This is a genomic window from Kribbella alba (genome assembly GCF_039529635.1).
In the GTDB taxonomy this organism is placed as follows: domain Bacteria; phylum Actinomycetota; class Actinomycetes; order Propionibacteriales; family Kribbellaceae; genus Kribbella; species Kribbella alba.
Genome location: NZ_BAAANE010000004.1, coordinates 1004149 through 1061819, shown reverse-complemented (window position 1 = coordinate 1061819; position 57671 = coordinate 1004149). Strand labels below are relative to the sequence as shown.

Annotated in this window: 49 protein-coding genes (2 of these 49 only partly in view); 35 read left to right on the top strand and 14 right to left on the bottom strand. The window is 68.2% G+C overall.

Annotated features, from left to right (window positions below; genetic code table 11):
- Positions 1-996, bottom strand: the start of a protein-coding gene (locus tag ABD210_RS11860) for a glycoside hydrolase family 3 N-terminal domain-containing protein (RefSeq protein WP_344111160.1). Its footprint begins 2211 nt before the window's first position; 996 of the gene's 3207 nt are visible here — the first part of the coding sequence; its start codon is at positions 994-996; its stop codon lies off the left edge, out of view.
- A gap of 419 nt (positions 997-1415) precedes the next feature.
- Complete coding sequence (locus ABD210_RS11855; RefSeq protein WP_344111159.1) at positions 1416-2096, bottom strand: hypothetical protein; 681 nt, start codon at positions 2094-2096, stop codon at positions 1416-1418.
- Positions 2097-2453: 357 nt separating this feature from the next.
- On the opposite strand from ABD210_RS11855, the gene ABD210_RS11850 reads away from it, so the two are divergent.
- Both ABD210_RS11850 and ABD210_RS11845 read left to right on the top strand, forming a co-directional pair.
- On the top strand, positions 2454-3416 hold the full coding sequence (locus ABD210_RS11850) for a TIGR03560 family F420-dependent LLM class oxidoreductase (protein WP_344111157.1): 963 nt from the start codon (positions 2454-2456) through the stop codon (positions 3414-3416).
- A gap of 335 nt (positions 3417-3751) precedes the next feature.
- On the top strand, positions 3752-7450 hold the full coding sequence (locus ABD210_RS11845; protein ID WP_344111155.1) for a S8 family serine peptidase: 3699 nt from the start codon (positions 3752-3754) through the stop codon (positions 7448-7450).
- A 139-nt stretch (positions 7451-7589) separates the two neighbouring features.
- Here the strand turns inward: ABD210_RS11845 and ABD210_RS11840 are convergent, their stop codons facing one another.
- Positions 7590-8954 (bottom strand): lytic transglycosylase domain-containing protein, encoded by a 1365-nt coding sequence (locus ABD210_RS11840; protein WP_344111153.1) that lies wholly within the window; start codon positions 8952-8954, stop codon positions 7590-7592.
- A gap of 266 nt (positions 8955-9220) precedes the next feature.
- Here ABD210_RS11840 and hemL point away from each other — a divergent pair, with 266 nt between their 5' ends.
- From hemL to ABD210_RS11795, 9 genes are all read left to right on the top strand, one after another.
- Complete coding sequence (gene hemL, locus ABD210_RS11835; protein WP_344111152.1) at positions 9221-10543, top strand: glutamate-1-semialdehyde 2,1-aminomutase; 1323 nt, start codon at positions 9221-9223, stop codon at positions 10541-10543.
- Between the two features lie 14 nt (positions 10544-10557).
- Positions 10558-11208, top strand: coding sequence for a histidine phosphatase family protein (locus ABD210_RS11830; protein ID WP_425552655.1), 651 nt, complete (start codon positions 10558-10560; stop codon positions 11206-11208).
- Complete coding sequence (locus ABD210_RS11825; RefSeq protein ID WP_344111151.1) at positions 11208-11798, top strand: TlpA family protein disulfide reductase; 591 nt, start codon at positions 11208-11210, stop codon at positions 11796-11798. The genes ABD210_RS11830 and ABD210_RS11825 overlap by 1 nt, the downstream gene beginning before the upstream one ends.
- 12 nt (positions 11799-11810) lie before the next feature.
- The gene (locus ABD210_RS11820; RefSeq protein ID WP_344111150.1) at positions 11811-12554 is read left to right on the top strand and encodes a cytochrome c biogenesis CcdA family protein; all 744 of its coding nucleotides are present in this window, start codon (positions 11811-11813) and stop codon (positions 12552-12554) included.
- Position 12555: 1 nt separating this feature from the next.
- Complete coding sequence (resB, locus tag ABD210_RS11815) at positions 12556-14133, top strand: cytochrome c biogenesis protein ResB (RefSeq protein WP_344111148.1); 1578 nt, start codon at positions 12556-12558, stop codon at positions 14131-14133.
- Entirely contained in the window at positions 14130-15182 is a 1053-nt protein-coding gene (gene ccsB / locus ABD210_RS11810) for a c-type cytochrome biogenesis protein CcsB (RefSeq protein ID WP_344111147.1), read from the top strand. Before resB ends, ccsB begins: the two co-directional genes overlap by 4 nt.
- 1 nt (position 15183) lies before the next feature.
- Complete coding sequence (locus tag ABD210_RS11805; protein ID WP_344111146.1) at positions 15184-15435, top strand: DUF4229 domain-containing protein; 252 nt, start codon at positions 15184-15186, stop codon at positions 15433-15435.
- Between the two features lie 988 nt (positions 15436-16423).
- The gene (locus tag ABD210_RS11800; protein WP_344111145.1) at positions 16424-17038 is read left to right on the top strand and encodes a TetR/AcrR family transcriptional regulator; all 615 of its coding nucleotides are present in this window, start codon (positions 16424-16426) and stop codon (positions 17036-17038) included.
- Positions 17039-17096: 58 nt separating this feature from the next.
- Complete coding sequence (locus ABD210_RS11795; protein ID WP_344111143.1) at positions 17097-18656, top strand: MFS transporter; 1560 nt, start codon at positions 17097-17099, stop codon at positions 18654-18656.
- A 72-nt stretch (positions 18657-18728) separates the two neighbouring features.
- Here the strand turns inward: ABD210_RS11795 and ABD210_RS11790 are convergent, their stop codons facing one another.
- Positions 18729-19214 (bottom strand): GNAT family N-acetyltransferase, encoded by a 486-nt coding sequence (locus tag ABD210_RS11790; protein ID WP_344111141.1) that lies wholly within the window; start codon positions 19212-19214, stop codon positions 18729-18731.
- A 98-nt stretch (positions 19215-19312) separates the two neighbouring features.
- A complete protein-coding gene (locus ABD210_RS11785; protein ID WP_344111140.1) occupies positions 19313-20329 on the bottom strand; it encodes a M48 family metallopeptidase in 1017 nt (338 codons plus the stop codon).
- 107 nt (positions 20330-20436) lie between these two features.
- Here ABD210_RS11785 and cds1 point away from each other — a divergent pair, with 107 nt between their 5' ends.
- Positions 20437-21573, top strand: coding sequence for an L-cysteine desulfhydrase Cds1 (gene cds1 / locus ABD210_RS11780; RefSeq protein ID WP_344111139.1), 1137 nt, complete (start codon positions 20437-20439; stop codon positions 21571-21573).
- Between the two features lie 9 nt (positions 21574-21582).
- Here the strand turns inward: cds1 and ABD210_RS11775 are convergent, their stop codons facing one another.
- Positions 21583-22455: a 1,4-dihydroxy-2-naphthoate polyprenyltransferase gene (locus tag ABD210_RS11775; RefSeq protein ID WP_344111138.1), complete on the bottom strand. Its 873-nt coding sequence runs from the start codon at positions 22453-22455 to the stop codon at positions 21583-21585.
- A gap of 89 nt (positions 22456-22544) precedes the next feature.
- Here ABD210_RS11775 and menE point away from each other — a divergent pair, with 89 nt between their 5' ends.
- The 3 genes from menE to menD are packed head-to-tail and all read left to right on the top strand — an operon-like array spanning position 22545 to position 26247.
- On the top strand, positions 22545-23654 hold the full coding sequence (gene menE, locus ABD210_RS11770) for an o-succinylbenzoate--CoA ligase (protein ID WP_344111137.1): 1110 nt from the start codon (positions 22545-22547) through the stop codon (positions 23652-23654).
- Positions 23651-24595 carry an o-succinylbenzoate synthase gene (locus ABD210_RS11765; RefSeq protein ID WP_344111136.1) on the top strand — a complete coding sequence of 315 codons (945 nt, stop codon included), beginning with the start codon at positions 23651-23653 and terminating at the stop codon, positions 24593-24595. The genes menE and ABD210_RS11765 overlap by 4 nt, the downstream gene beginning before the upstream one ends.
- Positions 24592-26247 carry a 2-succinyl-5-enolpyruvyl-6-hydroxy-3-cyclohexene-1-carboxylic-acid synthase gene (gene menD / locus ABD210_RS11760; RefSeq protein WP_344111134.1) on the top strand — a complete coding sequence of 552 codons (1656 nt, stop codon included), beginning with the start codon at positions 24592-24594 and terminating at the stop codon, positions 26245-26247. Before ABD210_RS11765 ends, menD begins: the two co-directional genes overlap by 4 nt.
- Here menD and mptB read toward each other — a convergent pair.
- From mptB to ABD210_RS11740, 4 genes are all read right to left on the bottom strand, one after another.
- Positions 26234-27772 (bottom strand): polyprenol phosphomannose-dependent alpha 1,6 mannosyltransferase MptB, encoded by a 1539-nt coding sequence (gene mptB / locus ABD210_RS11755; RefSeq protein ID WP_344111132.1) that lies wholly within the window; start codon positions 27770-27772, stop codon positions 26234-26236. The two genes, menD and mptB, sit on opposite strands and share 14 nt — an antisense overlap.
- A gap of 101 nt (positions 27773-27873) precedes the next feature.
- Positions 27874-28674 carry an ABC transporter permease gene (locus ABD210_RS11750; protein ID WP_344111131.1) on the bottom strand — a complete coding sequence of 267 codons (801 nt, stop codon included), beginning with the start codon at positions 28672-28674 and terminating at the stop codon, positions 27874-27876.
- A complete protein-coding gene (locus tag ABD210_RS11745; RefSeq protein WP_344111129.1) occupies positions 28671-29666 on the bottom strand; it encodes an ABC transporter ATP-binding protein in 996 nt (331 codons plus the stop codon). The genes ABD210_RS11750 and ABD210_RS11745 overlap by 4 nt, the downstream gene beginning before the upstream one ends.
- A gap of 328 nt (positions 29667-29994) precedes the next feature.
- On the bottom strand, positions 29995-30621 hold the full coding sequence (locus ABD210_RS11740; RefSeq protein ID WP_344111128.1) for a PadR family transcriptional regulator: 627 nt from the start codon (positions 30619-30621) through the stop codon (positions 29995-29997).
- Between the two features lie 318 nt (positions 30622-30939).
- Between ABD210_RS11740 and ABD210_RS11735 the strand changes: the two genes are divergently transcribed.
- Positions 30940-31764 (top strand): GNAT family N-acetyltransferase, encoded by an 825-nt coding sequence (locus tag ABD210_RS11735; protein ID WP_344111126.1) that lies wholly within the window; start codon positions 30940-30942, stop codon positions 31762-31764.
- The gene (locus tag ABD210_RS11730) at positions 31761-31937 is read left to right on the top strand and encodes a hypothetical protein (RefSeq protein WP_344111125.1); all 177 of its coding nucleotides are present in this window, start codon (positions 31761-31763) and stop codon (positions 31935-31937) included. The genes ABD210_RS11735 and ABD210_RS11730 overlap by 4 nt, the downstream gene beginning before the upstream one ends.
- 1133 nt (positions 31938-33070) lie before the next feature.
- On the opposite strand, the gene ABD210_RS11725 is transcribed toward ABD210_RS11730, so the two are convergent.
- On the bottom strand, positions 33071-33688 hold the full coding sequence (locus ABD210_RS11725; RefSeq protein ID WP_344111124.1) for an MBL fold metallo-hydrolase: 618 nt from the start codon (positions 33686-33688) through the stop codon (positions 33071-33073).
- 1 nt (position 33689) lies between these two features.
- Complete coding sequence (locus ABD210_RS11720) at positions 33690-34961, bottom strand: isochorismate synthase (protein ID WP_344111123.1); 1272 nt, start codon at positions 34959-34961, stop codon at positions 33690-33692.
- Between the two features lie 143 nt (positions 34962-35104).
- Between ABD210_RS11720 and ABD210_RS11715 the strand changes: the two genes are divergently transcribed.
- The 17 genes from ABD210_RS11715 (at position 35105) to ABD210_RS11635 (ending at position 54072) form a co-directional block, all read left to right on the top strand.
- Positions 35105-35803: a demethylmenaquinone methyltransferase gene (locus tag ABD210_RS11715; RefSeq protein ID WP_344111122.1), complete on the top strand. Its 699-nt coding sequence runs from the start codon at positions 35105-35107 to the stop codon at positions 35801-35803.
- A gap of 215 nt (positions 35804-36018) precedes the next feature.
- On the top strand, positions 36019-37344 hold the full coding sequence (locus ABD210_RS11710; protein ID WP_344111121.1) for a geranylgeranyl reductase family protein: 1326 nt from the start codon (positions 36019-36021) through the stop codon (positions 37342-37344).
- Positions 37345-37463: 119 nt separating this feature from the next.
- A complete protein-coding gene (locus ABD210_RS11705; protein WP_344111120.1) occupies positions 37464-37823 on the top strand; it encodes an NADH-quinone oxidoreductase subunit A in 360 nt (119 codons plus the stop codon).
- 2 nt (positions 37824-37825) lie between these two features.
- A complete protein-coding gene (locus tag ABD210_RS11700) occupies positions 37826-38380 on the top strand; it encodes a NuoB/complex I 20 kDa subunit family protein (protein ID WP_344111118.1) in 555 nt (184 codons plus the stop codon).
- Positions 38377-39084, top strand: coding sequence for an NADH-quinone oxidoreductase subunit C (locus ABD210_RS11695; protein WP_425552654.1), 708 nt, complete (start codon positions 38377-38379; stop codon positions 39082-39084). Before ABD210_RS11700 ends, ABD210_RS11695 begins: the two co-directional genes overlap by 4 nt.
- On the top strand, positions 39084-40421 hold the full coding sequence (locus ABD210_RS11690) for an NADH-quinone oxidoreductase subunit D (RefSeq protein ID WP_344111117.1): 1338 nt from the start codon (positions 39084-39086) through the stop codon (positions 40419-40421). The genes ABD210_RS11695 and ABD210_RS11690 overlap by 1 nt, the downstream gene beginning before the upstream one ends.
- A complete protein-coding gene (gene nuoE / locus ABD210_RS11685) occupies positions 40422-41249 on the top strand; it encodes an NADH-quinone oxidoreductase subunit NuoE (RefSeq protein WP_344111116.1) in 828 nt (275 codons plus the stop codon). It begins immediately after the preceding gene.
- On the top strand, positions 41246-42556 hold the full coding sequence (gene nuoF / locus ABD210_RS11680) for an NADH-quinone oxidoreductase subunit NuoF (protein ID WP_344112041.1): 1311 nt from the start codon (positions 41246-41248) through the stop codon (positions 42554-42556). Before nuoE ends, nuoF begins: the two co-directional genes overlap by 4 nt.
- On the top strand, positions 42553-44982 hold the full coding sequence (locus ABD210_RS11675; RefSeq protein ID WP_344111115.1) for an NADH-quinone oxidoreductase subunit G: 2430 nt from the start codon (positions 42553-42555) through the stop codon (positions 44980-44982). The genes nuoF and ABD210_RS11675 overlap by 4 nt, the downstream gene beginning before the upstream one ends.
- Positions 44979-46289: an NADH-quinone oxidoreductase subunit NuoH gene (nuoH, locus tag ABD210_RS11670; RefSeq protein ID WP_344111114.1), complete on the top strand. Its 1311-nt coding sequence runs from the start codon at positions 44979-44981 to the stop codon at positions 46287-46289. The genes ABD210_RS11675 and nuoH overlap by 4 nt, the downstream gene beginning before the upstream one ends.
- Positions 46282-46887, top strand: coding sequence for an NADH-quinone oxidoreductase subunit NuoI (gene nuoI, locus ABD210_RS11665; RefSeq protein ID WP_344111113.1), 606 nt, complete (start codon positions 46282-46284; stop codon positions 46885-46887). Before nuoH ends, nuoI begins: the two co-directional genes overlap by 8 nt.
- 35 nt (positions 46888-46922) lie before the next feature.
- The gene (locus ABD210_RS11660) at positions 46923-47729 is read left to right on the top strand and encodes an NADH-quinone oxidoreductase subunit J (protein WP_425552671.1); all 807 of its coding nucleotides are present in this window, start codon (positions 46923-46925) and stop codon (positions 47727-47729) included.
- On the top strand, positions 47726-48025 hold the full coding sequence (gene nuoK / locus ABD210_RS11655) for an NADH-quinone oxidoreductase subunit NuoK (protein ID WP_344111111.1): 300 nt from the start codon (positions 47726-47728) through the stop codon (positions 48023-48025). Before ABD210_RS11660 ends, nuoK begins: the two co-directional genes overlap by 4 nt.
- Before the next feature lie 11 nt (positions 48026-48036).
- Positions 48037-49908: an NADH-quinone oxidoreductase subunit L gene (gene nuoL / locus ABD210_RS11650; RefSeq protein ID WP_344111110.1), complete on the top strand. Its 1872-nt coding sequence runs from the start codon at positions 48037-48039 to the stop codon at positions 49906-49908.
- The gene (locus ABD210_RS11645) at positions 49905-51428 is read left to right on the top strand and encodes an NADH-quinone oxidoreductase subunit M (RefSeq protein ID WP_344111108.1); all 1524 of its coding nucleotides are present in this window, start codon (positions 49905-49907) and stop codon (positions 51426-51428) included. Before nuoL ends, ABD210_RS11645 begins: the two co-directional genes overlap by 4 nt.
- 32 nt (positions 51429-51460) lie before the next feature.
- Positions 51461-53053: an NADH-quinone oxidoreductase subunit NuoN gene (gene nuoN / locus ABD210_RS11640; protein ID WP_425552670.1), complete on the top strand. Its 1593-nt coding sequence runs from the start codon at positions 51461-51463 to the stop codon at positions 53051-53053.
- Entirely contained in the window at positions 53050-54072 is a 1023-nt protein-coding gene (locus ABD210_RS11635; RefSeq protein WP_344111107.1) for a polyprenyl synthetase family protein, read from the top strand. Before nuoN ends, ABD210_RS11635 begins: the two co-directional genes overlap by 4 nt.
- 103 nt (positions 54073-54175) lie before the next feature.
- Here the strand turns inward: ABD210_RS11635 and ABD210_RS11630 are convergent, their stop codons facing one another.
- Together ABD210_RS11630 and rarD are read right to left on the bottom strand one after the other, a co-directional pair.
- Complete coding sequence (locus ABD210_RS11630; protein WP_344111105.1) at positions 54176-56239, bottom strand: PhoX family protein; 2064 nt, start codon at positions 56237-56239, stop codon at positions 54176-54178.
- A gap of 133 nt (positions 56240-56372) precedes the next feature.
- Positions 56373-57281, bottom strand: coding sequence for an EamA family transporter RarD (gene rarD, locus ABD210_RS11625; protein ID WP_344111103.1), 909 nt, complete (start codon positions 57279-57281; stop codon positions 56373-56375).
- Between the two features lie 107 nt (positions 57282-57388).
- On the opposite strand from rarD, the gene ABD210_RS11620 reads away from it, so the two are divergent.
- A protein-coding gene (locus ABD210_RS11620; RefSeq protein WP_344111102.1) for a sugar phosphate isomerase/epimerase family protein crosses the window boundary here: on the top strand, positions 57389-57671 show its 5' end (the start). It continues 470 nt past the right edge of the window; the window shows 283 of its 753 coding nt (coding positions 1-283); its start codon is at positions 57389-57391; the stop codon falls past the right edge of the window.

The following is a 57671-nucleotide window of genomic DNA, read 5'->3' as shown; positions in this document are numbered from 1 at the left end:
CTTCGCCCCGGTCACGGTCAGCTCCACCGGGATGGTCTCCGCGACCTCGGCCGCCTTGTCCTTCTTGGTGACCACGCTAATGGTTTGGGACGCGCCCGACGGCGTACCGGCTGGGAAGGTGAAGGCGCCCGACACCGGCTGGTAGTCGTCGCTGCCGGCTGTCCCTGTGCCGGTGCGGTACTCGACTGTCACAGGTGCCTCGAGCGGGATGCTCCCCGTGGTGGCGACGGACACCTTCACCTGGGCGGTGCCGCCCTCCTTGACCGGGTAGACGCCCGCGTCGGTGACCACGCTGGCCTTGAGCGCCGGGTCCGCCTTGCCGTAGACCTCGACCTGATCGATCGCGAACTCACCAGGAGTCCCGACCGGCATGGTGAACGCATAACCCCACATCTGGGTCAGGTTCAGAACCTGGTCGATACCACCGACCGGCTGGTAGTCGCCGCGGTAGACGAGATCGCTGAACGGGATCTCGACCTGGTGCCAGCCCTGCCAGTCGTCGGTGAAACTCGTGTTCCACAACTCGGAGGCCTCGGCGTTGGCGCCCCCGTCCTTGATCTCGAAGAAGATCCGCTTGCCGGAACCAGGCGGCAGCGGTGCGGTGTTCTGGCCGTACCACCAGAACCGGATGCCCTTGTGCATCGACCAGTCACCAGGATTCTGGTCGAACGTCACGTCATGGCTGAACCCGCCGTACCCGCTGATGTTGTACGTCCCGTGCAGCACCTTGCCGCCGACAGGCGCGTCGGCGCGAGTCTGCAGTTCCATCGTCGGCGGGTCGTCCCCATCACTGCCCCACCCGAAGATGCCGGCGTTCGGCGGCGAGGCGAACGGTTCAGCCCCCTCGAACGCAGCCAACACAGTCGGCGCCGGATCATCGGCCACCGCCTGCGAGGCAACCCCGAGCGGCAGAAGCCCGGTCAACAGCGCGACCGTGGTGACAAGAGCAGTACGACGTCTGGGACGGATCTGGCGGAAAGCAGGCCACCTGGGCATGGGCGACTCCTCGAGGGGATTGCTGCGCGAGCCTCACGCACGCGTCGCGCCCGACTCTCAGCCCTCCCCGCTCGTCGGTCAATACCCCACCGGTTCCGGAACTAGAGCGCTCTCACCCCCAAGATCCGCCGCAGGCCTGGAGACACCGCCGGCCGCCGCTCCTGAGTCGCTGCCCCCAGCCAAGGCCCCGGACCGCCAACACTCACTAACCTCAGATTGAGGAGCCCGCGCCCGGTAAAGCCCGGCTGCACACCGAGCTGCAACCGCGCCTACTGAGTGTTGGCGGTCCGTGCGGTCCACCCGCTTCCACATGGAGGGGTTCCCCACTCAACTTGTGGGTTGCCCCACCGGAATATCGACAGTCAACCCACAAGATCCTGGGGCAACCCCCACCTCTCGGGGCCGCGAGACCAGCCGGACTAGCCAGCAGTCGGCGCCGGCAGACGGGCGTCGGCGAGGTGGTGCGGGCGCATGAAAGGGCGCCTGGGGTCGGGGGAGTGGTGAAACCGGACCAGTTCCGCAGTGGGAATGATGGTCGTCCCCAGGTCGGTGGTTCGGTGGGAGGCGACCCAGCTGATCAGGGCACGGGGGTCGGCGATGTCCGTGGTGAAGTGGAGGAGGTTCAGGTACCAGATGTCGCGGCGGTCGGGGTGTTCGAACCAGCCGTCGGGGCCGAGGGCCTCGGCGAAGGTGTCGAGGAAGAGGTCGGCCTGGGCGTCGGTGGGGAGCGCGCACGCCATCACGGTGCCTGCGGTGAGGGTGAGGCCGGTGACATGGAACCGGGTCGGCCCCGCCTGGGCGGCTGCGGCTTCCATTGCTTTGCGGTAGCGCTGGATGACTGGCTCCGACTCGTCGACGACCTCGCGGTAGGTCTCCAATGCGCGGACGGTCAGGTGGGCCGACCCGCTGCGGCCGGTGTGCCAATGGCCGGGGCCCGCGAGGGCGGCGGCCTCGGTCGTGAGGGCGTCGAGGTGGCGATTCAGTTCGCTGTCGGCAGGCGGCCGCAGTACGACGCTGACCGGCCAGCGGCCGCCTTCAACGGGTGCTGAGTCGCGCTGGTGCCGCTGAGCCGAGATCAAAGGCACAGCCTCGTCGAACAACGTGTCGAACTTGGTCGGCTGAATGGTCGTTCCCTCCTTGTGGTGGCGCTCGACCCGGTACGACGCCGCGCCGGCTCGGCTGGTTCGGGGTGAGTGTTTGGCGGTCCGGGCGGTCCGGGCGAGTTCCGCGTGAAGGGTTCCCCACTCAACTTGTGGGTTGCCCCACCGGAATATCGAGAGTCAACCCACAAGATCAGGGGCGAACCCCGGCCCTCCGGCGATGTGAGGCGACTCACTGGTGAAGGCGGCACGCCGCGCGTAGTACAGGGATTGAGAAGGTGGAGTGCGGGAATTGAGAAGGGATTCAGTGGATGGAGTGCTGGACCGGTTCAGTGTCGAACCGGTTGGATAGGAGGTATGACTACACGCTTTGGGTTGTTCGTTCCGCAGGGCTGGAAGATGGATCTCGCGCAGATCAGTGATCCGATCGAGCAGTGGGAGGCGATGACGGCCGTCGCCAAGAAGGCCGACGAGGGTTCTTGGGACTCGATCTGGCTGTTCGACCACTTCCACACGGTGCCGGAGCCGAGCACGGAGAGCACCTTCGAGTGCTGGTCCGCCACCGCGGCGCTGGCGCGCGACACCAAGCGGGTCAACATCGGTCAGATGGTCGGCTGCAACGGCTACCGCAACCCTTCGCTGTACGCCAAGATCGCGTCCACCGTCGACGTGGCCAGCCACGGCCGCCTGTACGCCGGGATCGGCGCCGGGTGGTACGAGCACGAGTGGAAGGCCTACGGCTACGAGTGGCCCGAGCTGAAGGACCGGATGGGCGCGTTCCGCGAAGCCACCGAGATCATCTACAAGATGTGGACCGAGGACGAGCCGGTCTACAAGGGCAAGTACTACTCGATCGACAAGCCGATCAACGAGCCGAAGGGTGTCCGCAAGCCGCACCCGAGCTTCTGGATCGGCGGCGGCGGCCCGAAGGTGACGCTGAAGTTGGTCGCGCAGTACGGCGACGCGGCGAACATCGGCGGCGGCAACCCTGAGGTGATCAAGGAGAAGGCGGCCATCCTCAAGGGGCACTGCGACGAGCTCGGCCGGGACTACAACGAGATCATCAAGTCGACCGGGATCAACGCGTTCCCGATCGACAAGGGCGACGACCCGAAGAAGGCGACGGCCAAGGCCCTCGGCCCGATGAACTGGGAGAAGTTCTCCAACGACAACCTGATCGCGACCGAGGACGAGATCGCGGACAAGGCCGAGGCTGCGATCGAGGCCGGTGCCGACTACGTGATCTTCTACGTGCCGGGCGTCGCCTACGACCTCGACCTGGTCGACCGCATCGAGCAGGTCGCCAAGCGCTTCAGCTGAACCCAGTCCCAAGCCGGCCGAGCGACCCAGTCCCGCTCGCCGGCCCGACGCCGACCCTGGGTAGCGGGTTCTTCGATCACTGGCGGCCTTATTTGACGCCAGCGGGCGAAGAACCGGCCAGCCGGGCGCGAGGCGATCGCGACACCTGACCCGGGCGGCGTGGGCAGAGTGCGGGCGGCGTGGACGGGGACGGCTGCCGCGCGCAGTGAGGGTTCGGCTGGCCAGATCCGGTCATGGCGGGTGGTGGCCAGGGCGATCGATAGACCGTGCCAGAGGCAACTGTAAGGCTCGGCGGCGATGACCTCGCGCCCGTCGGGGCATCGGGAGGTGCCCCTGTGAGATCGTCACGCCTTGCCGCCAGCCTGTCTTCGGCTGTGACGGTCGGCGCCTTGCTCGCGTCGACTGTCGCAGCCCACGCGGCACCCTTGTCTGCTGGTGGTGCCGGTGCAGGATCCGGCACCGGCGCTACCAGTACCGCCGCGAGGCCCACGCCCGGCGCGAGCACCCACCGGATCACCCTGGTCACGGGCGACGTCGCCGAGCTCACGACGACGGCCGACGGCTCGCGCTCCGCACGGCTGGTCGACGGCGGCAACTATTACCTGGGCGACTTCAAGAACGAGCTCACCCTGGTCCCGGTCGCCGCGTATCCGATGCTCGCCCAAGGGCGCCTCGACCGCCGACTCTTCAACCTCAGCCAGCTCGTCGCGCAGGGCTACGACGACGCGAGTACCGCGACGCTGCCGATGCTGCTCAGCGCACCGGCCACCGTCCGCAGCGCACCGCAGGCGCCTGCCGCCGCGACCACGCGCATCACCCTGGCCAGCGTCGGCAGCACCGCCGTCACCGTCGAGAAGGCTCAGGCGAAGGAGTTCTGGGCGGGCGTCCAGGGCAACAACCTCCGCAGCAGCGTCGGCAAGATCTGGCTCGACGGCCGGACCCACGCCACCCTCGACCGCTCGACGAAACAGATCGGTGCGCCGACCGCCTGGCAGGCCGGGTACGACGGCCGCGGGATCAAGGTGGCCGTCCTGGACACGGGTTACGACACCAGCCACCCGGACCTGAAGAAGCAGGTCCTGGAGGCTGAGAGCTTCATCCCGGATCAGGGCGTGCAGGATCTCCACGGGCATGGCACGCACACCGCCTCGATCGTCGCGGGCACGGGCTCGGCGTCCATGGGCTCGCGCAAGGGTGTCGCCCCCGGCGCGAACCTGCTGATCGGCAAGGTGCTCGACAACAACGGCAGCGGTCTCGACTCCGAAGCGATCGCCGGCATGGAGTGGGCGGTCCAGCAGGGCGCCAAGGTGATCAGCATGAGCCTCGGCGGGCTGCCGTCGGACGGCACCGACCCGATGAGTGAGGCCGTCGACCGACTGTCCGCCTCCAGCGACGCCCTCTTCGTCGTTGCCGCAGGCAACTCCGGCGCCGAGGAAACAGTCGGTACTCCGGGCGCGGCCGCGGCCGCTCTCACCGTGGGCGCGGTGGATCGTGACGACAAGCTCGCGGCGTTCTCCAGCCGTGGGCCGCGGCTCGGGGACGGCGCGATGAAGCCCGAGGTGACCGCGCCCGGCGTGGAGATCGCCGCCGCCAGGGCTGCCGGAACCGAACAGGGACGTGAGCTCGGCCAGTACTACACGGCGATGAGCGGAACCTCGATGGCCACCCCGCACGTCGCCGGCGCGGCGGCGATCCTGGCCCAGCGTCATCCCGACTGGACCGGCGAACAGCTGAAGGCCGCGTTGGCGGCAACCGCCGTGCCGAGCACAGGAGCAACGTCGGCGCAGCAGGGTCTCGGCCGGATCGACATCCCGAAGGCGCTCGACCCGAAGATCCTGCCGGACACGGCGAACCTGTTCTTCGGTGAGCTGTCCTGGACCGGGACAGCGCCGGCACCGGTCAGCCGCAAGGTTGCCTACCGCAACAACTCGGGTTCGCCGGTGACGCTCGATCTCAGCGTCGACGCGACCTCGCCGGGCAGCGTGCGCCCGGCGCTGCGGGTCAGTCCGGCCGAGCTGACGATCGCGCCGGGCGCCACCGCATCGGTCACAGTCACGCTCGACCTGGCCAAGACCCAGCCTGCCAAGTACTCCGGGGAGCTCGTCGCGCGCGCGGGCGGCTCGGCGTACCGGACTGGTCTTGGGTTCGCGGCGGGTGGCCGGCTGAACCAGCTGACGGTGAAGGCCATCGGGCACGACGGGAAGCCGGCCGCGCCGTCGCCGTACAGCGCGAGCGGGGTGCAGTTGTGGAACCTCGACACGGGTGACGTCAACGCGACCATCTTCGACCAGACCGGCGGCCGGACCCTCGACGTGCCGACCGGCCGGTACAGCGTGATGGCATTCGTGATGGAGGGCGATGAGATCGGGTGGACGAACTCCGTCACGCTGCTGGGGGATCCGGACGCGCGGATCACTGGCGATCGCACCTTCACCTTCGATGCCCGCAAGGCGAACAAGGTCACGGTCAAGACCCCTCAGCGGGCCGATGCGCAGAGTGTCGGGATCGCCTGGCACCGGAAGGTCGGGGACCGGGATGTCGTCTCCGGCTGGGGCTTCGGCAAGGAAGTTGCCAACGGCATCTATGTGCAGAACTTCGGCAAGGTGTCGGACGGCAGTTTCCAGGTGGTCCAGCGCTGGGACCTCGCCCAGCCGAAGCTGACTGTGGACGTCACCGGCCCCGGTGGCTTCCGGTTGCCGACACCTGCTGAAGGGGCCGACCGCACGGTGTACGTCGGCAACGAGAGGCTGCCGCTCGTCGACGGCGGCGACGGCACACAGGAGGAGTTGCGGAACGTCCGTGGCAAGGTCGCACTGATCCGCTGGCGTGACTACGACCTGACCGCCCGGCAGGTCCAAGCCGCCAAGGATGCCGGCGCCAAGGCTGTGTTCATGTACAACGAGCAGGCGGGATTCTGGAGTGACGGCGCCGACCTCGGCATCCCGTTCTATTTGCTCCGCCAAGCCGAGGGGCAGCGTCTGCTCGGCCTGCTCAAGCAGCGCGAGGTGACGTTGCAGTTGGCCGGCTTGCTCGACAGCACCTACCGCTACGACCTGGCCGCTGGTCCTTCGGAAGTACACGGTCCGCTGACTTACGACTTCGCGCGGATGCGTCCGGCCGCAGTGACCACGGACTTCAAGAAGAACGACGCGTGGTTCCTGCACGTCGATCAGCGGGTCGCGCACTACCCTGGCCTGGCCACCGGGCTGACGTCCACTCGCCTGGTTGCCGGCCCGGTCACCCGCACGGACTACCTGGCCAGCGACGTCCCCGGGATCACCTGGGACGAGAAGCGGGTGGCGGGGGTGTGGAACGAGTCCGGGTACGAGTACAGCATCGCCCGCGGCTACCGGCCGAACGAGAAGGTCAGTCGCGCGTGGTGGGAGCCGATCGCCCGTCCGGCGACTCCGGACGCGGCCGGAAGCGAGGCCGACGGATTACCCGCGGCCAGGTTCGAGAATGCGCTGCGCGTGGCGATCCCGCAGTACGTGAACGGCGATCGCAGTGTGTACGGCTGGGGTGATCGTGGGGACACGACCTCGATCAAGCTCACCAGCGAGGGGAAGGAGCTCGGCAGCAAGGACTGGTCGGTCGCGCAGTTCCCGGTGCCGGCGCGGACAGCGTGGTACGACCTCACGCTGGAGGTGAAGCGCGGCGAGGAGAGTTGGGCGAAGACCTCGACGACAACGCACACCCAGTGGCATTTCCGCTCGGGTCCGACGACCGGCCGCTCGCTCTTGCCGTTGATCCAGGTGGACTACCAACTCGGCAGAGGCTGGCTCGATCTCAAGCCGGGCTACCAGCCAGGCGCCCAGGGGATCGGCTGGTTCCGCACGACCGCAGAGCTCTCGTACGACGGCGGCAAGACCTGGCAGCGTTCGCTCGTCGTACCGCGCGGGCCGGGCGGCAAGGTCGGCGCACGTCTGCCGGCCGCGCCTGCGGGTGCGACCGATGTCAGCGTGCGGGTGACTGCGAAAGACCTGGTCGGCAACAGCATCACCCAGAGCATCGAAAAGGCCTGGCTGCTGAAGTGAACGTACAAAAGTGAAGACCGCTCAAGTAAGCGCTTGACCAGAAAGGGGCGACGCCACGAAGCCGGGGGGAGGTGCTCCGTGGCGTCGCCAGAGGCGCGCCTAGGGAGGGGTGGGGGCAGGCGCGCCGGTCTGTGGGTGGTCAGCTCCCGAGGATGCCTCCACCGAGAACCCCGAGCAGGCCCAGCACGGACAGCAGGTTGCGGATCACCTGGTCGACCGCGGCGGTGCCGCCGGTCTGGTAGGCGGTCACACACTTCTGCAGCTGGGCCTGGGTCGGCTTGGTGATGGTCACCTTCGACATCTCCGACTGGCAGTACTGCGTTGCCTTGGTCAGTTCGCTCACCGTGCTGCCGACCGTGCCGACGATCAGCCCCGCCCCTGTCTGCAGCGTCGCGAGACCCGGTGTGGGCTTCGTGGTCGGCGGCTTGGTGGACGGGGGCGTGGACGGCTTGTCGGCCGGCGGCTTGGACGAGCCAGGCTGACTTGGCTGCGTCGTCTGGCTGCCTGGCTTCTTGGTCGGGCTGGTGGTCGGCTTGCCGTCGCCGCCCTGTGCGTTGCTCTGGGTCGGCCTCGCACCCGGCGGGTAGACCGGCAGATCGACCGCCTGCGGCAGGTTGTTGTCCGCCGGAGCGTCCGTGTACGGGTCGTCGATCCCGCCGCCGGCCCGGTCGATGCCCTGGCCGTCGCTCTCGGTTCCGTTGCCGACGGCAATCCAACTGCCGCCCGCGTAGGCCTTGGCGATGCTCAGCACCAGGTCGACGTAGGCCTGGGAGTGGTTGTAACGCAGCACGGCCTGGTTCAGGTCGCCTGCCTTGGACAGATTGGCCTTGCCCGAGCACAGGTAGACGGCGGTCGACATTGCCGCGTCGTCGATGTCCTGCGGGTTCTTCACGCCGTCGCCGTCACCGTCCACGCCCATCGATCGCCAGGTGCCGGGGATGAACTGCATCGGCCCGACCGCGCGGTCGAAGGCGCCGTCGCCATCGAACTTGCCCGCGTCGGTGTCGGTGATGCGGGCGGTGCTCGATCCGTCCAGCCGCGGCCCGTAGATGCCCGGCACCGCGACGCCGTCGCTGTTCAGCGAGTTACCGCCGAAGCGGCCGTGGTTCGACTCCACCCGGCCGATCGCGGCTACCAGCGTCCACGGAAGCTGACACGCCGGGTCGACCTGGGCCAGCACCTGCTGAGCCCGCGAGTATGCCTTCAGTGCTGCGGTCGGGATGCCGTTGCGGGACAGCCCGGAGACCACCTGCGTCGGCTGCTCTCCCTTGTCGACCCCGTTGCCCACACTTCCGGGCACCGGGATGTTCGCCGGGTCCACGATCGGATCCTTCGGCACGACGACCGGGTTGTTCCCGGAAAGCCCCTGGTCCAGCGCCGCTGTCGCGACGGCCGGATCATCCGTGGCACTGACGGTGAACGCGCTCGCGAACAACGCCAACGGGACGAGCGGCGCCACCTGACGCCACCCGCCGCTCGTAGCGCGACGCTTGCCCTTCGCCATCGATGATCCCCTCCGTGACTCATCGACCTGCCCCGCCCCACGCTGCGGGCAAATCTTGTAGTCGGTCTCCGGCGACTGCGACATCTGGTCTAACGTCCGTCCCGTTCGTGGGTTACGAGCGGACGCTGACAGTACGCGAGCGGTCACCGGGTACCCATACTGGCGCGTAACAACGCACAAGTGAAGCCCCTGGACGCTGCTTACTCTCCGATCGATGCGTAATCGGGCGGTCCCCGCCCACCTGGCGCACTGGTCTGTCGGGGAGAATGGCGGCCGTGTCCGACCACACCGAACGATCCGCCGCCCTGTTCGACCGAGCCTCCGCCGTCACGCCCGGCGGAGTGAACTCCCCGGTCCGCGCGTTCCGCGCCGTCGGCGGGGTTCCGCGCTTCATGGCCTCCGGTGACGGATGTCACATCACCGACGTCGACGGCAACACCTACCTGGACCTGGTCTGCTCGTGGGGGCCGATGCTGCTCGGCCATGCCCACCCCGAGGTCACGGCCGCTGTCCAGGCGGCGGTCAGCCGCGGTACGTCGTACGGAACGCCCACGCAGGCCGAGGTGGAACTGGGCGAGGAGATCGTCGCCCGTACTCCGGTGGAGAAGGTGCGGCTGGTGTCGTCGGGCACGGAGGCGACCATGTCCGCGCTCCGGCTGGCCCGCGGTGCCACCGGCCGGGCCAAGATCGTCAAGTTCGCCGGCTGCTACCACGGGCACGTCGACGCGTTGCTCGCTCAGGCCGGCTCCGGCGTCATCACCCTGGGCATCCCCGGCACCCCGGGAGTCACCGAGGCCACCACGGCGGACACGATCGTGCTGCCCTACAACGACCAAGCCGCGGTCAGCGCCGCCTTCGCGCAGTACGGCGACCAGATCGCCGCACTGATCACCGAGGCCTCGCCGGGGAACATGGGCGTGGTCCCGCCGCGCGACAACTTCAACGCCTTCCTGGCCAAGATCTGCAAGGACAACGGCGCACTGTTCATCTCCGACGAGGTGATGACCGGCTTCCGGATCACGAAGTCGGGTTGGTACGGCGTGGACGGGGTCGTGCCGGACCTGATGACGTTCGGCAAGGTGATGGGCGGCGGGTTCCCGGCGGCGGCGTTCGGCGGCCGGGCCGACCTGATGTCGCACCTGGCGCCCGAGGGCTCGGTCTACCAGGCCGGCACGTTGTCCGGGAACCCGATCGCCACCACGGCCGGGCTGACCACGCTGCGGTTGGCCACGGACGCGGTCTACGCCAAGCTCGACCAGACCTCCGCGACGATCCAGCGATTGGTCGCCACGGCCCTGGAGAAGGAAGGTGTGCCGCACGTCATCCAGGCCGCCGGGAACCTCTTCAGCGTCTTCTTCGTGGAGTCATCGGAGGGAGTGCGGCAGATCCGCGACTTCACCGGGGCCGGTGCCCAGGTGCTGCCAAGATTCGCCGCGTTCTTCCATGCCATGCTGGACGCCGGCGTCTACCTGCCGCCGAGTGCCTTCGAGGCCTGGTTCGTGAGTGCCGCGATCGACGACGACGCCCTGGCCGACCTCGAGACCGCTCTGGCCTCCGCAGCCCGCGCGGCAGCCGCAGTACAGAACTGAAGGGATCCACAGCGGTGACCGAAACAACGGTCGTGCACCTGATGCGTCACGGCGAGGTGTACAACCCGACCGGCGTGCTCTACGGCCGGATCCCCGACTTCCACCTGTCCGACCTCGGCCGCAAGATGGCCGAGCGGGTCGCCGAGCACGTGGCCGGCCGGGACATCGTGCACCTGGTCAGCTCGCCGCTCGAGCGGGCCCAGGAGACGATGGAGCCGATCGCCAAGACACTCGGCCTGACCCCGGACATCGACGAGCGGGTGATCGAGGCGGCGAACCTGTTCGAGGGCAAGAAGTTCGGCGTCGGCGACGGAGCGTTGCGCAACCCGGGTGCCTGGTGGTTGCTGCGGAACCCGATCAAGCCGTCCTGGGGCGAGCCGTACCAGCAGCTCGTCCGGCGGATGCGGGACGCGATCGAGACCGCTCGGCAGAAGGCGGCCGGGCACGAGGCGCTGATCGTGTCCCACCAGCTGCCGATCTGGATCGTCCGGTCCGCCATCGAGGGCCGCCGCCTGCCGCACGACCCCCGGAGGAGGCAGTGCAGCCTGGCCAGCCTGACCTCGTTCACCTTCCACGGCGACTCGATCGTGTCGGTCGGTTATGCCGAGCCGGCCAAGGACCTGCTGCCGGTGAAGAACGCGAAGAAGTTCGTGGCAGGCGCCTGATGCACCTCCGCGCCCGCACCCTCCGCCGTACGCCGCTCCTGCCCGCCGCGGTGCTGCTGCTGGCGACGGCCTGCAGCTCCGGGCAGCAGGCGAGCGAGAACCGCAGCGGGCAGACGGGCTTCGTCAGCGGTAGCGGGCAGGTCTCGATCTTCGCAGCCGCCGATCGCCAGCCGGCCCCGAACTTCGGCGGCGAGACCCTGGACGACAAGCAGTGGAACCTCGCCGACCACAAGGGCAAGGTCGTCGTGCTGAACGTCTGGGGCTCGTGGTGCCCGCCCTGCCGCAAGGAGGCGCCGGATCTGATCGCGGCGTCGAAGCAGCTCGGCGCGGATGTGCAGTTCATCGGCCTGAACACCCGCGACCTCGACAAGGCCCCGGGCCGGAAGTTCGTGCAGGAGTTCGGCGTCGAATTCCCGAGCGTGTTCGACCCGTCCGGCAAGCAGTTGCTGGGCTTCAAGGGACAGATCTCGCCGACCTCGATCCCGAGCACGCTCGTGATCGACAAGCAGGGCCGGGTTGCCGGCCGGGTGATCGGCGAGGTGACGACGCAGACGCTGGTCGGCATGGTGAACGACGCGGCCGCTGGGTGATGGTGGCGCACTGTGGGTGAGTGGTTCGCGCAGTCGATGACGGGCTCGATGCTGGTGGCACTGCCGATCGCAGTGCTGGCCGGCGCGATCTCGTTCTTCTCGCCCTGCGTGGTGCCGCTCCTGCCGGGCTACCTCTCGTACGTCACCGGGCTGTCCGCGGCCGAGCTCGGGTCGGAACGCCGGGGTCGGATGCTGGCCGGGACCAGCCTCTTCGTGGCCGGGTTCTCGGCCGTCTTCATCCTGACGGGGGTGTTGTTCGGTGCCATCGGCAACGCGCTGCTCGAGCACCAGACGCTGATCACCCGGATCCTCGGCGGGGTGACCGTAGTACTGGGACTGGTCTTCCTTGGTGGGTTCGGGTTCCTCCAGCGGGATGTGCGCGTCCATCGGGTTCCCGCGGTCGGGATCGCGGCCGCGCCGTTGCTCGGGGTCCTGTTCGGCTTCGGCTGGACGCCTTGTATCGGGCCGACGCTCGGTACTGTGATGAACCTGGCCGCCACACAGGGCAGTAGCGGACGTGGAGCCGTACTGGCGTTGGTGTTCAGCCTCGGGCTGGGGATTCCGTTCATCGTGGCCGCGCTGGCCTTCCGCCGGATGCTCCGCGCGGTCGCCTGGGTGCGGAAGCACCAGTTGCTGGTGATCCGCATCGGGGGCGTGCTGATGATCGCTGTGGGACTACTGCTGCTGACAGGGGTATGGGATTCGATGACCGCCGATCTCAGGCAATGGGTCGCCAACTTCGGGTCGGCGGTGTGAGATGACCGAGGTCAAGGACCGGATCGTCACCCCTTCGGAGGAGCCGCCGAGCGAACCGCCCGCACTGGGCCTGGTCGGCTGGCTGCGCTGGACCTGGCGGCAGCTGACCTCGATGAAGACGGCGCTGGTGCTGCTCTTCCTGCTCGCCCTCGGTGCCGTTCCCGGTTCGCTGATCCCGCAGACCGCGATCGACCCGGTCAAGGTGTCCGACTTCCTCACCGCGCACCCGAAGCTGGGGCCGTTCTACGACAAGCTCGGCCTGTTCGCGGTCTACAAGTCGGCTTGGTTCTCGGCGATCTACCTGCTGCTGTTCATCTCGCTGATCGGCTGCGTGGTGCCGCGGCTGCAGGTGTACCTGAAGGCGCTGCGGGCGCGTCCGCCGAAGCCGCCGCGCAACCTCAACCGGCTGCCGGGGTACCAGCGGTTCGAGACCGACTCCGACTCTCCAGCTGACGTGCTTGCCGTCGCAACCAAGGAGCTGCGTCGCCGCCGCTTCCGGATCCAGTCGTACGACGGCGCGCTCGGTGCCGAGCGGGGTTACCTGCGCGAGGCGGGCAACCTGCTGTTCCACTTCTCCCTGATCCTGGCTCTGGTCGGAGCCGCCTGGGGTGCGCTCCTCGGTTACCGCGGCACCGTGTTGGTTGTCGTCGGCAACGGATTCTCGAACTCCGTCGCGCAGTACGACGATTTCAGTCCGGGCCGGGTGTTCACGCCGGACGACCTGCCGCCGTTCTCTCTGACGGTGAAGGACTTCCAGGTCAAGTTCCAGACCGACGGCCCGCAGCGGGGCGCGGCTCGCGACTTCAACGCGAACCTCACCTACCAGGAGACGCCCGACTCGCCGGTGAAGTCGTACGACCTGCAGGTGAACCACCCGCTGCAGGTGGCGGGCACCAACGTGCACCTGCTCGGCCACGGGTATGCGCCGCGGGTGACTGTGAAGGACGGCAAGGGCCAGGTGGCGTTCTCCGGGCCGGCGCCATTCCTGCCGCAGGACAGCAACTTCTCGTCCTTCGGCGTGATCAAGGCGCCGGACGCAAGACCCGTCCAGCTCGGCTTCGAGGGTTTCTTCCTGCCCACCGCGGTGATCGACCAGAGCGGCCCGCACTCGGTGTTCCCCGACGACCTCAACCCGGCGCTGGTGATGACCGCGTACTACGGGCGACCGGCGGCCGAGGACGGTAAGCCGGAGTCGGTCTACCAGCTGAACAAGGCGAAGCTGACGCAGTTCAGCGACACCAAGGGCGACAAGCTTCGCTTCCAGCTCATCCCGGGCCAGAGCGTCACCCTGCCGAACGGCGCCGGCTCGCTCACGTTCGATGGATACAGCCGCTGGGTGAAGCTGCAAGTCAGCCACACTCCTGGGCTCAACCTCGCCCTCGCGGGGATCCTGCTGGCCATCCTGGGGTTGATGGGATCGCTCTTCATCCACCCACGGCGTACCTGGGTGCGGGTGCGCACCGAGGACGGGCGTACCGTGGTCGAGGTCGCCGGCCTGGACCGGGGACCCGAACGCGGCCTCGGTGACGAGATCCAAGCCATCGCAGAAGTCTTGAAGAAGAAGCAGGAGCAGCCATGAGCCCGGAGACCTACGCGCAAGTCTCCAACCTGGTCGTCCCGACTGCCACCGTGATCTACGCCCTGGCGATGATGTCGCACGCTCTGGAGTGGGCGATGAACCGCGCGGTCTCCGGCACTGCTGCGGGCGATGCCGCCGTCGTGGCGGAGAAGCCCGCCGAGGTGCTGGTGGGATCCGCTCGGGTGCAGGACGTCGTACCGTCTTCGTCTTCGTCTTCGGCTGTCGGTGCGTCGGCGACTACGGCTTCGGGTTCCGGTGCTTCTGATGGTGCGAGCAGAGGAGCCGACCGGGCTGATGCGGCGAGCCGGATCGGGTTGCTGCTGACCTACCTGGCGTTCGTGCTGCACCTCGCCGGTGTGGTCACCCGTGGTCTCGCCGCCGGGCGGGTGCCCTGGGGCAACATGTACGAGTTCTCCATCACCGCCTCGCTGGCTGTCGTGGTGGTCTACCTGGTCTTTGTCCATCGGTACAAGCTGCAGTGGCTCGGCCTCGGCGTCACGGTGGTCGCCGCGGCGGTCCTCGGCCTCGCGACCCTCGCGCTCTACACTCCGGCTGGCCCGTTGGTGCCCGCGCTGCACTCGTACTGGCTGGTGATCCACGTGTCAGCCGCCGCCATCTCCGGAGGCGCGTTCACCATCGGCGGACTGGTATCCGTCCTCTATCTGGTGAAGTCCCGGGCCGAGCGGCGAGTGCTGGCCGGCGGGACGATGTCCCCGTCGCTGAAGCGGCTGCCGAGTGCCGAGGCGATGGACGGTACGGCGTACAAGGTGCTCGCGTTCGCCTTCCCGCTCTGGACTTTCGGTGTGCTGGTGGCCGGGCCGATCTGGGCGCAGTACGCCTGGGGCCGCTACTGGGGCTGGGACCCCAAGGAAGTCTGGTCGCTGGTCACCTGGGTCGTGTACGCCGCGTACCTGCACGCGCGGGCGACCGCCGGCTGGCGTGGGCGCCGCGCGGCCACGATCGCGATCGTCGGCTGGTTCGTCTTCATCTTCAACTTCGTGGGCGTGAACCTGCTGGTCTCGGGCCTGCACTCGTACGCCGGGGTGTGAGATGAAGGAGTTCGCGATCTACACCGGCCTGCGGCTGGTTCTGTTCGGAGCGTGCTTCGGCGTCCTCTGGGTTGCCCTGCACAGCTGGCTCGGGGTTTGGCCGCTGCTGTTCCTCGCGTTGATCATCACGTCGATCCTGTCGATCTTCGTACTCCGCGCCGCCCGCGACCGGCTGGCCCGGTCCATCGAGGCCCGCGCCGGCCGGATCTCCTCCCGCATCGAAGCCGCGCGCTCCGCCGAAGACGACGACTGAACTCACCGCTCCACCAGAGCCCCCGCCCCACCAGTTCGCCCGCACCCACTCGCCGAGTGTGGGCAGCGCAGCGCCGAGTGTAGGAAGCGTGCCGCCGAGTGTGGGCAGGGCGTGGCCGAGTGTGGGGACCCGTGCCGCCGGGTGTGGGCAGGGCAGCGCCGCGTGTAGGAAGCGTGCCGCCGAGTGTGGGAGCCCGTGCCGCCGAGTGCGGGCAGCGCAGCGCCGAGTGTAGGAACCGTGCCCCCCAGGTGCGGGCAGGGCGTCGCCGAGTGTGGGGACCGTGCCGCCGAGTGTAGGAACTGTGGCGGCGGTAAGCCTTTGCCGACGACACAGTCCCTACAGTCAAAGGCGGCCGGGTCGGCGGGGCCAGGGGGAGTTCAGGCTGCGGGAATCGGCGGGGGCGGCGGGGCCGTCAAAGCCGGCGGGGCCGGCGGGAGCAGCGGAAAGCAGCGGGAAGCAGCGGGGGGCTCAGGCTGGGGACGGGGCGGGGGCTGTACCCGGCATGTGAGCGTCCTGCCCCCACCAAACACGCCGGTTGCGCGCACTCGTCGAGTGTGGGCAGCGCGGTCGTCGAATGTAGGGACTGTGCCGGCGGTAAGCCTTTGCCGACGACACAGTCCCTACAGTCAAAGGCGGCCGGGCCGGCGGGGCCGGGGGGCAGTTCAGGCTGGGGAATCGGCGAGGGCGGCGAGGGCGGCGGGGCCGTCAAAGCCCGGGGGGCGGGGCCGGCGGGAGCAGCGAAGCAGCGGAAAGCAGCGGGGAGCAACGGGGTCGGGCTCAGGCTGGGGACTGGGCGGGGCTGTACGCGGTCGTGAGCGTGGATTCGCCGTACCACTCGTCCACTGGTACGCAGAGTGACCTACGACTCATCCAAATTTCTGAGAAAAACATTTGTGCATCCCTTCACGTGAGTCGTAATGTGGTTGATGAAACGAAACCGTTTCGTTCTATCAGCGACAACGCAATCACACAGGGTGATCAGAGAAACATGGCAGATATCGCCGAAGAAGCCGGTCCGCGTCAGCGGCCGCGGGTCGAAGGCGGTCGCGAAGAGGAGATCCTCGACGCGACTGTCGAGGTCGTCGCCGAGCTCGGCTACGACCGGTTGACCATGGACGCGGTGGCGACGGCCGCCAAGGCCAGCAAGGCGACGCTGTACCGGCGCTGGTCTACCAAGGCCGAGCTGGTGGTCGACGCGATCAGCCGGGCGAAGGGCTGCCCGGTGCCGGAGGACGTCGACACGGGCAGTCTGCGTGGCGACCTGATCTGCCTGTCCTGTGGCGAGGGCGGCTTCACCTCGGAGATGCCGATGTCGGTGATGGCCGGTCTGCTGACCGCCCTGCACCGAGACAGCGATCTCAAGAAGGCCTTCAAGGAGCGCTTCATCGGGCCGCGGATCGCCGTCGTCAACCGGATCTATCAACGGGCCGTGGAGCGGGGCGAGATCGCCGCCGACGTCGACGTCGACCTGCTCTCGCAGACGCTGCCCGCCGTGCTCATCCACCACGCCTTCATCCTCGGGAACGAGCCCACGGACGATCTCGTCCTCCGAGTCATCGACAACGTGATTCTGCCTGCGGCGCGGGGGTCGCAGGCCAGCTGACCGGTGTGGGGCCGGACTCAGCACCGCCAAGCCAGCAACCAAGAGGGGATAGTTCAGCATGTCTGAAGAAGTCATCAAGGCCGATCCGCGGGAACCGCGGCCGGTCGACTCGGTGGCCGAGCCGCCGGCTCACGGTCACCGCAATCTCGGCATCGCGCTTGCGCTGATCAGCATGGCGCAGCTGATGGTGGTGCTCGACGGCACCATCGTCAACATCGCGCTGCCGCACATCCAGACCGATCTCGGGTTCAGCAACGCATCGCTGCCGTGGGTGCCCAACGCCTATGCGCTCGCCTTCGGCGGTCTGCTCCTGCTCGGCGGCCGGATCGGGGACATCCTCGGCCGCCGCAAGGTGTTCATGTTCGGCGTCGTGCTGTTCGGCGTCGCTTCCTTCCTCGGTGGGATCGCGCAGAACGAGACACTGCTGCTCGCCAGCCGGATCCTGCAGGGCCTCGCGGCCGCGGCGGCCTCGCCGAACGCGCTCGCGCTGATCACCACCACCTTCCCGGCCGGCAAGGAGCGCAACCGCGCGATGGCCGTGTACGCCGCGATGTCGGGTGCGGGTGCTGCCGTCGGTCTGATCCTCGGTGGCGCGCTGACCGAGGCGTCCTGGCGCTGGACCTTCTTCATCAACACCCCGATCGGCCTGATCGTGGCCGTGCTGGCGGTCCGCTACCTGGGTGAGTCGGCCCGCCAGAAGGGCAAGTTCGACCTGCCTGGCGCGATCACCGGCACCGTCGGTCTGACCGCACTGGTCTACGGCCTGACGCACGCCGCGCAGAACGGTTGGGGCGACGCGGTCACGCTCGCCTTCATCATCGGCGGTGTGGTCCTGATCGCGCTGTTCCTGACCATCGAGGCTCGCTCGAAGCATGCCCTGATGCCGTTCCGGATCCTCGCCAACAGGACCCGCGGCGTGAGCTTCATCGCGATGCTGGTGGTCGGTGCCGCGCTGTTCTCGATGTTCTACTTCCTGGGCATCTACATCCAGAACGTGATGGGCTACAGCGCTCTGAAGACCGGCTTCGCGTTCCTGCCGTTCAGCTTCGGCATCGTGGTCGCGGCGCAGATCGGCTCGGTCCTGATCGCCAGGATGGACCCGCGCTGGATCGCGGGTGCCGGTGCCGCACTGGCCGCGGGCGGAATGTTCGGCTTCAACCAGCTCACGGTCGACTCCGGATACGCCACCCACCTGCTGCCGTACATCCTGCTGCTGTCGGTCGGTATGGGCCTGATCTTCGTGCCGCTCACCCTGACCGCGGTCAGCGGTGTGGCTGCCGAGGACTCGGGTGTCGGCTCGGCGGTGCTGAACACGGTGCAGCAGATCGGTGGCGCGATCGGTCTGGCTCTGCTGGGCACGATCTCCACCACCGCCATCAACAACAAGTTCACCGAGCTGGCTCCGGGGCTGCAGAAGGCAGCAGAAGCCGGGCAGTCGCCTGACCAGATCAAGCAGCTGCAGGGCCAGTTCACGGCGGTCGCCACCACGCACGGTTTCACCACGGCGTTCCTGGCCTCGGCGATCATGTTCGTCGGCGTCGCGGTCGTCATCCTGGTCGGCCTCTCGGTCAAGCACAAGGACCTGGCCAATGACGGCCAGCCCGTGCACGTGGGCTGACCTCGCCAGAAGGCTCGAAGGGCCGCATCCCGGGAGGGGGGATGCGGCCCTTCGGTCGTTCCGGTCTCGTCTTCAGTCGAGGTGCTTGCGCATGACCTGCTCGTGATGGATGCCGTCGGGCATCAGGTCACCAGACTCGTCGGTATCGGCGAAACCGCTGCGGAGGTAGAGATCGTGGGCCCGCTCGTTGCCTGCGACAACGGACAGCTTCAGCGTGTGGGCCTCGGTATCGCGGGCCCATCGCTCGACCGCGGCCATCAGTTGATCACCGATTCCCCGGCCGCGGCCATCGGGGGCGATCCACATCGAGACGAGCACGACCACGCCGTCCTCCTCGGTGTGGAGCCCGCTCGCCATCCCGACCGGCCGGCCGTCGAGTGCGGCGACCACGTTGCGCGAGCCGGGAATCCCCAGCCGCGCCCGCCAGCGCTTCTCCTTGGCATCCACCCAATCGGACAACTGGGAGCCGAACGCGTACGGCGCCTCCTCGAGCGCGGCCAACCGCAACTCGCGCCAAACCTGCCAGTCGTCCGGACTCAGTTCACGAAGCTCGATCACCCGGACAGCTTTACGGGTCACCGGGCCGCGGGCAAACCAGTTCCGGCGGCGTGCCGTTCAGTCAAACGCCCGCCACAGCAACACGAAGTACCGGGTTGTCAGCGTGGGGGGAACTTGGAGGAGACCCAGTCGCGGACCCCGCCGAGGCCTTCGCCCATGTCGCGGAGGAGTTTGGCGAGCGGGTCCTGCGAGCGGCTGAAGGCGTCGGAGTAGGACTTCGCCGCGTTCTTCGCCTCCTGCGACATCGACGCGTCGTTGTCGTCCTGGCGCTTGGGGTAGGTGCCTGAGACGATCGTCGTGTACTCGCCCTCGTCCACCCAGCGCCGCAGCTCGGCAGCGCGGATCACGGCCATCGGGTGCGTCTGCACCTCCAGCAGCAGGAGCTTCAGCACGCTGTCGCGCAGGTCGCCGGCACTTTCGTACTCCGTGCCCTGGGCAAGGAAGGCCGTCGTGTCGAGTTCGCCGAGCTGCCCGCCGCTCGCCAGCTTCATCTGCACCCGCAGCGCGACCGCGGGATCCTGTACTGCGAGGAGCCCGGCGCGATCGCCCGACAGCTCTGCCTTCCGGGACCACTCGTGCAGCGCGGCGATGATCGCGCGCAGGCCGAGGGCGCCGATCGGCATCCAGTTCAGCGCGCCGGTCAGACGCATCAGCCAGAGCAGCAGCGACTGGTAGAGCGCGTGACCGCTCTGCGCGTGACCTAGCTCGTGGCCGAGGATGAACCGGGTCTCCTCCTCGTCCAGGCCCTGCAGCAGCGCGCTGTTGACCACGATGAACGGCTTGTCCATGCCGATCGTGACCGCGTTCCAGACCGGGCTGTTGGTGACGAAGAGCTCGGGCAGCTCGCGCACGTCGAGGGTACTGCCGGCCTCGGTGTAGAGGCGGTGCACCTTGGGGAACTGCCGCTCGTCCACCCGGATCGCCGACCCTAGGAACTGCAGCCGGAACGCCCGCTCGTTGATCAGCCCGGACATCTTCCGAAGCAGGTAGTCGAAGCCCTTGAGCTGCCGCAGCGCCACCAGCGCACCACGGTCGGCCGGGTGCTCCCAGGCGCGCGAGCTGATGTCGGTGAGCGTGGCCCGTACCCGCGTCGGGCGCTCCTCGTTCTCGGTCATCATTCCCCCACAGGTTCGACGTGTGCTCCCCAACCTAGCTCGCCGCGGGGTCCGGTTGCGGAGAGTAGGAATACTCAATCGCGGTGTGGCTGGCCTAGCCTGACCCCATGAGTGAGGTATGGGGCAGTAGTAAGCCGTTGGCGTGCCGTGAGGTCGATCGACGCGACGACAAGGCGCGGGCGTGGGTCTCCGAGGCGATCCGGGTGGTGGATGCGGATGCCAACCGGAGCGCGGACACCCATCTGCACGTGTTCCCGATGCCCGCGATCACCGGCGTGGAGCTGTACCTGAAGGATGAGTCGGTCCACCCGACGGGGTCGCTCAAGCACCGGCTGGCCCGCTCGCTGTTCCTGTACGCGCTCTGCAACGGCTGGATCCGCGAGGGGACGACGGTCATCGAGGCGTCGAGTGGTTCGACCGCGGTGAGCGAGGCGTACTTCGCCCGGTTGCTCGGGCTGCCCTTCATCGCGGTGATGCCGGCCTCGACCAGTCAGGAGAAGGTCGACCTGATCCAGTTCTACGGCGGCCAGTGCCACATGGTGGAGCGCTCCGGGCAGATCTACGGCGAGGCCAAGCGGCTCGCCGAGGAGACCGGCGGGCACTACATGGACCAGTTCACCTACGCCGAGCGCGCCACCGACTGGCGGGGCAACAACAACATCGCCGAGTCGATCTACGGCCAGATGTCGCTGGAGCAGCACCCGGTTCCGACCTGGATCGTGGTCGGCGCGGGCACGGGCGGCACCTCGGCCACCATCGGCCGGTACGTCCGCTACCAGCGGCACGACACCTCCGTGGCCGTGGTCGACCCGGAGAACTCGGCGTTCTTCCCGGCCTTCGAATCCGGTGACGGCGACTTCGCCACCGGCCGCCCGTCCCGGATCGAGGGAATCGGCCGCCCGCGGGTGGAGCCGTCGTTCGTGCTGGGCGTGGTGGATCGGATGATCGCGGTCCCGGATGCCGCCTCGATCGCGGCGATGCGGTTCTGCTCCCAGGTGACCGGCCGGCTGGTCGGTGGATCCACCGGGACCAACCTGTGGGGATCACTGCGACTAGCGGCAGAGATGCGGCGTACGGGGACCCGAGGCAGCATCGTCACGCTGCTCTGCGACGGCGGCGAGCGCTACACCGACACGTACTACGACGACGGCTGGCTGGAGAGGACGGGCATCGACATCGCGCCATACTTGGAGACCCTTGAAGGCTTCACCTCGAGCGGCCGCTGGCGGGAGCCCGTCCGCTAGCTCCTCTGCTCAGCCGCCCAGGGCCAGACCGACAGCGAGGCCGACCGCATAGACCAGCTCGGTCAGGCCGGTGTCCTTCAATACTGGGATAAGCGCCGGTCCGACTGCGTCACTGACGACGACCCGTACTGCACGGACGCCCAGCGGAAGGGCAATCAGCGCCAGCAAGGCCCAGGGTGTCGCCAGGGCCGACAGCACGGCCAAGATGAACGCCAGCGCGATCAGGCCTGCATAGAGGCGCCGGGACCGCTGCGCTCCCAGTACTACGGCCAGGGTGCGCTTGCCGGTCACGGTGTCCGTGGGGATGTCCCGCAGGTTGTTCGCCACGAGCAGCGCGCAGGCGATAGCCCCGATGGCAACCGCACCGGCTACAGCTGTCCAGTGCAGCTTCTCGGCCTGCACGTAGGTGGTGCCGAGCACGGCGACCAGACCGAAGAACAGGAAGACGCTGACCTCACCGAGCGCGCGATACCCGTACGGCTTCTTGCCGCCGGTGTAGAACCACGCACCGACCAGCGAGGCGGCTCCGGCAACCAGCAGCCACCAACTGGAGGTCGCGCAGAGCACCAAGCCAAGCACTGCACCTATGCCGAAGCAGGTGAACGCCGCTGCCTTCACTTGCTTGGGGCTGGCCACCTTCGAACCGACCAGCCGCAGCGGTCCGACCCGGTTCTCGTCCGTGCCGCGGATGCCGTCGGAGTAGTCGTTGGCATAGTTGACGCCGATCTGCAGGGCCAGGGCCACGCCGAGCGCGAGCAGGGCCTTCCACCAGACGAAGCTGTCGAGGTAGGCGGCTGCACCGGTACCGACGAGCACCGGCGAGATTGCGGCGGGCAGCGTGCGTGGGCGCGCGCCTTCGATCCACTGGGCAGGGGTGGCCATGACCGACGATTCTGTCAGCACCCGGCGACAGGCCTGCAGGCGGCACAGGTTGCCGGCCCGCCGGAGCCGCGCCGTACGCTCGGATGGACATGACTGAGTTGCGGCTGGTTCCTGGCACCCCTTCTGCCGTGTTGTCGGCGTTGACCGGCGTGCTGGACGGATCCGGTACGCCGTTCGCCCCGGTGCCGGCGGATCGCGCAGCAGCTGAGCGGGTTCGGCAGGCAGTGGCGCCGGATGAGCCGCTCGAGACGGACGACTGCGCGGTGGTCCTCGGCACGTCCGGCTCGTCCGGTGAACCGAAGGGCGTGCTGCTTTCCAAAGCCGCCCTGGTCGCCTCGGCCTCGGCCACCCACGATCGGCTCGGCGGCCCCGGCCAGTGGTTGTTGCCGATGCACCCGTACTTCGTCGGCGGGCTGCAGATCCTCACCCGGTCCGTGCTGGCGGGACTCTCGCCAGTGGTCGCGGCTGACCATCCTTCGTTCAGCGCGGCCGCGGGCGTCATGACCGCGGCGCGGCGCTACACCGCGATGGTGCCTACCCAGCTGAGCCGGTACCTCGACACCGAGGTGGAGGCGCTGCGCAGCTTCGACGCGATCGTGATCGGCGGCGCCGCCATGCCGCTCGAGCTGAAGCAGCGCGCCGCCGCGGCTGGGGTGACGGCGATTCCGGCTTACGGGATGACGGAGACCGGCAGCGGGTGCGTGTACGCCGGGGAACCGCTGCAGGGGACTCGCCTCGCACTGGACGACGGCCGGATCCTCATCAGCGGACCAACGCTGTTCTCCGGGTACCGCCTCCGGCCGGAGCTGACCGCGGAGGTGTTCCAGGACGGGTGGTTCCGCACGCAGGATCGCGGCCGCCTGGTCGACGGACGCCTGCAGGTGATCGGCCGGCTGGACGACGTGGTGATCTCGGGCGGCGTGAACGTGACGCTGCCAGCCGTCCAGGCACGCCTGCTCGAGCACGAGGGGGTGGGCGACGCGGTGGTGCTGGGTGTGCCCGATGCCGAATGGGGGACCCGGGTGGTCGCGTTCGTGGTCGGCCGCACGGGCCAGGCTGGTCGCGAGGAGCTCAGGGATTTCGTTGCGGAGACACTGCCGCGGACTTGGGCGCCGCGCGACGTGGTTCAGCTCGACGCCCTGCCGATGCTTGCCTCGGGCAAGGTTGATCGGCAGCTCCTGCTGGAGCGTCTGCGGTGATCACCTACTCGATCGGGCTGCGCAACAGGTTTCGTGGCATCACCGTCCGCGAGGGGATGCTGTTCGAAGGACCTGCCGGGTGGGCGGAGTGGAGTCCCTTCCTGGACTACGACGACGCCACCTGCGTCTCCTGGCTCCGGGCCGCCCGCGAGGCCGCTGTGGACGGATGGCCCGCGCCCGTGCGTTCCGCAGTACCGGTGAATTGCACTGTGCCTGCGGTTGATGCTGCGCGTGCTGTGGAGATCGTGCGGGCTTCTGGATGTACTACTGCCAAGGTGAAAGTGGCTGAGCCGGGGCAGACGCTTGCCGATGACTTGGAGCGAGTCGAAGCCGTGCGGGACGCGCTCGGGCCGACCGGACGAGTGCGGATCGACGCGAACGGCGGCTGGTCTGTGGATGAAGCGCTGCGGAGCTTGAAGGAGCTTGCGCGCTTTGAGTTGGAGTATGTGGAGCAGCCGTGCGCCTCGGTGGAGGACCTGGCCGCTGTACGCCGTCGTACGGACGTTCTGGTGGCTGCGGACGAGTCCATCAGGCGTGCCGAGGACCCGCTGCTTGTGAGGAAGCTCGAGGCGGCCGACATCGCAGTACTGAAGGTCCAGCCCATCGGGGGCGTTCGGGCCTGCCTCGACATCGCTGAGCAGATCGGCCTGCCGGTGGTGGTGTCGTCGGCGCTGGAGACATCGGTAGGCATCGCAGCCGGCGTAGCTCTTGCAGCAGCCCTGCCGGAGCTTCCGTATGCGTGCGGGCTGGCGACTGTCTCCATGTTCACCTCCGAGGTCGTTGCCCAGCCGCTCCTGCCGGTGGACGGCTTGCTCCCTGTCGGCCGGGTCCAGCCTGACCCGGCGATGCTTGCCGCCGCCGAGGCCGACGCGGCGACCACCATTACCTGGAATGCCCGGTTGGCGCGGGTCGAGAGTCTCCTGAAGGGAAGTACGGGATGAACCCGTCCACGGCGTTCGCGACTGTGGTGGTCGACGAGCTGATCCGGTCCGGCGTCCGCGAGGCCGTACTCGCACCGGGCTCACGCAGTGCGCCGCTTGCGTTGGCTCTGGCTGCCGCCGACCGCGAGGGACGGCTGCGGCTGCACGTACGCATCGACGAACGTACTGCGGGGTTCCTGGCGATCGGGTTGATCCGCGGAACCGGCCTGCCCGTTCCGGTGGTGACTACCTCCGGTACTGCGGTGGCCAACCTGCACCCGGCCGTCTTGGAGGCGTCGCACAGCGGGCTGCCGCTGATCGTGTTGAGCGCGGACCGGCCGCCGGAGTTGCGGGGGAGCGGGGCGAACCAGACGACCGACCAACTCAAGGTGTTCGGCGATGCGGTTCGGCTGTTCCATGAGCTCGGTACGCCTTCTCGCGAGGTAGGCCAGGTTGCCTACTGGCGTTCGACGATCGCGCGTACGGTCTCGACCGCCGTCGGGGCTCGCACTGCTGATCCTGGTCCGGTGCAGTTGAACTGCGCGCTGACAGAGCCGCTCGTGCCGACCGCTGATGAGCCCGACTGGCCGGAATCCCTTGATGGTCGTCGCACTGGACCCTGGACGAGCGTTCATGCCGGCTCCGCACAGCCGACTGCGGTTGCACCTGGGCCCAGGACGGTAGTGGTCGCTGGTGACGGCGCCTCGCAGGCCGCGCGGCTTGCTGCTGAGGCTGGTGGATGGCCGTTGTTCGCGGAACCCTCCAGCCGTGCACGGACCGGGCCGGCCGTGATCTCGGCGTACCGGTTGTTGCTGTCGGCATCGGACCTCGGCGCGGAGATCGAGCGGGTGCTGGTGTTCGGGCACCCGACGTTGTCCCGGCCGATCTCGAAGCTGCTCGCGCGTCCCGATGTCGAGGTGATCGTCGTCGCGCCGACCGGGCTGTGGCCGGACGCGGGCCGTCGGGCCGCCGCGGTGGTCACCGGGTTGGAGGTCACGGGCGCGGACGGAACCGGCTGGCTCGCTGGGTGGCAGCACGCGGATCAGCTGGCCCGACCTGCGATCGACAAGGTGCTGGCCGACGACCTGTCCGGCCCGGCGATAGCCGCCATCGTGGCGGAGGCCGTCGGTGCGGACGGGATGCTCGTCGTCGCCTCGTCGAACCCCGTGCGCGACCTCGACCTGGCGCCCGTCGTACCGATCCGAACCGTGGCCAACCGCGGCTTGGCGGGCATCGACGGCACGCTGTCCACGGCTGTCGGAGCCGCTCTGGCCAACGGCGGCGCGACGTATGCGCTGGTCGGTGATCTGGCCTTCCTGCATGACCTCAACGGCTTGGTGATCGGCCCGGCCGAGCCGCGCCCCGACCTGCGCATCGTGGTCGTCAACGACAACGGCGGCGGCATCTTCTCCACCCTCGAGCAGGGCTCAGACGCTCACGCCGACCATTTCGAGCGCATCTTCGGCACGCCCCACAACACCGACCTGGCTGCCCTGTGCGCCGGCACCAACACCCCCCACCTCCTGGTCGAGACCCAGGAGGCGCTCCGCACCGCCCTGACCCGCACAGTCGCCGGCATCGACGTCATAGAAGCCCGGCTGCCCCGAACCGCCCACCGCCCGCTCGCGACCACCCTGACCACAGCACTAAGGGACGCTCTCAACCAGCCGTGAACCCGGCCCCGCGCTCAGGGCTACCCCTGACCTTGTGGTCTTGGCCACCGGTAGCGGCTTCTTCGTCCGATGGCGCCGTATTTGCGGGCAGTGGCCGAAGAACCCGGCACCCGACCCCCGGCCGGCCGTGCAGTTGGAGGGTGTGGAGGTGGCCTAGGAGGGTGGCCGCTACTACCAGGACCAGTGAAGTGGTGACGAGGATGGGGATGACGGCGCCGCGAAGGGAGGAGTTGAGCGGGGCGGCGATGGTGAGGATGATGCTGACGCCGACCAGGGTTGTGGTGAGGCGGCGGCCGGGGCGTGCGACGGCCAGGAACGGCAGACACCACACGAAGTACCAGTCGTGAGCGGTCGGGCCGAGGAGAACTACTGCCAGCAAGGCGATCCCCACCGCGCGGGCTGCGTTGTGGATGGATGAGCGCAGGCCAAGTACGGCGATCAGGCCGAGTGCTGTGAGCATGCCGACGAGCCGCACGATCTGCAGAGCTTGCTTGGCGGCGGTGTCTTCGCCGAGCCAGGCCAGTAGGCCGGATGCACCCAGGCCGATGAGGTTTGCGATCGACAGCGGGGACCGGACCAGCCCTGGTACGTCAAGGGCGCTCAGCCAGCCTGATCCCACGCCAGCCAGTTCGCCGATCGTCATCAGTGTCAGTACGGCGACGGCACCCGCGATGACAAGGCTCGCCAACCGCAGTCGGGCTCTACCGGCGAGCGGACTCATCACCGCGGCTATAGCGATCACCACCAGCCCACCTGGCAACTTCACTGCAGCCGCAGCACCCGCCAGTACTGCGGCGGTGCCCCACCGACCCGTCAGAGCTAGGGCAAATGCAGAACAAGCCAGTCCCAACATCAGTACGTCGTTGTGCGCCGCGCCGAGGCCATGCGTAATCAGCACAGGGTTCGCGACTACCAGCCACGTCGCAACAGTCGGGCTCACCCGGCAGGCCGTTGCCAACCGTGGAACCGCCCAGGCGATCAGCACGATGCCCAGCACTGCGAGGGCCCGGTGAGCCAGCATCAACGCGTACGGGTTGAGAGTCACCCCCGCCGCGAGCCCGCCGTACGCGAGCGGAAGCGGTCCGTACGGCGCTGGCGTGGACATCCACATCGGGTCGACCGCCTCGATGATGTGGCCCGACAAGACGCCCGGTCCCACGCTGTACGGGTCGTAGCCCTTCGCAACGAGTGCACCCTGGGCGGCGTAGCTCCACGCGTCCCGGCTGAACAGAGGCGGCATCAGCAGCAGCGGCGCACTCCACGCAATCACCACAGGGGTCAGGCGATACCGCACCCCGGCCAGGACCTCGCGACCGATCAGCAGCCAGGCCCAAACCATCAGCCCGAGCCCGGCCACCATCAAGGTCAGCCCAGCCATCCGCCCGGGCAGCGTGGCCCTCAGCGCGCTGGCGATCGGCAGCGAAGCCACCCAGGATGACTCGGGCACCACTGACGTCACCAGCGATGCGGCCGCCACCATGCATGAGCCCAGCACTCCTCGAACCAACGGCGAGGGCAGCTGCACACCGGCACGCTAATCCCCTTGAGCGACGCCCTGATGAACAACGTCTTGCGTCCGAAGAACTAGCGACCCCTCCCGCCAGTTCCTCGGACGCAAGCGATGGGCTAGGCGGATTCCTTGCGGAAGGTGCGGGCGCCCACGGTCAGGCCGAGCACCGTCAGGAGGACCACCCAGAACAGTCCCCACATCGACGCGCTGCTGCTGATGTCGCCGCGGAACAGCGCGCGGACCCCGTTCACCACGTGCTTCAACGGGCTGATGTCGGACAACCGCTGCAGCCAGGTCGGCCCGATCTGCATCGGCAGCAGGATCCCGGACAGCAGCAGCAGCGGCATGGCGATTCCGTTCAGCAGTGGAGCCAGCGCGTCCTCGCTCTTGGTGATCAGCGCCACGGAGTACGAGAGCGAGGCGAAGGTCGCGCCCAGCAGGGCGACGATCACCAGCGACAGGAGTACGCCGCCCCAAGGGGCCCGCAGGCCCATCGGGATCGACACCAGCAGCAGGAGGATCGTCTGGACCACCAGCACGACGACGTCTCGCAGTACGCGTCCTGCCATCAGCGCGATCCGGGACGCCGGGGTGACCCGGTCGGCCTCGATCACGCCGGCCCTGTACTCCGCGATCAGGCCGAAGCCGACGAACATCGCGCCGAACATCCCGAGTTGCACGATGAGGCCCGGGATGAACACCTGGTAGGCGTTCGTGGTCGCGCCCTGGCTGATCTGCGCGGTGATCGGCTTCAGCAGCGGGCCGAACAGGAACAGGTACAGCAGCGGCTGGCTGAGCATCAGGATGGACCACATCGGGTTGCGCAACGACAACCGCATCGCGCGGTTGAAGACGATCCAGGTCTCGCGCAGTACCTGACCGGGGTGGTGGGGTGGGGTCAGAGTTTGCGCGGTCATGCCACCGCCTCCTTCTCTTCCTCGGCGGGTGCGGGGGTCTCGCTGTCATCACGCAGCGATCGACCGGTCATGGTCAGGAAGACGTCGTCGAGCGTCGGCCGGTGCACCTCGACGCCGTGCAGCTCGATGCCTTGGGCATCGATCGAACGGAGCAGCGACGGCAGCACCGAACCACCCTTCGGGATCCGGAACGCGACCACGTCGCCATCGGTCTCGACCGCGACCGCGCCAGGCAGTTCCGCGACGATCTTGGTCACTCCGGGAGCCTGCGAGGCGTCCGCCAGGCTCAGCCGGACGCCGTCGCCGGACACCTGCTGCTTCAGCTCCTCCGGCTTGCCGGCGGCAACGATCCTGCCGTGGTCGATGACCAGGATCCGGTCGCAGAGCGCGTCTGCCTCGTCCAGGTAGTGCGTGGTGAGGAACACTGTGGCACCGCCGCGCCTCAACTGCCGGATGTGCTCCCACAGGTTCGCCCGCGCCTGCGGGTCGAGGCCGGTGGTCGGCTCGTCCAGGAAGATCAGCTTGGGGTCATGGATCAACCCCATCACGATGTCGAGCCGGCGGCGCTGGCCGCCCGACAGGGTCTTGCACTGCCGCCGCCAGAGGCCCGGCAGGTCCAACTCCTCGAACAGCCGCTCGCCGTCCGCGATCGCCTTGCGCTTGTCCACGCCGTACAACCGGGCGTGGTCGACGACCTCGTCGCCGGCGATCGCCTCCGGCAAGGTTGAACCGCTCTGCGGCACATAGCCGATGCGGCGCCGGACCCCGACCGGGTCCTCGGCCAGGTCACACCCGGCGACGGTCGCGGAACCGCTGGTCGGCTTGATCAGGGTCGCCAGCATCCTCATCGTGGTGGTCTTGCCGGCCCCGTTCGGGCCGAGGAAGCCGACGATCTCCCCGTCGGCGACGTTCAGGTCTACCCCCTGCACGGCATGCACCGGGCCGCGCTTGGTCTTGAAGGTGCGGACGAGTCCGCGAGCTTCGATCATCATGCCGGACAGTCTGAACAATCAACATTGAATAGTCAACGTTGATTAAATCCCGCACTACTGCCGCTGCTAGATCGCCACCAGGTACTCCCCGACCCAAACACCGGCACCACCCGCGCTTGGTGCGACGCCCCGCCCGCGCTCCACCCGCGGATCCGGCCCACCCGCCAGCAACTCTGGCCCACCCACCAGCGGATCGCCACCGAATTCGCATCCGCGCCGCCGGTAGCGGCTTCTTCGACCGGTACCGCCTCCATTTGGCGCCAGCGGTCGAAGAACCTGACGGCCGACCCGGCAGGCGGAGGGCCGGGCCTAGGTGGGTGGGTCGGGCCTAGGCGGGTGGGTCGGGGATCTCGGTCCATTGGCTGATCATGCTGGGGTGCGGGGCCCAGTCGGGGGCCTCGCCGGCGAAGGAGTAGGCGCCTTCGGCTACCCGGTCGCGGAAGTTCCTGGTCCACTCGAGCTCGCCGCGGTCGCGCGCGTTGGTGATCCGGAACATCTCCACCACGTGGTTCGGAGTACCGGGATCCTCCAGGATCTGCCGTTCAGAGAACGGCTCCGCCTTCGCTTGCTGCTCCAACTGCACGATCCGCGACTCCAGCGCGGCGATCACCTCGTCGCGGCGGAGGGACCAGAGGAAGCTGAGCGCGGCCTGCATCTGGCCGGGGTTGAACCCGTCCACGCTCCACAGCGCCTTGCGGAGCAGTGTGAAGTACTCGCTCTCGCCGTCGACCGTCAGCTTGTACGACGTCCTGCCGGGCTTGTTCCCGGCGCCTTCCTCGATCTCCTGCAGGAATCCGTGCTTGGCCAGCGTCCGCAGGCCCGTGTAGATCGAGCCCGGGTTGATATTTGCCCACTCCTGCACGTTCCAGGTCATCAACTCCCGGCGCAACTGGTAGCCGTAGGCCGGCTGGAAGATCCGCACGACCCCGAGCAACAGCAACCGCGTGGTGGACATGCTCGCAGTGTAAAACTCCTTACGTCCGAAGAGCCGTGGGGCAGGCCCCTCGCGTCTTCGGACGCAAGCGCTGGGGCGTCCTCGCACGCGAGCAGCGGAGCGTCTTCGGAAGCAAGCGCCGGAGCGTCTTCGGATGGCAGCGCCGGGGGCGTCTTCGGACCCAGCGCTGGGGCGTCCTCGCACGCCAGCGCTGGGGCGGTCTTCGGACGCAAGCAGCGGGGCGTCTTCGGACGCACGCAGGGGGTTGGTCGGACGCAAGTGCCGGGCTTGTGGAAAACCATCTGACCCGACCCTCTCGCCGCAGTAAGGTTCCTAGGCATGAGCGTGCGGCTGACGAGCGATCCGGCTGAGTTCCAGGCGACGACCTTTCCCTTCCTGGAAAGGGATCCCGTGCTGCACACGATCATCATGAGCAACGTCGCCGAACGCGCCGCCAGGACCTATCGCACAGAGACCGACCCGTCGTACTTCGTCTCGGTCCACGACCACTCCGGCGAGGTGATCGGCGTCGCGATGCGCACGCCCAACCGCCCGGTCTACCTCGGCGCGCTGCGCGCCGACCTTTCTAACGAGGTCACCGACACCTACCTGGACCTGTTGCCTGAGCTCGCCGGGGTTGCGGGAGATCGGGCCACGGCAACCGCCTTCGCGAACCGCTGGACCGCTGCGCGCGGCATCACCGCGACCGAGTCCAAAGGAACGCGGCTGCACAAGCTGGTCACGCTCAACCCGCTCCCGGCGGAGGGCACGCCGCGCAAGCTGACTGCGGCCGACCTACAGTTGGCCAGCGACTGGGTGAACGACGGCTTCCCGGACGAGCCGACTGACCTCGAGTGGGCCGAGCGCCATCTGAAGGATCAGACGATGTGGATCTGGGAGGTCGACGGGGCGCCGGTGAGCTTGGTCGGCTACCACAAGCCGGTCTTCGAGGTCTGCCGCGTCGGTCCGGTCTACACCCCGCAGGAACACCGGCGCAACGGTTACGCGGGCGCCCTCACCGTGCACGTGTCCGCCGAGATCCTTGCCCAGGGCAACCGCGCTTGCCTTTACACGGACCTGGCCAACCCGACCTCGAACAAGATCTACGCCCAGGCAGGCTACGTCCCGGTCGCGGACTTCGTCGACTTCACTTTCGAGCCGTGAGTACGACGGTCCGCGCGCGAGGTTGTCCCGCGGAGTTCAAGGCGACGGTTTTCCCTTTCCTGCAACGCGATCCGGTGCTCAACTCGGTAATCCTCACCAACACCGAGGACCGGATCCGCGGGATCCTGCACGACCCGGCGCCGCCAGGCCCGGGGAGTGCGGCGGTCGGCTGAAACCAGCCGGGCGACCAGCATCGGCGGCGACAAACCGTGGCTGCGGACACCATGTCGTGACGTGGACAGGTAATGACGTGTCCGCGTCCCCGAGGAGGTGTCCGAGGCGCCAGTTTCCCCCGCCACAATCGTCGACCACCTCGCTCCGCTGCCCGGACTTCACCGCCACCTCAACTGGGCCGACCTCCGCTCACGGTTACCGGACTGGGCCGGCTGCCGGGATAGCTGGCTCTTCGGCCGATAGCGCCCTGCAAGCCGCCAGTGGTCGAACAGCCTGCCAGTGGCGGGGCATCCCGCAGTGGCCGGGGGTGGGCCGACCCCCGCTCAGGGTTACCGGACTGGGCCGGCTGCCCGGATGGCCGGTCGGCCGATGGCGCCCTGCAAGCCGCCAGTGGAGGAACAGCCTGCCAGTGGTGGGGCAACCCGCAGTGGCCGGGGGTGGGCCGACCCCGCTCAGGGTTACCGGACTGGGCCGGCTGCCCGGATGGCCGGTTATTCGGCCGATGGCGCCCTGCAAGCCGCCAGTGGAGGAACAACCGGCCAGTGGTGGGGCATCCCGCAGTGGCCGGGGGTGGGCCGACCCCGCTCAGGGTTACCGGACTGGGCCGGCTGCCCGGATAGCTGGCTCTTCGGCCGATAGCGCCCTGCAAGCCGCCAGCGGACGTACAACCTGCCAGTGGCGGAGCAACCCGCAGTGGTCGGGCGGGCCGCGGGCCGAAAGACCGGCCAGCGGACGTACAACGTGCCCGCGGCGGGGCACCCCGCAGTGGCCGGGCTGGCCGTCGGCCGAAAGACCCGCCAGCGGGCGAACAACCCGCCAGCGGCAGAGCAACACACAGCGGCCGGCTGCCCGGCGGGCGGAGGGGGTGCCGGCGGGGGAAGGGGGGTGGCAGTGGTTGGCGCAGTGGGGGCTAGTACTACAGCCGGAGTTTGTGATGTTGCGGGGACGGGCCCGGACTGCGCAGCGGTCACGAAGCGGGAACCTTGAACACCAAACAGGGACCGCGGACACGAAATAACCTGTTCAAGGCCCCGACTACCTGTCCCAGGTCCCCACTCTTGGCCAGGGCCGCACCCACCCAGCCCTCCGCGGCCCCTGCCGAAAGGCATCATCACGAACTACGGCTGTCGTACTAGTTGATCTCGATTGAGTCGCCGGGGGTGACGGTTAGGTAGGGCCGATCGTCGGTGTTGAAGAAGCGGGGCATCATGCCGACGCCGATGGGGCTGAGGAGGGCGTCGTGGATGCCGAGGGTTTGCTGTGCGTTCACGGCGCGGGCGTACTCCACCGCCGGCGGCATCGAGAACCATGGGCCGGAGATCGGCACCAGGTTGGTGTGCACCTGGCGGTCGGGCTGGGTGAACGAGTCGCCCGGGTGGTAGACGGCGTCCTCGATCAGGTATCCGACGTTCTGGCAGGGAACACCCCACTCCGGCAGGATGATCGCGTGGTCGTTGCCGTAGGCACTGATCGCGAAACCCGCGGCCTCGAAGGACTGGCCGCCCGCGATGACGGTGATCCGGTCGCCCAGGTCGCCGAGCTGCGAGGCGACGCCGGCGTTGGTCCAGATCGGAACGTCCAGGCCCATCACGCGGTCGGGATCCAGGTGGTCGGCGTGTTCGTGCGTGACCAGGATCGCGTCGACGCCCTCGAAGGCCGCGTCCTCGGCGAAGGTGCCGGGGTCGACCAGCAGGACCTTGCCGTCCTTCTCGAGCGTGACACAGGCGTGTGAGTACTTGGTGAGCTTCAACTCAGTCTCCCAGCGCGTCTCTCATCGGAACCAGCTTGGCGTTCGTCTCGGCCAGCTCCGCCTCAGGGTCGGACCCGGCGACGATGCCGGCGCCGGCGAAGATGCGCATCCTGGTCGGGTCATGGGGGTCGGCTTGGCCGCAGCGCAGCGCGATACACCACTCGCCGTCACCGCCCGCGTCCATCCAGCCGACCGGTCCGGAGAACCGGCCGCGCGACATTCCTTCGATCTCGCCGATCAGGTCGCGCGCGGTGTCGGTCGGCGTACCGCAGACTGCCGCGGACGGGTGCAGGGCGGCTGCGAGGCCGAGGGCGGAGGCGCCGTTCGCGGCGACACCGGCGACGTCGGAGGCCAGATGCATCACGTTCGGCAGGTGCAGGACGAACGGGGTCTCGGGCACGTTCATCGACTTGCAATGCGGCTTCAGCGCATCGGCGACCGACCGTACTGCGAACTCGTGCTCCTCCAGGTCCTTGCTGGACCGGGCGAGTGACGCGGCCAGCGCGAGGTCGTGGGCGTCGTCCCCGGTACGCCGGATCGTGCCGGCCAGGACCCTTGAAGTGATCAGGCCCTTCTCCCGCCGGACCAGCAGTTCGGGGGTCGCGCCGATCAGCCCGTCCACCGAGAACGTCCAGCAGTTCGGGTACGCCGCGGCGAGCTGGCGCAACGGCCAGCGCAGGTCGATCGGCTGCGAGGCGATCGCGATCAGGTCGCGGGCGAGCACCACCTTGTCGAGCTCGCCGCCGGTGATCCGGGTGACGGCGTCGGCGACGATCCCGGACCACTCGGCGCCGGAGCGGGATCCGTCGGCGAAGGCGACTTCGCCGACCGGGGCCGGTTCGTGCCGGATCAGGTCAGGGCGAGTGGCCAGCGAGCTGGCGGGGGAGATGGTCGTCACCCACGTGGTGCCGCCGCGGCGGCCGACGATCACCTCGGGCACGACGAGTTCGCTCGGGTCGGCGTCGGTGAAGCCGAAGGAGCCGAAGCAGACCAGGCCGGAGCCGGGCACCCGCACCTCGTCGCGGACGACGGCGGCGCCGACGAGGTCCTTCCACCAGACCTGGGCCTCCGTGAATCTGTTGCTGCCGGCAACATCCAGCCGGGCGGCGACACCCCAGCCGACGTGGCCGTCGCCGCGCCGGACCCAGGCCAGACCACCGGTCTGGGGCAGGTGGTCCATCAGCTGGGCCGAGACTCCGTCGATCGGCTGGCTGCGGATCACCAGATGCGGTGCCGGGTGATGACCGGGTAGAACCGGGTCAGACAGGCTCACGGCAACACTCCTCGCTCGCGCTCCGGCCCCGGGTCTCGATGGCCGTCCGGCTCATTGGTGATGCACTCACGGCATGCAAGCGTATGCCTGCCCTGTATCCGGCAAATTTCGGAGCCCGCCGCACCCGTGATCCACTAGACACTGTGACCCGCGCAGATCTCACCAAACAGCCAGAGGCAGTGGCAGCGATGTTCGACAACGTGGCCGAGGGCTACGACCGGACGAACGCGGTGGCCACCATGGGGCTGGAGAAGCTGTACTGGCGGCCGCAGACGCTGGCGGAGATCGCGCCGCGGAAGGGGATGAAGATCCTCGATCTGGCCGCGGGCACGGGTGCTTCGAGCGTGAAGCTGCGCGAGGCGGGCGCCGAGGTGGTGTCGTGCGATTTCTCGGTCGGGATGCTCCGGGTCGGCAAGCGGCGGTACCCCGAGCTCGACCTGATCGCGGGGGACGCGCTGCGGTTGCCGTTCGCGGACGAGACCTTCGATGTGGTCACGATCTCGTGGGCGCTGCGGAACGTGAATGACGTCACGGTCGCGTTGCGGGAGATGCTCCGGGTCACGAAGCCGGGCGGCCGGCTGGTGGTGCTGGAGAACTCGCACCCGACGTGGAAGCCGTTCCGGGTGGCCTACCTGGAGTACATGATGCGCGCGGTCCCGGTGGTGGCGAAGGCGGTCTCCACGAACCCCGACGCATATGAGTACCTGGCCGAGTCAGTACGCGCTTGGCCTGGTCAGGAGCCACTCGCGCGGACCATCGAGGCGTCCGGCTGGACCCACGTGCAATGGCGCAACCTGACCGGCGGACTGGTCGCGATCCACCGGGGCACGAAGCCGCTCTGACAGACCACCTGAGCCACTGGTCCGTAGTACGAGGTGCTGGTGCGGCTCAGATAATTACGCAAGGCAGGACGCGCGTAAATCGCCTGTCGGTAAGGGATTCCGGCCCGGTTTCGCGTCCAAGTCAGGCAGTCCTAGACTGTCGGATGACCAGGCCTCGTGAATCGCTTCACGAGTGCCGGAGACCTTAGAAACCCCAACCTCCAGGCCGGGATGAGATGAGTCAGAGCGCGTCGCCGCGGCAGCAGGCCGAGACCGCGGATGTGATCGTCGTCGGTGCGGGACCTGCCGGCTCGGCTGCTGCCTACCATCTCGCGAACGCCGGACTCGACGTCCTGCTGCTGGAGAAGACCGCCTTCCCCCGCGAGAAGGTCTGCGGTGACGGACTGACGCCGCGCGGCACCAAGCAGCTGATCAACATGGGCATCGATATCTCGCCCGAGGCCGGCTGGATCCGCAACTACGGCCTCCGCATCCAGGGTGCCGGCCACCAGTTGCAGCTGGACTGGCCGGACCTGGCCAGCCACCCCAACTACGGGCTGACCCGCAACCGGATGGACTTCGACGACCTGCTCGCCCAGCAGGCCGTGAAGGCCGGGGCCAGGCTGCGCGAGCGGACCAACGTGACCGCGCCGATCCTGGACGACAGGGGCTTCATCGTCGGCGTCACCGCCAAGCCGGTCGACGAGAACGGCAGACGCCGCGCCGACGGTGATGACAGGGAGGTCGAGTTCCGGGCGCCGCTGGTGATGGCTGCCGACGGCAACTCGTCGCGGCTGTCGGTCTCGATGGGCCTGCACAAGCGCGACGACCGACCGATGGGGGTCGCCGTGCGCACCTACTTCACCAGCCCGCGTCACGACGACGACTACCTCGAGTCGTGGCTGGAGCTGTGGGCGGACGACCCGCAGCAACCCGGGCAGCGCAACCTGCTGCCCGGCTACGGCTGGATCTTCGGGATGGGCGACGGCACCGTCAACGTCGGCCTCGGCATCCTGAACACCTCCGACGCCTTCGGCAAGGTGGACTACGCGGACCTGCTCAAGCAGTGGCTGAAGAACACGCCGGAGGAGTGGCAGTTCCGCGACGAGTTCCAGACCATACCGATCCGTGGTGCGGCCTTGCCGATGGGCTTCAACCGGCAGCCGCACTACACCCGCGGGCTGATGTTGCTGGGCGACGCGGGCGGCATGGTCAACCCGTTCAACGGCGAGGGCATCCCCTACGCGATGGAGTCCGGCGCGTTCGCCGCGGAGGTCGCCGCCCAGGCGCTGCACCGGCAGCCGAACCAGCGCGAACGCGCGCTCTCGGCGTACCCGAAGGCGCTCAAGCAGGAGTACGGCGGCTACTACACGCTCGGCCGGATCTTCGTGAAGCTGATCGGAAATCCGGAGGTGATGCGGCTGTGCACGAAGTACGGTCTGCCGCGCACCACCTTGATGAAGTTCACCCTGAAACTCCTGGCCAACCTCACCGATCCGCGCGACGGCGACGTGATGGACAAGATCATCAACGGGCTCACCAAGGTCGCGCCCGCCGCCTGATTGCGGCGGGGCGGCTGACGTGAGCCACAGCGGTACTGATAACACAGTGCTGTCTTGCAACAGGGAAACACCAGACACAGCCGGCAGTACGGACGCAAGAAGGAGGGAGCAGCCCCAAGATGCACCCTTACGTACCGATCCTCATCCTCGGTGTGCTCGCGACGATCTTCGTGGCGGGCACGTTGGTGACGAGCGCGCTCGTCGGCCCGAAGCGCTACAACCGGGCCAAGCTCGACTCGTACGAGTGCGGGATCGAGCCGACCCCGCAGCCCGTCGGTGGTGGGCGTTTCCCGGTGAAGTACTACATCACCGCGATGCTTTTCATCGTGTTCGACATCGAGATCATCTTCCTCTACCCGTGGGCGGTCGCCTTCGACCAGATGGCGCTGTTCGGGTTGATCGAGATGGTCATCTTCATCGTTACCGTCTTCGTCGCGTATGCCTACGTCTGGCGCCGCGGCGGACTGGAGTGGGACTGAATATGGGTGTTGAGGAACAGCTTCCGGCAGGCGTGCTGCTGTCGACCGTCGAGGGTCTGTCGGGCTACATGCGCAAGGCATCGTTGTGGCCGGCAACCTTCGGGCTGGCCTGTTGCGCGATCGAGATGATGACCACCGGCGCACCCCGCTACGACGCGGCCCGGTTCGGCATGGAGGTCTTCCGCGCGTCCCCGCGGCAGGCCGACCTGATGATCGTGGCCGGCCGGGTGAGCCAGAAGATGGCCCCGGTGCTGCGCCAGATCTACGACCAGATGCCGAACCCGAAGTGGGTGCTGGCGATGGGCGTCTGCGCGTCGTCCGGCGGCATGTTCAACAACTACGCGATCGTGCAGGGCGTGGACCACGTCGTCCCCGTGGACATGTACCTGCCCGGCTGCCCGCCGCGGCCGGAGATGCTGCTGGACGCGTTCCTCAAGCTCCACGACGACATCCAGCACGGCAAGCTCGGTGCGAACAAGAAGGCGCTGCAGGCCGAGCAGGAAGCCGCGGCCCTGACCGCCGCACCGACGCTCGAGATGAAGGGGCTCCTTCGGTGAGTGATACCCAACCGGAGAACCTGCCGGCGACCACTGCGGCTGCCGACGCGCAGACGCCCGGCGCCGAGGTCGTCGACCAGCGCGAAGGCATGTTCGGCGTCCGGGGTACTGGTGACACCTCGGGCTTCGGCGGCCTGCGCCGTCAGGTCGCGCTGCCCGGCGGATCGGCCAAGCCGTACGGCGGCTGGTTCGACGGCGCCACCGAGCGCCTGGAAGGTCTGGTCGGCGACAACGCGATCGAGAAGGTCGTGGTCGACCGGGGCGAGCTGACCCTGCACGTCGCGCGGGAGCGGCTGGTCGAGGTGGCCCAGCACGTCCGTGACGACGAGGCACTCCGGTTCGAGTTCTGCTCCGGCGTCAGCGGCGTGCACTACCCGAACGAGACCGGGCGCGAACTGCACGCGGTCTACCACCTGCTGTCGATCACGCACAACCGGCGGATCCGGCTGGAGGTCTCCTGCCCGGACTCCGACCCGCACATCCCGTCGATCGTCTCGGTCTACCCGGCCAACGACTGGCACGAGCGGGAGACCTGGGACTTCTTCGGCATCATCTTCGACGGACACCCTGCGCTGACCCGGATCCAGATGCCCGACGACTGGCCGGGGCACCCGCAGCGCAAGGACTACCCGCTCGGCGGCATCGACGTCGAGTACAAGGGCGCCGTCATCCCGCCGCCCGACACGCGGAGGTCTTACAACTGATGACCACTACAGATCCGTACGCAACCACCCGGGACACCACCGAGGGCAAGGTCTTCACCGTCACCGGTCAGGACTGGGACTCGGTCGTGGCCGGGCTGGGCGACGAGCCCGAAGAGCGCATCGTCGTCAACATGGGCCCGCAGCACCCCTCCACGCACGGCGTGCTCCGGCTGATCCTCGAGATCGAGGGCGAGACGGTGACCGAGGCCCGCTGCGGCATCGGCTACCTGCACACCGGCATCGAGAAGAACATGGAGTTCCGCAACTGGACGCAGGGCACCACGTTCGTCACCCGGATGGACTACCTGTCGCCGTTCTACAACGAGACGGCGTACTGCCTGGCGGTCGAGCGGCTGCTCGGCATCGAGGACCAGGTCCCGGAGAAGGCGAACGTGATGCGGGTGCTCCTGATGGAGCTGAACCGCATCAGCAGTCACCTGGTCTGCATCGCCACCGGCGGGATGGAGATCGGCGCGCTGACCGTGATGACGATCGGCTTCCGCGAGCGGGAGATGACGCTGGACCTGTTCGAGCTGATCACCGGGCTGCGGATGAACCACGCGTTCATCCGGCCGGGCGGTGTCGCCCAGGACCTGCCGCCGGGCGCGCTGGACAAGATCCGCGAGTACATCACCTGGATGAACAAGCACCTGCCCGAGTACGCCGAGCTGTGCAACGCGAACCCGATCTTCAAGGCTCGCCTGCAGGACGTCGGTTACCTCGACCTGGCCGGCTGCATGGCGCTGGGGATCTCCGGCCCGCCGCTGCGGGCCACCGGCTACGGCCTGGACCTGCGCAAGTCCCAGCCGTACTGCGGGTACGAGACGTACGACTTCGACGTGCCGACCTGGGACACGGCTGACTCCTACGGGCGCTTCCGGATCCGGCTGCAGGAGATGCACGAGTCCCTGAAGATCGTCGAGCAGTGCGCGGACCGCCTGGCCAAGATGGAGGGCGAGCCGGTGATGGTGGCCGACAAGAAGATCGGCTGGCCCAGCCAACTGGCGGTCGGCAACGACGGGATGGGTAACTCCCTCGACCACATCAAGCACATCATGGGCGAGTCGATGGAGGCGCTGATCCATCACTTCAAGCTGGTCACCGAGGGCTTCCGGGTGCCGGCCGGCCAGGCCTACGTGGCGATCGAGTCGCCGCGCGGCGAGCTCGGCTGCCACCTGGTCTCCGACGGCGGCACCAAGCCGTACCGGGCGCACTTCCGTGACCCGTCGTTCGCAAACCTGCAGGCGATGCCGATCCTGTGCGAGGGCGCACAGGTCGCCGACGTGATCGTCGCCGTCGCCAGCCTTGACCCGGTGATGGGTGGAGTGGACCGCTAAATGGCCGAGAACCACACGACTGCGACGAACAAGCCAGTGCCCTACAGCACTGGTGACTCGAAGATCACCGAGACCACGGTGGCCGAGCTGCGCGAGCTGGCCGGGCGCTACCCGGAGGCCCGTTCGGCGCTGCTGCCGATGCTGCACCTGGTGCAGTCGGTCGAGGGGCGGGTCACGCCGGAGGGCATCGAGGTGTGTGCCGAGGTGCTCGGGCTGACCGGTGCCGAGGTGTCGGCGGTGGCGACCTTCTACACGATGTACAAGCGCCGCCCGGTCGGCGAGTACCACGTCGGGGTCTGCACCAACACGCTGTGCGCGATCATGGGCGGCGACCTGATCTTCGATCGGCTCAAGCAGCACCTGGACGTCGGCAACGACGAGACCACCGAGGACGGCAAGATCACCCTCGAGCACCTCGAGTGCAACGCCGCGTGCGACTACGCGCCGGTGATGATGGTGAACTGGGAGTTCTTCGACGACATGACGCCGGAGTCGGCCACCCAGCTGGTGGACGACCTGCGTGAAGGCACCGAGGTGAAGTCGCCGCGCGGTGCGACGGTCTGCACCTGGCGCGAGGCCGAGCGAGTGCTGGCCGGGTTCCCCGACGGCCGCGCCGACGAGGGCCCCACCGGCGGCAAGGCCACCCTGGCCGGGCTGCGGCTGGCCCGCGAACGCAACTGGACCGCGCCGGCCTCGAACCGGTCCGGCTCCGCGCCGGCGCCGCAGGAGACCGTCTCCCCGGAGGCCGCGGCCGGTCCGCGCCCGGAGGACCAGCCGGGTCGGGAATCGCAGGCTGTCCACACCGACGACCCGCGGAAGGAGGACTGATCACTGTGCTGACTCCGGTGCTGTCCGACAACTGGGACCAGATCCGCTCCTGGCAGCTGGCGTCGTACCAGCGGTCCGGCGGCTATGACGCGCTGAGGACCGCGCTGCGGATGCAGCCGGCCGACGTGGTCACCGCCGTGAAGGACTCGGGCCTGCGCGGCCGTGGCGGCGCGGGTTTCCCGACCGGCATGAAGTGGTCCTTCATTCCGCAGGACAACCCCAAGCCGAAATACCTCGTGGTGAACGCGGACGAGTCCGAACCGGGCACCTGCAAGGACATCCCGCTCATGCTGGCCTCGCCGCACACCCTGGTCGAAGGCGTCATCATCGCGTCGTACGCGATCCGGGCGTCGACGGCCTTCATCTACGTCCGCGGCGAGGTGCTGCATGTCGTCCGGCGGTTGCAGCAGGCGGTCGAGGAGGCGAAGGCGGCCGGTTTCATCGGCCAGAACATCCTCGGCAGCGGCTACGACCTCGACGTGATCGTGCACGCCGGCGCCGGTGCGTACATCTGCGGCGAGGAGACGGCACTGCTCGACTCGCTCGAAGGTCGTCGCGGTCAACCCCGTCTGCGTCCTCCGTTCCCGGCGGTGGCCGGCCTGTACGGCTGCCCCACTGTCATCAACAACGTCGAGTCGATCGCGTCGGTTCCCGCGATCATCAACAACGGCGCCGACTGGTTCGCCTCGATGGGCAGCGAGAAGTCCAAGGGCATGACGCTGTACTCGCTGTCCGGGCACGTCACCCGCCCGGGCCAGTACGAGGCGCCGCTGGGCATCACGCTGCGGCAACTGCTGGACCTGGCAGGCGGCATCCGCGAGGGTCACACGCTGAAGTTCTGGACGCCGGGTGGTTCCTCCACGCCGCTGCTGACCGCCGAGCACCTCGACGTCCCGCTGGACTACGAGGGTGTCGCGTCGGTCGGGTCGATGCTGGGCACCAAGGCGCTACAGATGTTCGACGAGACCACCTGCGTGGTCCGCTCGGTGCTGCGCTGGACCGAGTTCTACAAGCACGAGTCCTGCGGCAAGTGCACCCCGTGCCGCGAGGGCACGTGGTGGCTGGTCCAGATCCTGGAGCGGCTGGAGGCCGGCAAGGGCACCGAGGAGGACCTCGACACCCTGCTCGACCTGTGCGACAACATCACCGGCCGTGCCTTCTGCGCACTCGCCGACGGAGCGACCGCGCCGATCACCAGCTCGATCCAGCACTTCAAGGACGAGTACATCGCCCACTTCACGAACGGTGGCTGCCCGTTCGACCCGATGGCATCCACCCTCTTCTCCACCGCTGGAGCAAGCGCATGACCATCCAAGCGAATCCGCCGGCCGGATCCGAGGTCCAGAAGGTCGAGCTGGTGACCGTCACCATCGACGACATCGAGGTGAAGGTCCCGAAGAACACCCTGCTGATCCGGGCCGCCGAGAAGATCGGCGTCCAGATCCCGCGGTTCTGCGACCACCCGCTGCTCGATCCGGTCGGCGCCTGCCGTCAGTGCCTGGTCGAGATCCCCGACGCCGGTAACGGCCGGGGCATGCCGAAGCCGCAGGCGTCCTGCACGATCACCGTTGCCGACGGCATGGTGGTCCGCACCCAGCTGACGTCGCCGGTGGCGGACAAGGCGCAGCACGGGAACATGGAGTTCCTGCTGATCAACCACCCGCTGGACTGCCCGGTCTGCGACAAGGGCGGCGAGTGCCCGCTGCAGAACCAGGCGCTGACCAACGGTCCGGGCGAGACCCGCTTCCACGAGGTCAAGCGCACCTTTCCGAAGCCGATCAACATCTCCGCCGAGGTCCTGCTGGACCGTGAGCGCTGCGTGCTCTGCGCCCGCTGCACCCGCTTCTCCGAGCAGATCGCCGGTGACCCGTTCATCGCGCTGATCGAGCGGGGCGCCCTGCAGCAGGTCGGCATCTACGAGAAGGAGCCCTTCGAGAGCTACTTCTCCGGCAACACCATCCAGATCTGCCCGGTCGGTGCGCTCACCAGCGCGGCGTACCGGTTCCGCTCCCGGCCGTTCGACCTGGTCTCGGTGCCGACGGTGGCCGAGCACGACGCGTCCGGGTCGGCGATCCGGGCCGACTACCGGCGCGGCAAGGTGATGCGCCGGCTGGCCGGGGACGACCCGGAGGTCAACGAGGAGTGGATCTCCGACCGGGACCGCTTCGCGTTCAACTACGCGACCACCGGTGACCGGCTGACCCACCCGCTGATCCGCGAGGACGGCGAACTCCGCGCGGCTTCGTGGCCGGAGGCGCTGCACTACGCCGCCGAGAAGCTCACCGCCGCCCGGGGCAACGCCGCAGTACTGACCGGGGGGCGGCTGACGCTGGAGGACGCCTACGCGTACTCGAAGTTCGCCCGGGTCGCGCTCGGCACCAACGACATCGACTTCCGCGCCCGGCCGCACTCGGCCGAGGAGGCCGACTTCCTGGCCGCCGCGGTCGCCGGCACAGGACTCGGTACGACGTTCGCCGACCTCGAGCGGGCGGGATCCGTGCTGCTGGTCGGGTTCGAGCCGGAAGAGGAGGCGCCGGCGGTCTTCCTGCGCCTGCGCAAGGGCGTTCGCAAGGTCGGCACCAAGGTCTTCACCGTGGCGTCGTTCGCGTCGCGCGGTGTGGAGAAGCTCGACGGAGTCGTCGTCCAGACCTCCCCGGGTACAGAGGCTGCGGTACTGGGTGATCTTGGCAGTACGGGCGAGGCCGGCGCCGCCGCGCGGGACGCGCTCGGGTCGGACTCGATCATCATCGTGGGCGAGCGACTCGCGACCGCGCCGGGTGCGTACTCCGCGGCGCTGCGACTGGCCCTGGACACCGGCGCACAGCTCGCCTGGATCCCGCGTCGCGCGGGTGACCGCGGTGCGCTCGAGGCCGGCTGCCTGCCGGGTCTGCTGCCGGGTGGACGCCTGGTGACGGATGCGGCCGCGCGGGTCGACCTGCAGGCTGCCTGGGGCGTCGAGAACCTGCCGGGCGCCATCGGCCGGGACACCGGCGAGATCCTCGAGGCGGCCGGTTCGCTGCAGGCGCTGATCGTCGCCGGCGTCGAGATCGACGACCTGCCGGACCCGGCGGCCGCACTGGCCGCGCTGGAAGCCGCGCCGTTCGTGGTCAGCTTCGAGGTCCGCAACTCGCAGGTGACCGAGCACGCCGACGTCATCTTCCCGGTGGTTCCGCCGGCGGAGAAGGACGGCACCTTCGTGAACTGGGAGGGTCGCGAGCGGCCGTTCCCGGTGGTGCTGAAGGTGGTCGCCCCGATGCCGGACGTCCGGGCGCTCGCCGCATTGGCCAAGGAGATGGACCTGTCGCTCGGGTTCAGCACCCCGGCCGGGGCGAAGCAGGAGTTCGACGAGCTCGGCCGGTGGGACGGCAACCGCGCGAACGAGCCGACGTACCAGGCCGGTCCGGCGCTGGGCGCTTTCGACTCGACCCGGCTCGCGACCTGGCGGATGCTGATCGACGACAGCCGCAGCAACGACGGTGAGCCGCACCTGGTCGCGACCGCCCGCAAGCCGGTGGCGCGGATCTCGCTGACCACTGCACGCCGGGTTGGGGTCGTCGACGGTGACGAACTGGTGGTCAGCACCGACGCGGGCTCGATCCGGCTGCCGGTCGTGATCACCCCGATGACCGACAACGTGGTCTGGCTGCCGGCCAACTCGGCGGACTCGCACGTCAGAAGGTCGCTGCACGCAGATCATGGCTCGATCGTGACGATCGCCGGAGGGAACGCATGAGTCTCATCCCACTAGCGGTGCCTGACGCCGGGGTTGGCCGCGACCCGTGGTGGGTGGTGGGCATCAAGGTGCTGCTGATCTTCGTCTTCCTGGTCGTGTTGACGCTGTTCAACATCTGGTGGGAGCGCCGGGTCGTGGCCCGGATGCAGCAGCGGATCGGCCCGAACGTGCATGGCCCGTTCGGTCTGCTCCAGTCGCTCGCCGACGGTATGAAGCTGATGTTCAAGGAAGACCTGATGCCCAAGGGCGTCGACAAGTTCGTCTACGTGGCGGCACCGGTGATCGTGTCGATCCCGGCCTTCCTGACCTTCGCGGTGATCCCGTTCGGGCCGACGGTGAAGATCCCCTTCACCGACACCTACACGCGGTTGCAGCTGACCGACCTGCCCGTCTCGGTGCTGTATGTGATGGCGATCGCCTCGATCGGCATCTACGGCATCGTGCTCGGCGGCTGGTCGTCCAACTCGACGTACTCGCTGCTCGGTGGTCTGCGGTCCAGCGCCCAGATGATCTCCTACGAGGTCGCGATGGGCCTGGCGCTGGTGACGGTCTTCCTGTTCGCCGGCTCGATGTCCACCTGGGACATCGTCCAGGCGCAGGCCTCGCACCAGTCGATCAACCTGTTCGGCGCGCACATCCCGATCCCGGGCTGGTACGCGTTCCTGCTCTTCCCGTCCTTCGTGATCTACGTGATCTCGATGATCGGCGAGACGAACCGGGCGCCGTTCGACCTGCCGGAGGCCGAGGGCGAGCTGGTGGCAGGCTTCCTGACCGAGTACTCCTCGATGAAGTACGCGATGTTCTTCCTCGCCGAGTACATCAACATGGCGACCGTGTCGGCGCTCGCGACGACGCTGTTCCTGGGCGGCTACCGGGCCCCGTGGCCGATCTCGCTGTGGTCCGGCGCGAACGAGGGCTTCTGGCCGGTGCTGTGGTTCGTCGGCAAGATGATGTGCTTCATCTTCTTCTACATCTGGCTGCGCGGGACGCTGCCGCGACTGCGCTACGACCAGTTCATGAGGCTGGGCTGGAAGATCCTGATCCCGGTCTCGCTGGCCTGGATCCTGCTGGTCGCCACCGTCCGCGCGGTGGGCCGCGAGGTCACCTTCCAGCGCAACTACCTGCTGGTGGCCGCCGGGATCGTCGCGCTGATCGCGGTGATCACGATGTTCCTGCCCCAGAAGAAGGACGAGGAGCCGACGCCGGAGGAAGAGGGCGAGTTCGATGCCTTCGCCGGCGGCTTCCCGGTCCCACCACCGCTCGTCAACACTCCGAGCCGAAACGAGGGCGACGTCAGTCGTGGCTAATTCAAAATCCGTCAAAGAGTCCCTCTGGGACCCGGTAGCCGGGTTCGGGGTCACCTTCCGGACGATGTTCCGCAAGGTCTTCACCGAGCAGTACCCGTTCGACAAGAAGCCGACCGCGCCGCGGTTCCACGGCAGGCACCAGCTGAACCGCTGGCCCGACGGGCTGGAGAAGTGCATCGGCTGCGAGCTGTGCGCGTGGGCCTGCCCCGCGGACGCGATCTACGTCGAAGGTGCCGACAACGCTGTCGGCACAGCCGGCGGCTCCGGTCGTTTTTCGCCGGGTGAGCGGTACGGCCGCGTCTACCAGATCAACTACCTGCGCTGCATCCTCTGCGGACTGTGCATCGAGGCGTGCCCGACCCGGGCGCTCACGATGACCAACGAGTACGAGCTGGCCGACCGTAGCCGCGAGTCCCTCATCTACGAGAAGAAGGACCTGCTGGCGCCGCTGTTGCCAGGGATGGAGGAGCCGCCGCACGAGATGCAGCTCGGCGCGACCGACAAGGACTACTACCTCGGTCTGACCGGTGCGGCCGCTGCTCCCGAGAGCGCCTCGGTCAACCCGTTCAGCTCGACCCAGGGCGGTGGCGACCAGTGATCGGGCTCGTCACCGGCGGCCAGGTCGCCTTCTGGATGCTGGCGCCGATCATGGTGCTGGCCGCGATCGCGATGATCCTGGTCCGCAAGGCGGTGCACTCGGCGTTGCTGTTGGCAACGGTGATGATCTGCCTGGCCATCCAGTACGCGGCCCAGGACGCACCGTTCCTGTTCGCGGTACAGATCATCGTCTACACCGGCGCGATCCTGATGCTGTTCCTGTTCGTGCTGATGCTGGTCGGCGTCGACGCGTCGGACTCGCTGGTCGAGACCATCCGCGGTCAGCGGCTGCTGGCCGGGCTGGCGTTCCTCGGCATCGCGGTGCTGCTGATCTTCGCGGTCGGCAACGCCGCGTACGGCGACCCTGTCGGCCTGGGGCAGGCGCAACCCGCCGGCAACCCGAAGGGGATCGCCCAGCTGCTGTTCGGCAAGTACGTCTTCGCGTTCGAGGTGACGTCGGCGCTGCTGATCACCGCCGCGATGGGCGCGATGATGCTGGCGCACCGCGAGCGGCTCACCAAGAAGAAGACCCAGCGCGACCTGGCACAGGAGCGCATCCGCAAGTACGCCGAGCTCGGCGTACACCCCGGCCCGCTGCCCACTCCGGGCGTCCTGGCCCGGCACAACGCCGTCGACACCCCGGCGCTGCTGCCGGACGGGTCGATCGCACCGACCTCGGTTTCGCGCGTGCTGCAGGCGCGTGGCACGGTGTTCCCCGAGACCGAGGAGCGCGAGGAGCTCGAGACGGTCCGCCGGATCGCCGAGGGCGACGCCGGCGACGAGGTCCCGCCGGAGCCCACCGGCACGGACCTGACCGGATTCGGCGAAGGAGACAAGCTGTGAGTACCGAGCCGTACATCATCTTGTCGGCGATCCTGTTCAGCATCGGCGCGCTGGGCGTGCTCGTGCGCCGCAACGCCATCGTCGTGTTCATGTGCGTGGAGCTGATGCTGAACGCGACCAACCTCGCGTTCGTCAGCTTCGCCCGCCAGCACGGCAACCTCGACGGCCAGATCGCCGCCTTCTTCGTGATGGTGGTGGCCGCTGCCGAGGTCGTGATCGGCCTGGCGATCATCATGGCCATCTTCCGCACCCGTCGCTCGGCCTCGGTCGACGACGCCAACCTGCTCAAGTACTGAGGTCTGAACCGATGAGTCATGAGCTGATGTGGCTGCTGGTCGCCATTCCGGCGGTCTCCGCGGCGATCCTGCTGCTCGGTGGCAAGGCCACCAACAGCTGGGGTCACCTGCTGGGCACCGCGGCGCCGCTGGCCTCGTTCGTCTGCGGGGTCCTGCTCTTCTTCCAGATGCAGGGCAGGTCCGGCGAACAGCGGTCCGAGACGGTCAAGCTGTTCGAGTGGTTCTCGGTCGGCAGCATCAAGGTGGACGTCACCTTGCTGGTCGACCCGCTGTCCATCCTCTTCGTGCTGCTGATCACCGGTGTGGGTTCGCTGATCCACATCTACTCGATCGGCTACATGGCGGACGACCCGCGCCGGCGCCGCTTCTTCGCGTACCTGAACCTGTTCATCGCGTCGATGCTGCTGCTGGTGCTGGCGGCGGACTACCTGCTGGTGTTCGTCGGCTGGGAAGGCGTCGGCCTGGCGTCGTACCTGCTGATCGGCTTCTGGCAGGAGCGGCCGTCGGCCGCGACCGCCGCCAAGAAGGCGTTCGTGGTGAACCGGGTCGGTGACATCGGCCTCTCGCTCGCGGTGATGAGCATGTGGTCGCTGTTCGGCTCGTCCGCCTTCTCCACGGTGAACGCGGGCGCGGACAAGCTGTCCTCGACCTGGGCGACTCTGCTGGGCCTGATGCTGCTGCTCGCGGCCTGCGGCAAGTCCGCCCAGGTGCCGCTGCAGTCCTGGCTGCTGGACGCGATGGAGGGCCCGACCCCGGTCTCGGCCCTGATCCACGCGGCGACCATGGTCACCGCCGGTGTCTACCTGGTCGTCCGCTCGCACGCGATCTACGAGGTCACCGACGCCGCCTCCACCGCGGTGGTGATCGTCGGTACGGTGACCGCCCTGGCCGGCGCGATCATCGGTTGCGCCAAGGACGACATCAAGAAGGCGCTGGCCGGTTCGACGATGAGCCAGATCGGCTACATGATGCTCGCCGCGGGCCTCGGCCCGGCCGGTTACGTCTTCGCGATCTTCCACCTGCTCACGCACGGCTTCTTCAAGGCCAACATGTTCCTCGGCGCCGGCTCGGTGATGCACGGCATGAACGACGACGTGAACATGCGCCACTACGGCGGCCTGGCGAAGTACATGAAGGTCACCTTCGTCACCTTCAGCTTCGGCTACCTCGCGATCCTCGGCATCCCACCGTTCGCCGGGTTCTTCAGCAAGGACAAGATCATCGAGGCCGCGTTCGCGCACAACACCGTGATCGGTCTGTGCGCACTGCTCGGGGCCGGGATCACCGCGTTCTACATGACCCGGCTGATGATCATGACCTTCTTCGGCAAGCCGCGCTGGGACAAGGACGTGCACCCGCACGAGTCGCCCGCGGTGATGACCGGTCCGCTGGTCGTCCTGGCCGCGCTCTCGCTCGGTGGCGGTGCGCTCTACTTCGGCGGCCCCTGGATCGTCAACTGGCTGGAGCCGGTGGTCGGTCACACCGAGGAGCACCCGCCGGTCAGCGCGACGGTGATGACGCTGATCACTCTCGCGGTCGTTGCCGTCGGCATCGTGATCGCGGTGGCGCTGTACCGTCGCGACATCCCGCGCGAGGCGCCGGTCCAGGTCTCGCCGGTCACCACCTTCGCCCGCCGTGACCTGTACGGCGACGCGCTGAACGAGGCGGTCCTGATGCGCCCGGGCCAGTACCTCACCCGGACGCTGGTCTGGCTGGACAACCGCGGGGTGGACGGCCTGGTGAACGGGCTGGCCGCGCTCTTCGGTGGTCTGTCCGGCCGGCTGCGCCGGTTCCAGACGGGCTTCGTCCGTTCCTACGCACTCAGCATGGTCTTCGGCGCCGCATTCGTGGTCGTCGCCCTCCTCGCGGTGAGGTTGTCGTGAACATCGGTTGGCTGACCCTGACACTGCTCCTGCCGTTCGTGGGAGCCATCGCGACGATGGCGGTGCCGAAGGTCCAGGCACAGCTCGCGAAGCAGGTCGCGCTCGGCTTCTCGGTGCTCACGCTGGCGCTGACGATCGTGATCGCGATCGGCTACCAGCGCAATGGCGCCGCCGACTACGAGGAGTCCTACACCTGGATCAAGGCCTTCGGCGCGCACTACGCCCTCGGCCTCGACGGTGTCGGGCTGGTGCTGGTGGTGCTCACGGCACTGCTCACGCCGATCGTGCTGATCGCCTCCTGGAACGACGCGAAGACCGGTCGCTGGAGCGAGAAGTCCTTCTTCGCCTGGGTCCTGGGCCTGGAGGCACTGTCGATCGGCGTCTTCGCCGCCACCGACGTGTTCCTCTTCTACGTGCTGTTCGAGGCCACGCTGATCCCGATGTACTTCCTGATCGGTGGCTTCGGCGGCCCCCAGCGCTCGTACGCCGCGGTGAAGTTCCTGCTCTACTCGCTGCTCGGCGGTCTGCTGATGCTGGCGTCCGTGGTCGGCCTGTACGTCGTGTCGGCCAAGGCCGGCGCCCCGTCGTACCTGCTGTCCGACCTGGTCAAGCTGGACATCAGCCAGAACACCGAGCGGTGGCTGTTCCTGGGCTTCTTCTTCGCGTTCGCGGTGAAGGCGCCGATGGTGCCGTTCCACACCTGGCTGCCGGACGCCGCCGCCGAGGCAACCCCGGGTACGTCGGTGCTGCTGGTCGGCATCCTCGACAAGATCGGCACCTTCGGGATGATCCGGTTCTGCCTGGGCTTGTTCCCGAACGCGTCGCAGTGGGCCACCCCGGTGGTGCTGGTGCTCGCCCTGATCAGCGTCCTGTACGGCGCGCTGGTGGCGATCGGGCAGACCGACATCAAGCGGCTGATCGCGTACACCTCGATCTCGCACTTCGGCTTCATCGTGATGGGCATCTTCGCGCTCACCTCGCAGGGCATGACCGGATCGACGCTCTACATGTTCAACCACGGTCTTTCCACCGCGGCCCTGTTCCTGGTCGCCGGGTACCTGATCTCGCGGCGCGGGTCGGCCCGGATCGCGGACTACGGCGGTGTCGAGAAGGTGGCTCCGGTGCTGGCCGGCACGTTCTTGTTCGCCGGCCTGGCCAGCCTGGCGTTGCCCGGGTTGTCGCCGTTCATCTCAGAGTTCATGGTGCTCGCCGGCACGTTCAGCAGGCACAGGGTGATCGCGGCGATCGCGGTGCTCGGTATCGTGCTGGCCGCGCTCTACATCCTGCTCATGTACCAACGCCTGATGACCGGGCCGGTGCGTGACGGCATCGACAAGCTGAAGGACCTGAACTTCCGCGAGGTGTTCGCGATCGCACCGCTGGTGCTGCTGATCGTCGGCCTCGGCATCTACCCGAAGCCGGTCGTCGACATCATCAAGCCGGCGGTCGAGTCCACGATGCAGCGCGTGGGTGTCACCGACCCGGCCCCGCAGGTTCCCGTGACGGAGGGACAGAAGTGAGTGCCCAGCTGTTTTCGCTGATGACGGCCCCGATGGCGGCGCAGGCCTTGCCGTTGGCGGACTTCGTCAAGCCGAAGATCGAGTACACCGAGCTGGCACCGCTGCTCGTCGTGTTCGGTGCGGCTTGTGTCGGCGTCCTGGCGGAGGCCTTCCTGCCCAGGGCCTGGCGACACCTGGTCCAGCTCGCGATCGCCATCGTGGCGCTGATCGTCGCCGGCGTTCTGACCGCGATCCTGATGAACGACAAGAAGTCGCTGATCGCGGCCCAGGGCGCGATCTCGGTCGACGGTCCGGCGCTGTTCACGTGGGCGATCCTGTTGGCGCTGACACTGATCAGCGTGTTGCTGTTCGCGGAGCGCTCGGTCGACGGCGGGCTGTCCGCCTTCGCGGGCCAGGCCGCCGCAGTACCGGGCAGTGAGGCGGAGCGTGAGGCAACCGCGCTCAAGGTCGAGCACACCGAGGTCTTCCCGCTGACGCTGTTCGCGGTCGGCGGCATGATGCTGTTCGCCTCGGCCAACGACCTGCTGGTGCTGTTCGTCGCGCTCGAGGTCTTCTCGCTGCCGCTGTACCTGCTCTGCGGGCTGGCGCGTCGTCGCCGGCTGATCTCGCAGGAAGCGGCGATGAAGTACTTCCTGCTCGGCGCGTTCGCCTCGGCGTTCCTGCTCTACGGCATCGCCCTGCTCTACGGGTACGCCGGCACCATGTCGCTCGGCGGGATCTCCGACGCGCTGGCCACCCAGACCGGTGGGGACGCGATCCTGCTGGCCGGGACCGGCCTGATCGGGGTCGGCCTGCTGTTCAAGGTCGGCGCGGTCCCGTTCCACTCGTGGACGCCGGACGTCTACCAGGGTGCGCCGACGCCGGTCACCGGGTTCATGGCGGCCTGCACCAAGATCGCCGCGTTCATCGGCCTGATGCGGGTCTTCTACGTCGCGCTCGGCGGCACCCGCTGGGACTGGGCGCCGATGATGTGGATCGTCGCCATCCTGACCATGGTGGTCGGCTCGATCGTGGCCATCACCCAGACCGACGTGAAGCGGATGCTCGCCTACTCGTCGATCGCACACGCAGGCTTCCTGCTGACCGCTTTCGTCGGTCTCGCGCAGGCCGGCAGCGGGGTCCGCGCCGGCGGCATCACCTCGACCCAGGCCGTGCTGTTCTACCTGGTCTGCTACGGCTTCCCGACCATCGGTGCCTTTGCGTTGGTGACCCTCGTCCGGGACGTGGGCGGCGAGGCCACCCACCTGTCTCGGTGGGCCGGGCTGGGTAAGAAGTCGCCGTTGCTGGCCGGAATCTTCGCCTTCTTCCTACTCGGCTTCGCCGGGATCCCGCTGACCGCCGGCTTCACCGGCAAGTGGGCCGTGTTCACCGCGGCGTGGACCGGTGGCGCGTGGCCGCTGGTGGTGGTGGCGGTGCTCTGCAGCCTGATCGCCGCGTTCTTCTACGTCCGCGTGATCGTGCTGATGTTCTTCTCCGACCTGCCTGCCGACAGCCCGGACGTGGCGCTGCCCGGATGGCAGACCACCACGGCCGTCGCACTCGGCCTCGCCGCCACCGTCGTCCTCGGTCTGGTTCCCGGACCGGTGCTCGACCTGGCGGCCCGAGCGGGTGAGTTCATCCGGTGAGCCCGTCCCCGCTGCCGGCCGACAGCCTGGGAATCGCGATCGCCGACGAGGCGCTCGAATCCCGGGTCCGTGCCGGGCTGGAGGCGGTCGAGGTGGCGTTGCGCGACTCGGCCCGGTCCGAGGCGCCGTTCGTCACCGAAGCCGCCCAGCACGTCATGGTTGCCGGCGGCAAGCGGTTCCGTCCGCTGCTGGTGCTGCTGGCCGCGGAGTTCGGTCCGTCGCCGGCTGCCGCTGAAGTGGTGGAAGCCGCCGTTGTGGTCGAGCTGACGCACGTGGCGACCCTCTACCACGACGACGTGATGGACGAGGCCGCCCTGCGTCGTGGCACCTCGACCGCGAACGCCCGCTGGGACAACTCGGTTGCCATCCTGACCGGTGACTGGCTGTTCGCCCGGGCCTCCGACCTGGTCGCCTCGCTCGGACCGGAGGCCGTGCGAATCCAGGCGCGGACGTTCGGCCGGCTGGTCGAGGGACAGATCCGGGAGACGCTGGGCGTCACCGAGGGGCAGGATCCGCTCGCGCACTACCTGTCGGTGGTCGCGGACAAGACCGGTTCGCTGATCGCCACCTCGGCTTTGTTCGGTGCCCGGTTCGCGGGTGCCTCGACCGAGATCCAGGAGACGCTGCGGGCGTTCGGTGAGGAGATCGGCGCGGCCTTCCAGCTCGCCGACGACATCCTCGACGTGGCGTCGGAGTCCGGCCAGTCCGGCAAGACGCCGGGCACAGATCTCCGCGAAGGCGTCCCGACCCTGCCGGTACTGATCTTCCGGGCCCAGGCGGATCCTGCCGACGAGACCGACGCCAGGTTGCTCGAGCTCCTCGACTCCGACCTGACAGACGACGCCGGCCTGGCCGAGACCCTCACCCTGCTCCGGGCCCACCCGTCGCTTCAGCAGGCCGAGGACGACGTACGCCGTCGCGCCGACGACGCCCGCAAACTCCTGGAGGACCTCCCCGAGGGCTCGGCCCGCGCCGCCCTCGAATCCCTCTGCGACCTGGTCGTCACCCGCACGTCCTGATCCCAACGCTTACGTCCGAACAACAGTGGGGCAGACCCCGCAGTTGTTCGGACGCAAGCGCATTCACGGGCGTCAGCTGTCGACGCCGCAGTTTCGCGGGACGTCAGCTGCCGACGCGGGCGCCGTCCTTGCGCCAGACGCAGGAGATCGCCGGGCGGGGGAACGGGTGGGTGTGGGGCCAGGTGGAAGACGGGTTCTCGAAGGTCGCCGTGTCCGTCTCGCCCGGGTGCTGGACGGCCACGAACGCGGTCTTGTCGTCCTCGCTGACCAGCGGACCGCAGGCCTCTGAGCCGAACGGCACCGAGAGGAACTGCTTCACCTGGCCGCGCTTCGGGCCGGCGACGGGCACGGTGAAGATGCCGTCGTTGGAGCCGAGCACATTGCCGTCGGTGGAGATCCAAAGGTTGCCGGAGCCGTCGAAGGAGACGTTGTCCGGGCACGAGATCGGGCTGACCTTGGTCTTGTCGTAGCCGCCGAAGTAGGTCTCCTGCGCCGTCGGGTCGCCGCAGACCAGGAACAGGGTCCAGAAGAAGCTAGTCCTGGCCGCGTCGTCGCCCTCCTCGGTGAGCTCCAGGATGTAGCCGTTGCGGTTGCCGGACTGCTCCACCAGCGGCCCGTCGAGGGTCGCGCGGGTGTGCGACTTCGCCAGCGGGTTCGCCTCGTCGACCGCGAAGGTGCCGCCCCGGTTGGAGTTGTTGGTCAGGGCGGCGTAGACCCTGCCGTTGACCGGATTGCGCTCGATGTCCTCGGGACGGTCCATCCGGGTCGCCCCTACCTTGTCGGCCGCGAGCCGGGTGTCGATCAGCACGTCGGCGACGCTCATGCCGTCGATGAAGGACTTCTTGTCCGTGGTCAGCGCGATCCACTGGCCGGTGCCGTCGAACAGGCCGTCCTCGGTGCCGTCACCGGTGAACCTGGCCACGTACAGCGTGCCCTCGTCGAGCAGGCCGAAGTTGGCCTTCCGGTTGTTCTCGTCGTACTTGCCGGCTGAGACGAACTTGTAGATGTACTCGCCCCGCTCGTCGTCGCCGAGGTAGACCGCGATCCGTCCGTCGGCGGTGATCGTGGTGGTGGCACCCTCGTGCTTCAGCCGGCCGAGCATGGTGCGCTTCTTGGGCGTCGCCTTCGGGTCGTACGGATCGACCTCGACGACCCAGCCGGAGCGGAAGGCCTCGGTGGGGGTCGTGGTCAGGTCGAAGCGTGCATCGACGATGCTCCACTCGCGCGCGGACTTCGTCACCGTGGTGGGCACGCCGTACCGCTTGTAGCTGGTCGCGTACTGCGCCGGCACCGCGCCGGTCACGTCGTAGTACCCGTTGAAGTTCTCCTCGCCGGACAGGATCGTGCCCCACGGGGTGACGCCACCGGCGCAGTTGCCGAAGGTGCCGTAGGCAACTTTGCCGACCCGCGGGTCGGCGGCGGCCGGGCCGACGACGTCGAACTTGGTGGTGGCGGTGATCCGGCGGTTGTAGCGGGTGCCGGACTTGTCCCGCCGCCATTGGCCGCTGCGGCCGACGCGCTCGATACCGACGACGGACATGCCGTGTGCGGCCAGACCGATACCGGCGATCGTCTTGGCGTCGTACTTGCCGGTCGGGAACATCAGGTTCTCGTCGGTGTACTCGTGGTTGCAGACCAGCAACGCCTTACGGTCGTCCTTCAGCGGGACGATCATCGTGTAGTCGTTGTTGTAGCCGAACTGCTTGGCCTGCGCCGCGGCCGACTGCTTGTTCGCGTCGAACTTCGGCGCGCCCTCCTCCACCGGGTCGCCCCAGGCGATGATGACGGCCTGGTCGTAGCCGTTGGGGATGACGATGTCGTCCTTGCGGTTCGGCGGGACGACGCCGTGTGTCAGGTCGCCGCGCTGCCCGAAGCCCGGGAACGCGCCGTTGCCCTTGTCGGCACCGGTGGCGGTCATGTCGGCCGCGGCCGGGATGCTCGAGGCCAGTGCGCCGACCCCGGCGGCCGCTACGCCGGCGGCACCGATCTTGAGCATGCCGCGCCGGGAGAAGGCGGACTGCAGGACGGTCTGGATGTGCTCGTTGCCGGAGGTGTTGGGCTCGGCGTGGTCGCACTGGTTGGCGCACTTCAGCTGACAAGTGCGGAAGGCGCGGGATCCGTGACGGGTGCCGATCTGGCTGATCAGCGGCAGCAACTTGGGGCTCACTGGCGGGTACTCCGGGTTCTCGCGTGGACGGCAGCGGACGCCGTGAGGCTAGGGAACCTGAGCGGAAACTGAGTGAAGGGCAGGTGAACGCCGCAAGGCTAGGTCATCCTCAGCTATCCGGGTGTCCGGGTCGTCACACAGCGGAGGCAGCGACCTCGAGTGCGGTCGTGCGGCGGCGCCGGGTCATACCGTCCCAGGTGAGGATGATCAGGGCCAGCCAGACCAGGGCGAACCCGGCCCAGCGCATCGGCGGCATCTGCTCGTGGAAGACCAGCACCCCGACGGCGAACTGCATGACCGGCGCGATGTAGTTCAGCAACCCGAGCGTCGTCATCGGCACCCTCGTCGCCGCGGCCCCGAAGAGCAGCAGCGGTACTGCGGTGATGGGTCCCGTGAGCATCACCAATACCAGATAGCCCGGCCCCTGGTGGTTCACCGTGGTGTGGCCCTGGAACGCCAGCACCAGCACGGCGATCAGCGCGAGCGGCGCCGCCGTGACCGACTCGACCGCCATCCCCTCGATCGCACCGGCGCCGGCCTTCTTCTTCGCCAGTCCGTAGAACGCGAACGAGAAGGTCAGGATGATCGCCACCCAGGGCGGCCGGCCGTTCTGGATGGTGAGCCCGATCACGGCGACGAACGCGACCGCCAGCGCGATCCACTGGGCGATCCGCAACCGCTCCTTCAGCACGATGACGCCGAGCAGAACGGTGAACAGCGGCGTGATGAAGTAGCCGAGGGAGGTCTCGACGACCCGGCCGTGGTTCACGCCCCAGATGTAGGCGCCCCAGTTGACCGAGATGAGCAACGCTCCGATGACCAGGGGCCACCGCCGCCGGGGACTCCTGAGCAGTTCCCGCACCTGGCCGAAGCGGCGTAGTACCAGCACCAGCAGGGCGATCGTGACGAGCGACCAGAGGATCCGGTGAGCGAGCAACTCGATCGCGCCGGAGTGGTCGAGCAGTTTCCAGTAGAGCGGGAAGAGCCCCCACAACAGGTAAGCGGAGAAACCGTAGATGAACCCTCTCCGCTGCTCTGCCACGCCCGGGAGTCTAGTCGCTCGTCATTGGCATCCTGCCACTTTGCTCATGACGTGAGACACACTTCCCCGATGAGGTTGGATAGACGTGTGAACTCGAGGAGGCGCACGTGGCTGTGAGGACCGGTTTGGTCTCGGTGACGTTCCGCAAGTTGGCGGTCGAAGAGGTCGTCCAGGTGGCTGAGCGGGCGGGGTTGGCGGCGATCGAGTGGGGTGGCGACGTGCACGTCCCGCTCGGGGATCTGCCCGCGGCCCGCAAGGCGCGGGCGCTGTGCGAGGACCGCGGCCTGGGGATCGCGGCATACGGTTCCTACCTGCGGGCCGGCAGTGTCGACCGCGAAGAGATCCGTACTGCGGTGACCACCGCGGCTGAGCTGGGTGCCCCGAGGATCC

Coding starts and splice junctions, on each gene's coding strand:
- ABD210_RS11805 (WP_344111146.1), top strand. CDS start 15,184: ATGAAGGAGTTCGCGATCTACACCGGCCTGCGGCTGGTTCTGTTCGGA.
- ABD210_RS11690 (WP_344111117.1), top strand. CDS start 39,084: ATGACCACTACAGATCCGTACGCAACCACCCGGGACACCACCGAGGGC.
- ABD210_RS11675 (WP_344111115.1), top strand. CDS start 42,553: ATGACCATCCAAGCGAATCCGCCGGCCGGATCCGAGGTCCAGAAGGTC.
- ABD210_RS11740 (WP_344111128.1), bottom strand. CDS start 30,621: ATGTCCACCACGCGGTTGCTGTTGCTCGGGGTCGTGCGGATCTTCCAG.
- nuoE (WP_344111116.1), top strand. CDS start 40,422: ATGGCCGAGAACCACACGACTGCGACGAACAAGCCAGTGCCCTACAGC.
- ABD210_RS11660 (WP_425552671.1), top strand. CDS start 46,923: ATGCTGGCGCCGATCATGGTGCTGGCCGCGATCGCGATGATCCTGGTC.
- ABD210_RS11795 (WP_344111143.1), top strand. CDS start 17,097: ATGTCTGAAGAAGTCATCAAGGCCGATCCGCGGGAACCGCGGCCGGTC.
- ABD210_RS11700 (WP_344111118.1), top strand. CDS start 37,826: ATGGGTGTTGAGGAACAGCTTCCGGCAGGCGTGCTGCTGTCGACCGTC.
- nuoH (WP_344111114.1), top strand. CDS start 44,979: ATGAGTCTCATCCCACTAGCGGTGCCTGACGCCGGGGTTGGCCGCGAC.
- ABD210_RS11775 (WP_344111138.1), bottom strand. CDS start 22,455: ATGGCCACCCCTGCCCAGTGGATCGAAGGCGCGCGCCCACGCACGCTG.
- menE (WP_344111137.1), top strand. CDS start 22,545: ATGACTGAGTTGCGGCTGGTTCCTGGCACCCCTTCTGCCGTGTTGTCG.
- nuoN (WP_425552670.1), top strand. CDS start 51,461: ATGGCGGCGCAGGCCTTGCCGTTGGCGGACTTCGTCAAGCCGAAGATC.
- ABD210_RS11800 (WP_344111145.1), top strand. CDS start 16,424: ATGGCAGATATCGCCGAAGAAGCCGGTCCGCGTCAGCGGCCGCGGGTC.
- hemL (WP_344111152.1), top strand. CDS start 9,221: ATGGCGGCCGTGTCCGACCACACCGAACGATCCGCCGCCCTGTTCGAC.
- ABD210_RS11750 (WP_344111131.1), bottom strand. CDS start 28,674: ATGACCGCGCAAACTCTGACCCCACCCCACCACCCCGGTCAGGTACTG.
- ABD210_RS11710 (WP_344111121.1), top strand. CDS start 36,019: ATGAGTCAGAGCGCGTCGCCGCGGCAGCAGGCCGAGACCGCGGATGTG.
- nuoL (WP_344111110.1), top strand. CDS start 48,037: ATGAGTCATGAGCTGATGTGGCTGCTGGTCGCCATTCCGGCGGTCTCC.
- ABD210_RS11850 (WP_344111157.1), top strand. CDS start 2,454: ATGACTACACGCTTTGGGTTGTTCGTTCCGCAGGGCTGGAAGATGGAT.
- ccsB (WP_344111147.1), top strand. CDS start 14,130: ATGAGCCCGGAGACCTACGCGCAAGTCTCCAACCTGGTCGTCCCGACT.
- cds1 (WP_344111139.1), top strand. CDS start 20,437: ATGAGTGAGGTATGGGGCAGTAGTAAGCCGTTGGCGTGCCGTGAGGTC.
- ABD210_RS11785 (WP_344111140.1), bottom strand. CDS start 20,329: ATGACCGAGAACGAGGAGCGCCCGACGCGGGTACGGGCCACGCTCACC.
- ABD210_RS11840 (WP_344111153.1), bottom strand. CDS start 8,954: ATGGCGAAGGGCAAGCGTCGCGCTACGAGCGGCGGGTGGCGTCAGGTG.
- resB (WP_344111148.1), top strand. CDS start 12,556: ATGACCGAGGTCAAGGACCGGATCGTCACCCCTTCGGAGGAGCCGCCG.
- menD (WP_344111134.1), top strand. CDS start 24,592: ATGAACCCGTCCACGGCGTTCGCGACTGTGGTGGTCGACGAGCTGATC.
- ABD210_RS11745 (WP_344111129.1), bottom strand. CDS start 29,666: ATGATGATCGAAGCTCGCGGACTCGTCCGCACCTTCAAGACCAAGCGC.
- ABD210_RS11825 (WP_344111151.1), top strand. CDS start 11,208: ATGCACCTCCGCGCCCGCACCCTCCGCCGTACGCCGCTCCTGCCCGCC.
- ABD210_RS11735 (WP_344111126.1), top strand. CDS start 30,940: ATGAGCGTGCGGCTGACGAGCGATCCGGCTGAGTTCCAGGCGACGACC.
- ABD210_RS11705 (WP_344111120.1), top strand. CDS start 37,464: ATGCACCCTTACGTACCGATCCTCATCCTCGGTGTGCTCGCGACGATC.